This window comes from Pedobacter terrestris (genome assembly GCF_052343045.1).
Classification (GTDB): domain Bacteria; phylum Bacteroidota; class Bacteroidia; order Sphingobacteriales; family Sphingobacteriaceae; genus Pedobacter.
In genome coordinates, this window is the sequence record NZ_CP180264.1 from 690,197 (window position 1) to 747,867 (window position 57,671).

Annotated in this window: 50 protein-coding genes and 2 tRNA genes (2 of these 52 running past the window's edge); 21 read left to right on the plus strand and 31 right to left on the minus strand. The window is 38.3% G+C overall.

Annotated features, from left to right (window positions below; translation table 11 throughout):
- The 15 genes from ACJVDH_RS03025 to atpD all read right to left on the minus strand — a co-directional run.
- A protein-coding gene (locus ACJVDH_RS03025) for an ATP-binding cassette domain-containing protein (protein ID WP_443946097.1) crosses the window boundary here: on the minus strand, positions 1-1,336 show its 5' portion. The gene continues 173 nt to the left of window position 1, outside the view; only the first 1,336 of its 1,509 coding nucleotides appear in the window; its start codon is at positions 1,334-1,336; its stop codon lies off the left edge, out of view.
- 25 nt (positions 1,337-1,361) lie between these two features.
- Entirely contained in the window at positions 1,362-1,946 is a 585-nt protein-coding gene (leuD, locus tag ACJVDH_RS03030; protein ID WP_443946098.1) for a 3-isopropylmalate dehydratase small subunit, read from the minus strand.
- Positions 1,947-2,041: 95 nt separating this feature from the next.
- Positions 2,042-2,806, minus strand: a complete 765-nt coding sequence (locus ACJVDH_RS03035; protein WP_443946099.1) for a class I SAM-dependent methyltransferase — start codon at positions 2,804-2,806, stop codon at positions 2,042-2,044.
- Positions 2,807-2,824: 18 nt separating this feature from the next.
- Positions 2,825-3,136: an antibiotic biosynthesis monooxygenase family protein gene (locus tag ACJVDH_RS03040; RefSeq protein WP_443946100.1), complete on the minus strand. Its 312-nt coding sequence runs from the start codon at positions 3,134-3,136 to the stop codon at positions 2,825-2,827.
- A gap of 28 nt (positions 3,137-3,164) precedes the next feature.
- Positions 3,165-4,571, minus strand: a complete 1,407-nt coding sequence (gene leuC / locus ACJVDH_RS03045) for a 3-isopropylmalate dehydratase large subunit (protein ID WP_443946101.1) — start codon at positions 4,569-4,571, stop codon at positions 3,165-3,167.
- 62 nt (positions 4,572-4,633) lie between these two features.
- Positions 4,634-6,115, minus strand: coding sequence for a ketol-acid reductoisomerase (gene ilvC / locus ACJVDH_RS03050; protein ID WP_443946102.1), 1,482 nt, complete (start codon positions 6,113-6,115; stop codon positions 4,634-4,636).
- Between the two features lie 75 nt (positions 6,116-6,190).
- Positions 6,191-6,580, minus strand: a complete 390-nt coding sequence (locus ACJVDH_RS03055) for a glyoxalase superfamily protein (RefSeq protein WP_443946103.1) — start codon at positions 6,578-6,580, stop codon at positions 6,191-6,193.
- A gap of 14 nt (positions 6,581-6,594) precedes the next feature.
- Positions 6,595-7,233: an acetolactate synthase small subunit gene (gene ilvN, locus ACJVDH_RS03060; RefSeq protein ID WP_443946104.1), complete on the minus strand. Its 639-nt coding sequence runs from the start codon at positions 7,231-7,233 to the stop codon at positions 6,595-6,597.
- A 38-nt stretch (positions 7,234-7,271) separates the two neighbouring features.
- Complete coding sequence (gene ilvB / locus ACJVDH_RS03065; protein ID WP_443946105.1) at positions 7,272-9,020, minus strand: biosynthetic-type acetolactate synthase large subunit; 1,749 nt, start codon at positions 9,018-9,020, stop codon at positions 7,272-7,274.
- A 20-nt stretch (positions 9,021-9,040) separates the two neighbouring features.
- Complete coding sequence (locus ACJVDH_RS03070) at positions 9,041-9,628, minus strand: ORF6N domain-containing protein (protein ID WP_443946106.1); 588 nt, start codon at positions 9,626-9,628, stop codon at positions 9,041-9,043.
- An 81-nt stretch (positions 9,629-9,709) separates the two neighbouring features.
- On the minus strand, positions 9,710-11,389 hold the full coding sequence (ilvD, locus tag ACJVDH_RS03075; RefSeq protein ID WP_443946107.1) for a dihydroxy-acid dehydratase: 1,680 nt from the start codon (positions 11,387-11,389) through the stop codon (positions 9,710-9,712).
- 223 nt (positions 11,390-11,612) lie between these two features.
- The gene (locus ACJVDH_RS03080) at positions 11,613-12,191 is read right to left on the minus strand and encodes an O-methyltransferase (protein WP_443946108.1); all 579 of its coding nucleotides are present in this window, start codon (positions 12,189-12,191) and stop codon (positions 11,613-11,615) included.
- A gap of 12 nt (positions 12,192-12,203) precedes the next feature.
- Positions 12,204-13,094, minus strand: a complete 891-nt coding sequence (locus ACJVDH_RS03085; protein ID WP_443946109.1) for an aminotransferase class IV — start codon at positions 13,092-13,094, stop codon at positions 12,204-12,206.
- A gap of 661 nt (positions 13,095-13,755) precedes the next feature.
- On the minus strand, positions 13,756-14,001 hold the full coding sequence (gene atpC / locus ACJVDH_RS03090) for an ATP synthase F1 subunit epsilon (protein ID WP_443946110.1): 246 nt from the start codon (positions 13,999-14,001) through the stop codon (positions 13,756-13,758).
- Between the two features lie 73 nt (positions 14,002-14,074).
- Positions 14,075-15,577, minus strand: a complete 1,503-nt coding sequence (gene atpD, locus ACJVDH_RS03095) for a F0F1 ATP synthase subunit beta (protein ID WP_443946111.1) — start codon at positions 15,575-15,577, stop codon at positions 14,075-14,077.
- A gap of 160 nt (positions 15,578-15,737) precedes the next feature.
- Between atpD and ACJVDH_RS03100 the strand changes: the two genes are divergently transcribed.
- From ACJVDH_RS03100 to obgE, 6 genes are all read left to right on the plus strand, one after another.
- Positions 15,738-16,637 (plus strand): SDR family oxidoreductase, encoded by a 900-nt coding sequence (locus ACJVDH_RS03100; protein ID WP_443946112.1) that lies wholly within the window; start codon positions 15,738-15,740, stop codon positions 16,635-16,637.
- Between the two features lie 109 nt (positions 16,638-16,746).
- Positions 16,747-17,211 (plus strand): redoxin domain-containing protein, encoded by a 465-nt coding sequence (locus ACJVDH_RS03105; RefSeq protein WP_443946113.1) that lies wholly within the window; start codon positions 16,747-16,749, stop codon positions 17,209-17,211.
- 98 nt (positions 17,212-17,309) lie between these two features.
- A tRNA-Arg gene (locus ACJVDH_RS03110) sits at positions 17,310-17,383 on the plus strand.
- Positions 17,384-17,481: 98 nt separating this feature from the next.
- Positions 17,482-17,555 (plus strand) — tRNA-Arg (locus ACJVDH_RS03115).
- A 433-nt stretch (positions 17,556-17,988) separates the two neighbouring features.
- Positions 17,989-18,558 carry an adenylate kinase gene (locus ACJVDH_RS03120; RefSeq protein WP_443946114.1) on the plus strand — a complete coding sequence of 190 codons (570 nt, stop codon included), beginning with the start codon at positions 17,989-17,991 and terminating at the stop codon, positions 18,556-18,558.
- Positions 18,559-18,628: 70 nt separating this feature from the next.
- Positions 18,629-19,624 carry a GTPase ObgE gene (obgE, locus tag ACJVDH_RS03125; protein ID WP_443946115.1) on the plus strand — a complete coding sequence of 332 codons (996 nt, stop codon included), beginning with the start codon at positions 18,629-18,631 and terminating at the stop codon, positions 19,622-19,624.
- A 93-nt stretch (positions 19,625-19,717) separates the two neighbouring features.
- On the opposite strand, the gene ACJVDH_RS03130 is transcribed toward obgE, so the two are convergent.
- Both ACJVDH_RS03130 and ACJVDH_RS03135 read right to left on the minus strand, forming a co-directional pair.
- Positions 19,718-20,290 carry a YdcF family protein gene (locus ACJVDH_RS03130; RefSeq protein WP_443946116.1) on the minus strand — a complete coding sequence of 191 codons (573 nt, stop codon included), beginning with the start codon at positions 20,288-20,290 and terminating at the stop codon, positions 19,718-19,720.
- Between the two features lie 390 nt (positions 20,291-20,680).
- Positions 20,681-21,049: a YtxH domain-containing protein gene (locus ACJVDH_RS03135; protein ID WP_443946117.1), complete on the minus strand. Its 369-nt coding sequence runs from the start codon at positions 21,047-21,049 to the stop codon at positions 20,681-20,683.
- Positions 21,050-21,161: 112 nt separating this feature from the next.
- Here ACJVDH_RS03135 and ACJVDH_RS03140 point away from each other — a divergent pair, with 112 nt between their 5' ends.
- From ACJVDH_RS03140 to ACJVDH_RS03155, 4 genes are all read left to right on the plus strand, one after another.
- Positions 21,162-21,542: an OsmC family protein gene (locus tag ACJVDH_RS03140; protein WP_443946118.1), complete on the plus strand. Its 381-nt coding sequence runs from the start codon at positions 21,162-21,164 to the stop codon at positions 21,540-21,542.
- An 88-nt stretch (positions 21,543-21,630) separates the two neighbouring features.
- On the plus strand, positions 21,631-22,881 hold the full coding sequence (locus tag ACJVDH_RS03145) for a DUF2130 domain-containing protein (protein ID WP_443946119.1): 1,251 nt from the start codon (positions 21,631-21,633) through the stop codon (positions 22,879-22,881).
- 141 nt (positions 22,882-23,022) lie between these two features.
- Positions 23,023-25,170, plus strand: a complete 2,148-nt coding sequence (locus ACJVDH_RS03150; protein ID WP_443946120.1) for a glycoside hydrolase family 97 protein — start codon at positions 23,023-23,025, stop codon at positions 25,168-25,170.
- A gap of 219 nt (positions 25,171-25,389) precedes the next feature.
- A complete protein-coding gene (locus ACJVDH_RS03155; RefSeq protein WP_443946121.1) occupies positions 25,390-25,866 on the plus strand; it encodes an acyl-CoA thioesterase in 477 nt (158 codons plus the stop codon).
- Between the two features lie 82 nt (positions 25,867-25,948).
- Here ACJVDH_RS03155 and ACJVDH_RS03160 read toward each other — a convergent pair whose 3' ends face one another.
- Positions 25,949-27,529 carry a M1 family metallopeptidase gene (locus ACJVDH_RS03160; protein ID WP_443946122.1) on the minus strand — a complete coding sequence of 527 codons (1,581 nt, stop codon included), beginning with the start codon at positions 27,527-27,529 and terminating at the stop codon, positions 25,949-25,951.
- Between the two features lie 58 nt (positions 27,530-27,587).
- Positions 27,588-28,925 carry a sigma-54-dependent transcriptional regulator gene (locus ACJVDH_RS03165; RefSeq protein WP_443946123.1) on the minus strand — a complete coding sequence of 446 codons (1,338 nt, stop codon included), beginning with the start codon at positions 28,923-28,925 and terminating at the stop codon, positions 27,588-27,590.
- A 227-nt stretch (positions 28,926-29,152) separates the two neighbouring features.
- Here ACJVDH_RS03165 and ACJVDH_RS03170 point away from each other — a divergent pair, with 227 nt between their 5' ends.
- The 6 genes from ACJVDH_RS03170 (at position 29,153) to ACJVDH_RS03195 (ending at position 37,107) form a co-directional block, all read left to right on the plus strand.
- A complete protein-coding gene (locus ACJVDH_RS03170; RefSeq protein ID WP_443946124.1) occupies positions 29,153-31,630 on the plus strand; it encodes a PIG-L family deacetylase in 2,478 nt (825 codons plus the stop codon).
- Positions 31,631-31,715: 85 nt separating this feature from the next.
- Positions 31,716-33,407: a sodium:solute symporter gene (locus ACJVDH_RS03175; RefSeq protein ID WP_443946125.1), complete on the plus strand. Its 1,692-nt coding sequence runs from the start codon at positions 31,716-31,718 to the stop codon at positions 33,405-33,407.
- Positions 33,408-33,440: 33 nt separating this feature from the next.
- Positions 33,441-33,959: a DUF2911 domain-containing protein gene (locus ACJVDH_RS03180; protein ID WP_443946126.1), complete on the plus strand. Its 519-nt coding sequence runs from the start codon at positions 33,441-33,443 to the stop codon at positions 33,957-33,959.
- A gap of 136 nt (positions 33,960-34,095) precedes the next feature.
- Complete coding sequence (locus ACJVDH_RS03185) at positions 34,096-36,183, plus strand: glycoside hydrolase domain-containing protein (protein WP_443946127.1); 2,088 nt, start codon at positions 34,096-34,098, stop codon at positions 36,181-36,183.
- Positions 36,184-36,340: 157 nt separating this feature from the next.
- Positions 36,341-36,532 (plus strand): hypothetical protein, encoded by a 192-nt coding sequence (locus ACJVDH_RS03190; RefSeq protein WP_443946128.1) that lies wholly within the window; start codon positions 36,341-36,343, stop codon positions 36,530-36,532.
- A gap of 119 nt (positions 36,533-36,651) precedes the next feature.
- Positions 36,652-37,107 carry an NUDIX domain-containing protein gene (locus tag ACJVDH_RS03195; protein ID WP_443946129.1) on the plus strand — a complete coding sequence of 152 codons (456 nt, stop codon included), beginning with the start codon at positions 36,652-36,654 and terminating at the stop codon, positions 37,105-37,107.
- Here ACJVDH_RS03195 and ACJVDH_RS03200 read toward each other — a convergent pair.
- From ACJVDH_RS03200 to ACJVDH_RS03220, 5 genes are all read right to left on the minus strand, one after another.
- Positions 37,104-38,207, minus strand: a complete 1,104-nt coding sequence (locus ACJVDH_RS03200; RefSeq protein WP_443946130.1) for a DNA alkylation repair protein — start codon at positions 38,205-38,207, stop codon at positions 37,104-37,106. The genes ACJVDH_RS03195 and ACJVDH_RS03200 overlap by 4 nt on opposite strands.
- A 146-nt stretch (positions 38,208-38,353) precedes the next feature.
- Entirely contained in the window at positions 38,354-39,643 is a 1,290-nt protein-coding gene (locus ACJVDH_RS03205; protein WP_443946131.1) for a GntT/GntP/DsdX family permease, read from the minus strand.
- A gap of 8 nt (positions 39,644-39,651) precedes the next feature.
- On the minus strand, positions 39,652-39,834 hold the full coding sequence (locus ACJVDH_RS03210; RefSeq protein ID WP_443946132.1) for a hypothetical protein: 183 nt from the start codon (positions 39,832-39,834) through the stop codon (positions 39,652-39,654).
- A 128-nt stretch (positions 39,835-39,962) separates the two neighbouring features.
- Positions 39,963-42,500, minus strand: coding sequence for an ABC transporter permease (locus ACJVDH_RS03215; protein ID WP_443946133.1), 2,538 nt, complete (start codon positions 42,498-42,500; stop codon positions 39,963-39,965).
- A complete protein-coding gene (locus ACJVDH_RS03220; protein WP_443946134.1) occupies positions 42,493-43,182 on the minus strand; it encodes an ABC transporter ATP-binding protein in 690 nt (229 codons plus the stop codon). Before ACJVDH_RS03220 ends, ACJVDH_RS03215 begins: the two co-directional genes overlap by 8 nt.
- 100 nt (positions 43,183-43,282) lie before the next feature.
- On the opposite strand from ACJVDH_RS03220, the gene ACJVDH_RS03225 reads away from it, so the two are divergent.
- From ACJVDH_RS03225 to ACJVDH_RS03235, 3 genes are all read left to right on the plus strand, one after another.
- Positions 43,283-43,966, plus strand: a complete 684-nt coding sequence (locus tag ACJVDH_RS03225) for an arylesterase (protein ID WP_443946135.1) — start codon at positions 43,283-43,285, stop codon at positions 43,964-43,966.
- Positions 43,967-44,027: 61 nt separating this feature from the next.
- Positions 44,028-45,581 (plus strand): alpha,alpha-trehalase TreF, encoded by a 1,554-nt coding sequence (treF, locus tag ACJVDH_RS03230; RefSeq protein ID WP_443946136.1) that lies wholly within the window; start codon positions 44,028-44,030, stop codon positions 45,579-45,581.
- A 123-nt stretch (positions 45,582-45,704) separates the two neighbouring features.
- Positions 45,705-48,056 (plus strand): mechanosensitive ion channel family protein, encoded by a 2,352-nt coding sequence (locus ACJVDH_RS03235; protein ID WP_443946137.1) that lies wholly within the window; start codon positions 45,705-45,707, stop codon positions 48,054-48,056.
- A 70-nt stretch (positions 48,057-48,126) separates the two neighbouring features.
- Here ACJVDH_RS03235 and ACJVDH_RS03240 read toward each other — a convergent pair whose 3' ends face one another.
- The 4 genes from ACJVDH_RS03240 to ACJVDH_RS03255 form a co-directional block, all read right to left on the minus strand.
- Positions 48,127-48,567 carry a DoxX family protein gene (locus tag ACJVDH_RS03240; RefSeq protein ID WP_443946138.1) on the minus strand — a complete coding sequence of 147 codons (441 nt, stop codon included), beginning with the start codon at positions 48,565-48,567 and terminating at the stop codon, positions 48,127-48,129.
- 417 nt (positions 48,568-48,984) lie between these two features.
- Positions 48,985-50,280, minus strand: coding sequence for a phosphopyruvate hydratase (gene eno, locus ACJVDH_RS03245; protein ID WP_443946139.1), 1,296 nt, complete (start codon positions 50,278-50,280; stop codon positions 48,985-48,987).
- 350 nt (positions 50,281-50,630) lie between these two features.
- The gene (locus ACJVDH_RS03250; RefSeq protein WP_443946140.1) at positions 50,631-51,476 is read right to left on the minus strand and encodes an alpha/beta hydrolase; all 846 of its coding nucleotides are present in this window, start codon (positions 51,474-51,476) and stop codon (positions 50,631-50,633) included.
- Entirely contained in the window at positions 51,433-51,957 is a 525-nt protein-coding gene (locus tag ACJVDH_RS03255) for a GNAT family N-acetyltransferase (RefSeq protein ID WP_443946141.1), read from the minus strand. The genes ACJVDH_RS03250 and ACJVDH_RS03255 overlap by 44 nt, the downstream gene beginning before the upstream one ends.
- A gap of 56 nt (positions 51,958-52,013) precedes the next feature.
- Here ACJVDH_RS03255 and ACJVDH_RS03260 point away from each other — a divergent pair, with 56 nt between their 5' ends.
- On the plus strand, positions 52,014-52,646 hold the full coding sequence (locus ACJVDH_RS03260) for an ABC transporter ATP-binding protein (RefSeq protein ID WP_443946142.1): 633 nt from the start codon (positions 52,014-52,016) through the stop codon (positions 52,644-52,646).
- Complete coding sequence (locus tag ACJVDH_RS03265; RefSeq protein ID WP_443946143.1) at positions 52,646-53,758, plus strand: hypothetical protein; 1,113 nt, start codon at positions 52,646-52,648, stop codon at positions 53,756-53,758. The genes ACJVDH_RS03260 and ACJVDH_RS03265 overlap by 1 nt, the downstream gene beginning before the upstream one ends.
- A 168-nt stretch (positions 53,759-53,926) precedes the next feature.
- On the opposite strand, the gene dacB is transcribed toward ACJVDH_RS03265, so the two are convergent.
- The 3 genes from dacB to ACJVDH_RS03280 all read right to left on the minus strand — a co-directional run.
- Positions 53,927-55,336: a D-alanyl-D-alanine carboxypeptidase/D-alanyl-D-alanine endopeptidase gene (dacB, locus tag ACJVDH_RS03270; protein ID WP_443946144.1), complete on the minus strand. Its 1,410-nt coding sequence runs from the start codon at positions 55,334-55,336 to the stop codon at positions 53,927-53,929.
- 19 nt (positions 55,337-55,355) lie between these two features.
- On the minus strand, positions 55,356-56,480 hold the full coding sequence (locus tag ACJVDH_RS03275; protein WP_443946145.1) for an ATP-binding protein: 1,125 nt from the start codon (positions 56,478-56,480) through the stop codon (positions 55,356-55,358).
- 240 nt (positions 56,481-56,720) lie between these two features.
- On the minus strand, positions 56,721-57,671 hold the 3' portion of the coding sequence (locus ACJVDH_RS03280) for an aspartate-semialdehyde dehydrogenase (RefSeq protein WP_443946146.1). The gene runs 39 nt beyond the window's last position; 951 of the gene's 990 nt are visible here — the last part of the coding sequence; the start codon falls outside the window, past its right edge — the gene reads right to left on this strand; it ends in the stop codon at positions 56,721-56,723.

A 57,671-nucleotide genomic window follows, 5' to 3' on the forward strand; every position in this document is an offset into this window, starting at 1 on the left:
CCAAACCCTGGCAAGGTTCATCTAAAACCAATAATTCTGGGTTTTTGATGATGGTTCTGGCCAATAAAGCCAAACGCTGTTTACCTAAGGGCAGAGAATTTAACAACTCGTTTTTCTCTGTTGTTAGTTCAAAATACTCCAGCAGTTCATCTACCTGGATTTTTTTTGAATAGGGCAATTGCTGAAAAAGCCCTACAGAATCGTAAAATCCAGAGGCAACGCTTTCCCAAACGGTTGCATTGCGATCAAAATACCAGTGAAATTCTGGTGAGATTAAACCAATCCTTTTTTTAATGTCCCAGATGCTTTCTCCCGATCCGCGTTTATTGCCGAATAAATAAATCTCATTCGCGTATGCCTGCGGATGATCGCCGTTAATTAAGCTCAACAAAGTTGATTTACCAGAACCGTTATGGCCCTGCAAAAGCCATTTTTCACCGGCTATAATTTCCCAGTTTACGTTTTTCAATACTTGATTATCTCCGTAACTGATGTTTACATTTTCCATGCGTACAATTTCTTTCGATGTATATGCAGGAGATTGCATCAGAAAATCTGGTAATACGCCAAGAATTTTATGCGGCAAAACAGAGGTGCTTTCAAAAGAACTTTTTTCGTGGATTTGTCCATTTTCTATCATCGCAAAGCGGTTGATGTTGATGGGCAATTCATCATCATTACAAATCAAAACCAAGGTTACGCCGGCACTACAAAGATCATCCAGAAGATCATTAAGATTTCTTCTTGAAGTTGCATCCAAACCGGTGTAAGGTTGATCAATGATCAACAACTGAGGTTTTAACCAAATGGCTTCAACAAGCTGTAATTTTTTATGCTCTCCGCTAGACAGTTCAATTAACTGAGCATGGCGAAAGGCAGAGAAGTTTAAAGCTTCTAAAATATACTCCAGATCTTTAATATCCAGCTGATGCGCAGCGCCGTATTTTTCGAGTTCTGCTTGTACAGTAAGTGTATCTTTCTGTTGTTTATGGTTGTAACGTTGCTGATAATAAAAATTGGCATCGCCTTCCAGGTTTTTAAACTGATACCAGCTAGATACAAACAAACATTGTGCAGGTAAGTTACTTTCAGTACAAAAGCGGATATCAATTATACCTTGATATTTCTCTTCACCGGTAATGGCTTTCGCCAATGCAGTTTTGCCGCTTCCACTGGCACCACCCAACAGCCAACTATCGCCACGGCAAATTTTCCAATTCAAGTTTTGCAACACCTTTTTTTGACGGTAATGCAAACTTAAACCAGAAATAGACACCAACGTTACATCGTCTAATGTTTGGTTTGGCGTATTTTTATTTTGGCTGTTGTCTGTCATTTTCTGCTATTTTTTATCAATAGGATTAACGTGCCTGTTCAAATTTTTCAATCAGGTTTTTCTGATTCAAAATAAAATCAATATCATCGTAACCATTAATCAGACACGATTTTTTATATGGATTAATTTCAAATTCTGCTTTCGCATCTGTTGCAATAATGGTTACCGTTTGGTTTTCCAGATCAATTTTTAAAGGTGTATCGGGATCTAATTCTACCGCTTTAAAAATTTGAGCCAAAAATTCATCACTTACCTGAATGGGTAAAAGGCCATTGTTCAATGCATTTCCTTTAAAAATATCGGCAAAAAAACTGCTGATTACGGTATCAAAACCCGCATCTTGAATGGCCCAGGCAGCATGCTCACGGCTACTGCCGCAACCGAAATTTTTTCCGGCAACCAATACTTTTCCACTATACGTCGGGTTGTTAAGTACAAAATCTGTTTTTGGTGTATTGTCGCTATTATAACGCCAATCCCGAAACAGGTTTTCGCCAAAACCATCACGCGTGGTTGCTTTTAAAAAACGAGCAGGTATAATCTGGTCGGTATCTATATTTTCAATCGGCAATGGTACAACCGATGATGTTAAAGTCTCAAATTTTTTCATTTTAATATTTTTTGTGTGCGTTTGGTAGCAAGTATGAGGTATCAAGTTTTTGGAATTGAAACCTAACGTCGCATATCTCTACGTTCAATCTCAAATTAGCTTTTCTTCACCGCTTTAATTCTCAATCTTCTGTAATCTGCAGTCCAGTTTCCATCTTTAAAAAGGGTCGGTTTCAACAAATCTACAGCAAGATTTTTTACTTGTTCAGCTTCTTCTTCAGTGAGGTTTTTAAACGCATGTTGTGCAAACTGATTGATCCACTCATACATTCCGTTTTCGCCTTTTAATGTTGTTGGACGATCAAATAACCAAATTTGTTCCACTTCAAAACGTGCTGCTTCAAGTAAAACAGCGTAATGGCTTACCGATGGGAAAAACCAAAAATTGGAGATTACGCGATGTTGAACACCAATGCTTTTCGCTGCCTCAGATATTGCTTCTGTAATGGATTTAATATTGTCTTTTCCACCAAATTCTGCCACTAAACGGCCTCCGGTTTTTAAACTTCTATAAACACCTTCCAGCAAATCTTGTTGGTTTTCAATCCAGTGGAATGTTGCATTGCTAAACACAGCATCAAATTCTGAATCAAATTCTAAAGCGGTTGCATCTTTTTGTTCGAAACTAAGCAAAGGGAATTTTTGCTTTGCCGAGCTGATCATTTCGGCAGATGCATCTATGCCTTTTACCGATGCGCCCAGTTCTGCAATTTGGCTGGCCAGATCGCCTGTTCCGCAACCTACATCCAAAATGTTTTCTCCATTTTGCGGCGCTAACCATTGCAGTACATCTGCTCCATAATCTGATACGAAGCGGTGTTTATCGTCATATACATTATTGTCCCAAAATATCTCTGGCATAATCTTTCCTCCTTTTGTTTATTTCATCATATTTCCAAATTCCTGTACCCGTTCGTAATGTTCAACTGTTGGGAAAGGATTATAGAAATGATGCAATAGTTTTTTCCAATCCTGATATTCTGCCGAATTGCGAAAACCTTCAGTATGTGCCTCCAGTGTTTCCCAGTTTACCAGCAAAATATATTTGTCCTCTTCTTCAATGCATTTTTGAAGCTGATGCGAAATGTATCCATCCATTGATGAAATGATTTGTCGTGCCGTATTAAATGCCTGTTCAAACTCTGTTGACAAACCTTTTTTAACGTTTAATACAGCTACTTCTAAAATCATTTTCAATTATGTTTTTTTTTTATTACAATTAAGCTTCTTCAAGCAATTCTCTTACGTCGGTAATTTTTCCGGTTACGGCTGCTGCTGCTGCTGTAAGCGGACTTACCAATAAAGTTCTGGCATTTGGCCCTTGTCTGCCTTCAAAGTTTCTGTTTGATGTAGACACACAATATTTTCCTGCCGGAATTTTATCTTCATTCATTCCTAAACATGCACTGCAACCGGGCTCGCGGAGCTGGAAACCTGCACTTTCAAAGATCTGATCCAAACCTTCCAGTTTTGCTTGCTGTTCTACTTGTTTAGAGCCAGGTACAATCCAAACGGTAACATTATCCGCTTTGCGTTTACCTTTTACAAATTCTGCAACTTCGCGTAGATCTTCAATTCTGGAGTTGGTACAACTGCCAATGAATACATAATCAACAGGTTTGCCAATCAGTGAAGCATCATCCTCAAACCCCATATAATTCAGGGCCTTCTGGTAAGACAATTGCTCGGTTTCTGGTTGTGCTTTAGTTGATGGAATAAGTTCTTTAATGCCCATCCCCATTCCTGGGTTTGTACCATAAGTAATCATTGGTGCAATATCTGCGGCCTCAAAAGTAAGTACGCGATCAAATTTTGCATCAGCATCACTGTATAGTGTTTTCCAGTAGGCAAGAGATTTATCCCATTCTTCACCTTTCGGTGCAAATGTTCTACCTTTAACATAATCGAAAGTGATTTGATCTGGTGCAATTAATCCGCCTCTTGCGCCCATTTCAATACTCATATTGCAAATGGTCATTCGCGCTTCCATGCTTAAAGATTCTATTGCAGAACCTGCATATTCAATAAAATAACCTGTACCACCAGCAGCAGAAATTTTTGCGATGATGTATAGGATGATATCTTTTGCCGTAACGCCTTTACTCAGCGTTCCGTTTACTTCAATTTTCATGGTTTTTGGTTTTTGCTGCAATAAACATTGCGTTGCGAAAACCTGTTCTACCTGCGAGGTTCCAATACCAAAGGCAATGGCTCCAAATGCGCCGTGAGTAGAGGTATGGCTATCTCCGCATACCATAGTTTTGCCCGGAAGCGTAATGCCCAACTCCGGACCAATTACATGTACAATACCTTGATAAGGATGACCTAAACCATACAATTCTATACCAAATTCTGCACAGTTTTTCGTTAACATATCTACCTGATAACGAGAGAGTTCTTCTTTAATCGGCAGAAGCTGATTTAAAGTAGGAACGTTGTGGTCTGCTGTAGCAACAGTTTGTTGTGGTCTGAAAACCGGAATACCACGTTTGCGAAGTCCATCAAATGCCTGCGGCGATGTAACTTCATGAATTAAATGCGTGTCGATGTATAAAATATCAGGAAAGCCTTCTTCGCTCTTTACAACATGTGCATCCCAAATTTTTTCTACTAATGTTTTTGACATCTTTTTATGTTAAGTTAGTTTCAAATCCCGGAGAAAAAATCTCCGGGATTTAATTGTTAGTATTAAGCAGTTTTAATCGATTTCATTGCAGTCATCGCTTTACGCAATTTATGGCCAATAACTTCTACTGGATGTGTACGAATTGCCTCGTTTACATCAATTAAGGTTCTGTTGTCTACACCAGCATCTTTACCTTCGTTAAAGTTTTTGCCTACTAAATCAGTATCAACAGATTTCATAAAATCGCCAAGAAGTGGTTTACAAGCCTGATCGAAAAGGTAACAGCCGTACTCTGCAGTATCAGAAATTACACGGTTCATTTCGAACAATTTTTTACGGGCAATTGTATTTGCAATCAGAGGTGTTTCGTGCAAGGATTCATAATATGCAGATTCTGGTTTGATACCCGCTTGTACCATGGTTTCAAAAGCCAATTCCACACCTGCACGTACAAAAGCAACCATTAGTAAATAGTTGTCGAAGTACTCTTGTTCTTCAATTTTTACATCTCCGGCGGGTGTTTTCTCAAAAGCAGTTTCTCCGGTTTCTGCTCTCCAGGCCAAAAGGTTTTTATCGCCATTTGCCCAATCTTCCATCATGGTTTTGCTAAATTCTCCGCTCATGATATCATCCTGATGTTTTTGGAACAACGGACGCATAATTATTTTCAGGTCTTCAGAAATTTCAAAAGCTTTGATTTTCGCAGGGTTGCTCAATCTATCCATCATGCCGGTAACACCACCATGTTTTAAAGCTTCTGTAATTACCTCAACACCATATTGAACAAGTTTTGATGCGTAACCCGCATCAATTCCTTTTTCAATCATTTTATCGAAAGAAAGGATAGAACCTGTTTGCAATAAACCACAAAGAATGGTTTGCTCGCCCATCAAATCAGATTTTACTTCGGCAACGAAAGAAGATTTCAGTACACCAGCTCTGTGGCCGCCAGTACCTACGCAATATGCTTTAGCTTGCTCTAAACCTTTACCTTCAGGATCGTTAACCGGGTGAACAGCAATAAGTGTTGGTACACCAAAGCCACGCACATATTCTGCACGTACTTCACTACCAGGACATTTTGGTGCCACCATAATTACGGTGATATCTTTACGGATTTGCATCCCTTCTTCTACAATGTTAAAGCCGTGCGAGTACAACAATGTTGAACCTTGTTTCATTAAAGGCATAACTGCATTTACAACAGCTGTATGTTGTTTATCTGGAGTGAGGTTAATTACGACATCGGCAGTTGGGATTAGCTCATCATAAGTACCAACTTTAAAATTATTATCTGTAGCATTTTTCCAGGAATCTCTTTTGCCTTCAATAGCTTCTTTACGTAATGCATAAGAGATATCTAAGCCACTATCTCTTAAATTTAAACCTTGATTCAATCCCTGCGCGCCGCATCCTACAATTACCAGTTTCTTGCCTTTTAAAGCGCTAACGCCATCAACAAATTCTGTATTGTCCATGAAATCGCAAACGCCCAATTGGTCCAGTTGTTCTCTAAGAGGTAATGTGTTAAAATAATTTGCCATTGTTTCTGTGGTTAATTTTCTAGTTTTATTATCAGTTATATATTTTCTTTTTTTAGAAGCAGTTTTCTGTGCGAATCAAGCCTCTATATCTGTTTCACTAAGATTTTCATTAAAGGTAATCTTATTGAAGAATGGGTCATTTACGGTTACAGCCCATGTTCCGTAAAAGGTCTTTTCCAAACCTGGCCTATTGTATTTATACCTTTTGTCTGTAATTGATTTATGAAAATCCTTTAAACCGTTGCAATTGATGTGTACGTGTGCACCAGGAGAACAATCGCCATGGTGTTCGCTCAAATGTAGCTTTATACCATCAAGAGATATTTGCAAATAAATCGGCGTGTTTTCTTCAAATTGATGCTTCCAATCGATTTTGAATCCCAAAAAATCTACGTAAAATTCGATTGCTTTAGCGTAATCGAACATTCTCAAAGTTGGTATTAGCTGGTTACATTTCATATTCATCAACCAATAGTACTTTACATTGTAAAAATTTTTTCTCCTTTGTCCAGAAATTCGTTCTCGATTAATTCCTCTCCTGGTTCAAAAGCTTCAAATTCTTTAAGTTTTTCATGGAAACCAGCGCTATCTTTAATAATCGCAACTCTTGCAGAGCGAACAAATTCAATCAACTCATAAGGTTCAAGTGCTTTTACCAAAGCATCGGTTTCTTCACGGTGGCCGGTAACTGCGAATACGGTATAATCTTTACGAATCACAACTGCACTTGCACCGAACTGTCTTAACAAACGTTCAACGGTAACTCTCTCGGCAATTTCATCTGTAGATACTTTATATAAAGCCAGTTCCTGCCAGATAATTTCGTCGTTCGTATTGAAATATACTTTAAGTACTTCAACCTGTTTTTCAATCTGGCGTGCAAGTTTGCGCACCACATCATAACTTTCGGTAATTACAATGTTGAAACGGTGAATGCCATCAATCTCAGAAGGAGAGGTGTTCAGGCTTTCGATATTAATTTTTCTTTTAGAAAAAATAATTGCAATTCTATTCAATAGCCCGATGCGGTTTTCAGCGTATACAGTTATTGTATATTCTTGTTTACCGTCCAGATCGGCCTTATCTATTTTATATTCTAATGTATTTTCAGTGCTCATGATATTTCTTTTTAGTGTTGGTTGTGCCCGGATCTGACTTATTTAAGTCTAATTTCACTTACGCTGCTTCCTTGTGGTACCATGGGGAAAACATTGTTTTCGCGGCCCACCATTACTTCTAAAAGATAAGCTCCATCGTGGTTGATCATTGTTTCCAGCGCTGTTTTTAGATTTTGTCTTTCGTCTACTTTCTGTGCTTCTATATAGTAAGATTTGGCTAATGCAACGAAATCCGGACTGGTGATGTTCACAAAAGAGTATCGTTTATCATGAAAAAGTTGTTGCCATTGGCGAACCATCCCCAAGAAGCGGTTATTTAAAATCAAGATTTTTACGGCAGCGCCAAATTGCATAATTGTACCCAATTCTTGCGGTGTCATCTGGAAACCACCATCACCAATAATAGCAATAACAGTTTTATCTGGAGAGCCATACTTAGCGCCGATAGCTGCAGGCAAACCGAAACCCATTGTTCCTAAGCCGCCAGAGGTAATGTTGCTGCGGGTATTGTTAAATTTTGCATAACGGCAAGCCACCATTTGATGTTGGCCAACATCTGTAACAATAATGGCATCACCACCACAAATTTCATTTATGTTGCGCATCACTTCACCCATAGTCATTTCCTCTCCGTCAGGATAAAGCTCTGGTGTAATCACCTGATCGATTTCTTCCTGATTGTACGAACGAAATTTAGCCAACCATTCCTGGTGTTGGTTTTCATTCACCAATTTGGTTAATAGTGGAAGCGTTTCTTTACAATCGCCCCAAACGCCAACGTCAGCCTTTACGTTTTTATCAATTTCTGCCGGGTCGATATCTAAATGAACAATTTTAGCTTGTTTGGCATATTTGTCTAATCTTCCGGTAACGCGGTCGTCAAAACGCATTCCGATAGCAATAATTACATCTGCTTCGTTGGTTAATACGTTTGGACCATAATTTCCGTGCATACCCAACATACCAACGTTTAAGGGGTGATCTGTCGGAATTGCACCTTCGCCCATAATGGTCCATGCAGCAGGAATACCTGTTTTGTCTATGAAATTTTTAAATTCCTCTTCGGCTTTTCCCAATACTACACCTTGTCCAAAAAGCACAAAAGGTTTTTTTGCATCATTAATTAATGATGCAGCCTGCTCGATAAATTCTGCGCGTACTTTCGGCTTAGGTCTGTAACTGCGGATGTGGTTACATTTTTCATAAGCCGGAAATTCTTCGACCTGTAATTGTGCATTTTTAGTGATATCAATTAAAACAGGTCCTGGTCTACCACTTTTGGCAATATAGAATGCTTTAGCAAGTACTTCTGGTATTTCTTTGGCATCTGTTACCTGATAATTCCACTTAGTAACTGGCGTAGTGATGTTAATGACATCAGTTTCTTGAAAAGCATCGGTTCCTAATAAGTGTGCAAATACCTGTCCGGTAATGCAAACAAGAGGCGTACTATCAATTTGTGCATCGGCCAAGCCTGTCACCAAGTTGGTAGCACCTGGACCGCTGGTCGCAAAACATACACCAACTTTGCCGCTGGCTCTTGCAAAACCTTGCGCTGCATGGATTCCGCCTTGTTCGTGGCGAACCAAAATGTGTTCCAATTGATCAGCATAATCATATAGTGCATCATAAATAGGCATGATTGCACCGCCTGGATAGCCGAAGATGGTGGTTACGCCTTCCTCAATTAAACCATTCAACAGAACTTGCGAACCCGTTCCTTTGAATAATGTTTTGGAGGTTTCTGCCTGTGCCTCCGTTTGAATTGTATCTTGTGCAGTTTCCATAGTTATTTTTTTGCGGTTCTTTATTCTTTTATTTTAAAGCCAATTCTCTCTCTGTCTTTCCACTTTATTTGAGCAATTTTTTCGTCTAAAAGATTTTCCATTGCATCGTAAAGTTCATTTAACTGAACGTCGTGTTCTCCTATGCGTGCTTTAATCTCTGTCAATTGTTCATTAATGTTGCTTTGCTTCAGCAGAATCCTGCGTACATCAACAAAAGCCCTCATTATGGCAATATTCATTGTAATTGCCTTTTCACTTTTTAAAACTCCACTAAGCATTGCAATACCTTGTTCGGTAAATGCGTAGGGCATTTTTCTAGCACCACCCCAACTTGATATCACAGTTTGTGATATCAAGTTGGGGTGGTGCGTTGTCAGAATTTTTGACGAACCGGCATCGATATTATCGATTTGAAATTTTAATCTTTCAAACTCCTCTTTTGTAAGTTGAAACATAAAATCTTCAGGGAAACGTTTAATGTTGCGTTTAACTGCCTGGTTCAATACTCTTGTTTCTACTTCATAAAGCGATGCCAGATCAAAATCTAACATGACTCTTTCACCCCTAATAGTATAAATTCTACTTTCAATGCTTCTGATCGTGTGCATAGTGTATGTTTTAAATTAATTTATAGTCAGAAGGGATGACTGTAGGGGCTGGTCTGTATCCACAAACCTGAAGTGCATTGCTTATTCGTCGGTTACACAACCACCGGCTGCATCAGAAACTGTTTTTGCGTATTTATATAATACACCTTTGGTTACTTTTAGCGCAGGTTGTACATATTTATTTCTTCGCTCTACGATCACATCTTCACTTACTTGCAAGCTGATGATGTTGTTTACGGCATCTATGAGGATCTGATCGTCATCTTCTACAAGACCAATTAATCCGCCTTTATACGCTTCTGGCGTGATGTGCCCAACTACAAAACCGTGGGTTCCGCCAGAAAAACGGCCATCGGTAATGAGAGCAACAGATTTCCCTAAACCGGCACCAATAATTGCGGATGTTGGTTTAAGCATTTCTGGCATTCCGGGTGCGCCTACCGGACCAGAGTTTTTTATTACAATTACATCGCCTGGTTTTACACGTCCGCTGGATAGGCCGGCAATTAGATCATGTTCGCCGTCAAAAACTCTTGCGGGGCCTTCAAACTTTTCGCCTTCTTTACCGCTAATTTTTGCCACAGAACCTTTTTCTGCAAGGTTTCCGTATAAAATTTGTAAGTGTCCGGTTGGTTTAATCGGTTCGCTTAGTTTTTGAACGATTTTCTGATCATAATCCATAATAGATTTTACATCAGCTAAATTCTCTGCCATTGTTTTTCCCGTTACGGTTAAACAATCGCCATGAAGAAGACCTTCGTTTAACAAATATTTTAATACTGCAGGGATACCGCCATATTGATGCAAATCTTGCATCAGGTATTTTCCACTTGGTTTAAAATCGGCTAATACTGGTGTAACATCACTCATTTTCTGGAAATCGTCTTGTGTAATTTCTACGCCAATTGCTTTTCCCATTGCAATAAAGTGTAATACAGCATTTGTACTTCCTCCTAATATGATGATTGAACGAATCGCATTTTCAAATGCTTTCCTTGTCATGATATCAGATGGTTTAATGTCTTTTTCCAACAATATCTTGATGTATTTTCCGGCATCAAGACATTCTTGTTTTTTCTCCGGACTCACCGCGGGGTTAGAAGAGGAGTAAGGCAAACTCATACCTAAGGCTTCGATTGCCGATGCCATAGTATTTGCTGTGTACATACCGCCACAAGCTCCGGCTCCGGGGCAGGTGTGTTTGATAATGCCCTGATAATCCTCTTCAGATAAATTGCCACAAATTCGCTGACCTAAGGCTTCAAAAGCAGATACAATGTTTAATTCTTCGCCTTTGTAATGCCCGGGAGCAATTGTACCTCCGTATATCATAATTGACGGACGATTTAAACGAGCCATTGCCATAATTGCACCTGGCATGTTTTTGTCGCAACCCGGAATGGAAATTATGCCATCATAATATTGGCCACCGCAAATGGTTTCTATGCTGTCTGCAATTACATCGCGACTTACCAATGAGTAACGCATACCATCGGTTCCGTTGCTCATACCATCACTCACTCCAATTGTATTAAAAACCAAGCCCACTAAATCATTATTCCAAACCCCTTTTTTAACATCTTTTGCTAAGTCGTTTAAATGCATATTGCAGGTGTTGCCATCATAACCCATGCTTGCAATACCGACTTGTGCTTTTGCCATATCAGCATCGGTTAAGCCGATTCCGTAAAGCATAGCCTGTGCCGCAGGTTGTGTTGGATCTTGTGTAAATGTTTTACTGTACTTGTTTAATTCGCTCATTGTTTTATTAGGTTGTTTTGTTAATTAAATTTAAGGCATAAAAAAAACCGCCTTTTTTTGGAAGGCGGTTTCGGTATGGTATATTTTAACTTATACGCAACGATATCCACCTCCCGGTTTGGAAATGACAATAATAATGTTGCTAATCATGTTTGTGTATAAATTCATATCGAAGACTGAATCACAAACATACTAACTAATCATAAAAAGCAAAGAACTATTGTTATTTAATTTTAACGCCGATTACAATTCCGCTGGCCCAAACCTGTTTGGTTGTATTCAGATCTGCACGCGTACTTAAATCGTTTATCAGTTTTTCAGCCTTTTTATCGTGGCCGTCCGGCCAATTGGGCTGTGGCTCCATATCATCTATAATATAGAATGCGCCAGGGTTCAACATTTGCAATACTTCATCTAACAGCAGGTATTTTCCATGCCATGTATCGGCAAAAATATAGTCGAACTTTTCGTTTTTATTTTCTGTAATCCACTTTTCACCGTCTGTAGAAAGCAGAGTCAACCGAGTGTCTGTGCCGATTTCATTTTGGGCTACTTGAAGTAAAGTATCGTCATGATCGATAGAAACTAGTGTAGAATTTTCATCCATACCTTCAAGAATCCATGATGTTGAAAGGCCCGTTCCTGTGCCAAGTTCCAAAAAACGTCCTGAAGGTTTACTGCTTGCTAGTGTTTTGAGTAGCGAACCTGTACGCACATCTGAAGCCATATCAAAATCCAATGCTTTGGTAGCCGCATCTATTGCCCAGTAGGCTTTGGGAAATTGATTGATGGTTTCTGTCATGACCGGATTTTATTAAATGATAACTTCAAAGTTTACTTTCTCCAATACCAGGTTTTTGTAGGCACGCTGAATGGTGTATCCAATTGTTTCTCTCCACAATGGGCGGAAAACAACATCATCAACAGATGCAATACCCGCAATTTCTGTAGCCGTACCACATAAAAATGCACTATCGGCATTTTTAAGATCATCAACAGTAATGTTTTTTTCAATACACTCTATATCCAATACGTTGCAAAGTTCTTTAACCGTTGCTCTGGTGATGCCTGGTAGAATATTTCCTGTTAAGGGTGTAAATAACTTGCCATTTTGTTCAATAAAAATATTTGCGCCTGATGCCTCGGCTACAAAACCGTTCATATCCAACAAAATTGCATCATCAAAACCCGCTTTATTTGCAGCCGTTGTTGCCAATATAGAATTGATGTATCCACCGCTTAATTTTGCTTCCATCGGGATAGATTTCGGATTAGGGCGCTCATATTCTGAAAGTGTTAAATTCAATAAACGCGTACCAGAATATGCCTCCCATTCCCATGCACAAATCATAATTGATGAGCCAAGGGGTTGATTTAACTTCATGTTTGGCGCACAAAATACCAGGGGACGGATATAGGCGTCTTTTAATTTGTTGAGTTTTAACAGCTGATAGCAAGCCGCAATCAGTTCTTGTTTATCCCATGGAAAAGGAATGTTTGCCAGCATGCACGAACGTTCAAGGCGATTGATGTGATCAGCAACTTTAAAAATTCTGTTGCCATTATGGGTTTTGTAAGCCCTTATCCCTTCAAACGCTCCAATGCCGTAATGTAGCGATTGGCCGTACAAATCTGTACTGCTGTGCGCTGCATTCTCAAACCTTCCGTTAAGGTAAATGATCGTATTAGAATTGTAGTATTTCATAATACACGTTTTTTTTATCTAAAAAAAGCGCCCTGTTTTAGTCAGGACGCTTTAAGTATTTTTATGATCGAATCTATTTATACCGCGCCTGCTTTTTACCCAACAAAATGTTTAGCAAGAGCAGAATTGGTGATGCGACAGCAACTATAAAATCCGAAGCTTTTTGAGCTCGAAAATTTATATAGTTTATGTCGTGATTTGAAGTCATTATCTTTCCTTGTTGTTTATAAAACCAATTTAGTTTTTGGTTCAGAAATATGCAAGGAATTTAACAAAAAAAGAAAATACAAACATTATTCTAATTAGTAGTTCTTATTTGGAATAAAGTTCTGCATGCGGTGTCGATTAGTGATTTAATACGGAATGAAATATACCGAATATCAAATCGGTATACGGTCTGTATATTATGCTTGCATTGTATTTCGCGCAATTTTCGGCGTAAAACCAGTTTAAGGCAGAAAAAATTTGTAAAAATATTACGGAGAACAGGCGCATAGATGCCACAACAATAGACCGAAAAGATTTGGCATATAAAGGATGGATAGTATTTTAAAATTTGAGGAAGGTTTAAGGTTTTTTCGCAGACACCATTGGAATTATCCGGACATAAAAAAACCGTTGCAATTTGTTTGCAACGGTTTTTAATACTGGGTGCCGGTATTTAGGCAGTTCCTTCAGCAAGTACCACAATTTTGTTGTGGATCACCTCTACAACACCGCCTTTAATAAAGAAACGCTCTTCATCGGTTTTGTTGGCTTTTATAATAACTTCTCCATCTTCTAAAGTAGAGATAATTGGTGCATGGTCTTTCAAAATTTGAAAAGAACCTAAAGTACCAGGTACAGTAACCGCAATTACTTCGCCTTCGTAAACTTTTTTATCTGGAGTTAATATTTCTAAATTCATCTTTTTTCAGTTTGGCGTTGAGCGTGGGGCGTAGCGCATTTAAACGCTTAACACTTCATGCTTACCGCGTTTCTTAGTTCGCTTCTGCCAATAATTTTTTACCTTTTTCGATAGCATCTTCTATGCTACCAACCAGGTTAAATGCAGCTTCCGGATATTCATCAACTTCGCCATCCATAATCATGTTAAATGCTTTGATGGTATCTTTAATGTCAACCAAAACACCTTTTAAGCCTGTAAATTGCTCAGCTACGTGGAAAGGTTGAGATAAGAAACGTTGAACACGACGCGCTCTGTGTACAGTTAATTTATCTTCTTCAGATAATTCGTCCATACCTAAGATTGCGATAATATCCTGTAGTTCTTTATAACGTTGTAAAATTTCTTTAACACGTTGTGCCGTATTGTAATGCTCATCGCCTAAAACTGCAGGAGAAAGGATACGTGAAGTAGAATCCAATGGATCTACTGCAGGATAAATACCAAGCTCAGAAATTTTACGAGACAATACTGTTGTTGCATCTAAGTGGGCAAATGTTGTTGCCGGAGCCGGGTCAGTTAAATCATCCGCAGGTACATAAACCGCCTGTACAGAAGTAATTGAACCACGTTTAGTAGATGTAATACGCTCTTGCATTAATCCCATTTCTGTAGCCAATGTTGGTTGGTAACCTACCGCAGATGGCATACGGCCTAAAAGAGCCGATACCTCAGAACCTGCCTGTGTGAAACGGAAAATGTTATCCACGAAGAAAAGAATATCTTTTCCTGCGCCTTCGCCATCACCGTCACGGAAATATTCTGCAACAGTTAAACCTGATAATGCAACACGTGCACGTGCACCAGGAGGCTCGTTCATTTGACCGAACACCAAAGTTGCTTTACTTTCTTTTAATTTTTCAGTATCTACAGCGTTAAGATCCCAGCCTCCTTTTTCCATAGAGTGCAAGAAATCGTCACCGTAGTTAATAACGCCAGATTCGATAAACTCACGAAGCAAATCGTTACCCTCACGAGTACGCTCACCAACACCCGCAAATACAGATAAACCTGCGTAAGCTTTTGCGATGTTGTTTACCAACTCCATAATCAATACTGTTTTACCTACACCTGCACCACCAAACAAACCGATTTTACCGCCTTTTGCATAAGGTTCTAATAAATCGATAACTTTGATACCTGTAAAAAGTACTTCAGTTTCTGTTGATAGATCTTCAAACCTAGGCGGCACAGCGTGGATTGGATTACCGTTACTGTTGTCTACAGCATTGATACCATCAATGGCTTCACCAACTACGTTAAATAAACGGCCTTTGATTTGATCGCCTGTTGGCATTTTAATCGCAGAACCTGTATCAACTACTTGCATTCCACGCACCAAACCATCTGTAGAGTCCATCGCAATTGCACGTACACGGTCTTCACCTAAGTGCTGTTGAACCTCTAAAACGATCTTCTGTCCGTTTTCTTTCTTGATCTCTAATGCATCAAAAATTTTAGGTAGATGGGCATCATCAGCAAAGCTAACGTCAACCACTGGGCCAATAATTTGTGCTATTTTTCCTAAGTTAGGCATATCTGTTGTGGGTAAATTTATTACAGTCAATGAATTAAAGCTGGTTTAAGGGGCCTCAATTCGGTTGGCAAAGTTAAGTTATTATTGCTATATTTTAAATATATATTATAAATTTTTTCAACAGAGATTTATTAGATATTTTAGACGCATAATCTGAGGTATGAAAACGATTTTAACCACGGGCAGTAACGGCCTCTTAGGGCAGAAATTAACCGAGAAAATTGTTGCAGAAGGTCGGGCAAACCTTATTGCAACATCAAAAGGCGCAAACCGTTATCCAATTAAGGAAGGTTATGTATATGAATCTATGGATATTCTGGATGAAAACCGTGTTCGTTATCTTCTTGAATTGTATAAACCAGATGCAATTATACACACAGCTGCACTAACCAATGTTGATGCTTGCGAAGCCGACAAAGAAACCGCGCATCAACTCAATGTAGATGCCGTTGCATTATTGCTTAAAATCTGTAAAATCTATACTATTCACTTTATTCATCTCAGTACTGATTTTGTTTTTGATGGAGAAGACGGTCCATATGCTGAAGAAGATGCTGTAAATCCCATTAGTTATTATGGTGAAACTAAAGTACTGGCAGAAGATTTAGTCAAGTCTTTTGAAGGCAATTGGGCAATCATCAGAACGATTCTGGTTTATGGCGTAATTACAGATATGAGCCGAAGCAATATTGTGCTTTGGGCAAAAAATGCTTTGGAAAGCGGAAGTGCAATCCAGGTTGTAAACGATCAATGGCGCATGCCAACCTTAGCAGAAGATCTTGCAGAGGCATGTTTGTTGGCCGTAGAAAAACAAGCGCAAGGTTTTTATCACATCTCTGGTAAAGATTATATGAGTGTATCTGAATTGGTGCGTAAAGTTGCCAGTTTCTGGAAGCTTGATCAATCGCCGATTGCAGAGATCAGTTCGGCAAGTTTAAACCAAACGGCAAAACGCCCGCGGCGCACAGGTTTCAGTTTAGATAAAGCGATTATTGAATTGGGTTACCGCCCGCACAGTTTTGAAGAAGGATTGGCAATCCTGAATAAACAAATTAAATAAAATGTTCATTCAAACTAAATTAATTCAGAGAATGTTGTTGAATAGCAATTGCATTAAACACAAGCAAAAATTAATATCCCCAAAAACAAATTTTAAATAAATATAGAAAATGGCACTACAAATTGGCGAAACCGCCCCAGACTTTACACTATACAGTTCGGAATTAACTGAAATTTCTTTATCTGCTTTTAAAGGTAAAAAAGTAATCATTCATTTTTTTCCGATGGCTTTCACCGGAACTTGCACAGAACAACTGTGTACCATGAGAGATAATTTTTCTTATTATGAAGGTATTGATGCTCAGGTTTTGGGTATTTCTGTAGATTCACCTTTTTCTTTGGCTAAATTTAAGGCAGAACAGGCTTATCAGTTTCCATTGCTTTCTGATTTCAATAAAGAAGTTTCTGCTGCTTTTGGCGCTTTTTACGAAGAATTTGCTTTTGGGTTAAAAGGTGTTTCTAAACGTGCAGCATTTGTAATTGATGAAGAAGGTAAAATTGCTTACGCTGAGGTTTTGGAAGATGCAAAAGATCTTCCTGATTTTGAAGCAATTAATAAAACTTTAAAAAGTTAATGCAATTAAGTTTTAATTTTCTTTCTCTTTTTTGTTTGAAATAGTTGGAAAATTAAAACTCGATTTATACCTTTGCAGTCCGTTAACGATACGGAAATGCATTTGTAGCTCAATTGGATAGAGCATCTCACTACGGATGAGAAGGTTTGGGGTTCGAATCCCTACAAGTGCACAAGAAAAGCTTTAGAGAAATCTGAAGCTTTTTTGGTTAACGTTACAGCTTCATTGAAAGCTGTTTAAATTTTGCAATTCGTTAACGATACGAAAATTGCATTCGTAGCTCAATTGGATAGAGCATCTCACTACGGATGAGAAGGTTTGGGGTTCGAATCCCTACGAGTGCACTTTAAAAGCTTTAGAGAGATCTGAAGCTTTTTCAGTTTAAGGCTTTCCCAGATCTGCAACTTTTTAGAACGATTTTAGAATCGGAAATAAGCCTTGTTTATCGGTGATAAATCCGTTTAGGTTGGAAAGGAACATAAAATATTTTCTCTATATCGTTAAAGCGGTTTGTTAAAACAACGTTTCGCTAAAAGAAAATTCTGTATCTGTTAAGCATTTGTTTATGATCTTTCAAAAGCAGTTGTAAAGACTTAAAAGTCACCTAGTTTTTAAATAAAAATATCAATTTTCAATTCCATCTAAATTAATAATTATATATTTGCAGCCTCGAAAGGAGATATTATTTAATTCTGATTAGATAATTTGCTTTCTAATTTTACCAAAGCCACAGAAATATGGCTTTTTGAATTTTTGAAGACAACCTAAACAATTTGAATGCTTAATTTAGTTCTGTTTGGCCCTCCTGGTGCGGGTAAAGGCACCCAATCTGAAAAGCTGATTGCAAAATATCAGTTGGTACATGTTTCAACTGGCGATTTATTTCGTGCACACGTAAAAAATCAAACCGAATTAGGACAGAAAGTGAGTCAATTGTTGGCTGATGGCGAATTGGTGCCGGATGCGATTACAATTGCGATGTTGGAAGAAGAGGTAGATAAAAATCCGGATGCTAAAGGATTTGTATTTGATGGTTTTCCGCGTACAGTTCCTCAGGCTCAGGAACTTGACTTGTTTTTAGAACGTAAAGGCAGCAAAATTTCCGGCGTAATTGCTTTAAATGTAAATCAGGAAGAGCTTTCTAAACGGATTGCAGAGCGCCATAAAACTAGCGGCAGACCCGATGATGATGCCGAGAAATTGAAAAAACGTATTGCAGAATACTTTGATAAAACCATCCATGTTTTACCTTATTATGAGGAGCAAGGTAAGTTGAACAAAGTTGATGGAATAGGAGAAATAGAAACGATATTTAGCAACCTTTGCGCTGTTATCGATAAATTCTAAAATATAAAAATTATAGTAAATGGCGGAAGGATTTATTTTTTCCGCCTTTTTTTATTTAACGTGTAAGTATATGTCACAAGGATCGAATTTTGTAGATTATGTTAAAATTTGTTGCCGTTCCGGCAAGGGCGGTGCGGGTTCTGCACATTTGCATCGAGATGTTTTAACCTCTATGGGCGGTCCTGATGGCGGAGATGGCGGTCGTGGGGGCCATATCATCGTTAAAGGAAGTACACACATCTGGACTTTATTACACTTAAAGTACCGCAAACATATTATTGCCGAAGACGGCCTTGCCGGAGGTAGTTCTCATAAATCTGGTCGCCAGGGAAGGGATGAAATTCTGGAAGTTCCTTTGGGTACCATTGCTAAAGATGCAGAAACCGGAGAAGTTTTGTTCGAAATTACTAAAGATGGCGAAACAAAAATTCTTACTGCTGGTGGACGTGGCGGCTTGGGCAATGCACATTTTAAAACGCCAACGCAGCAAACCCCTCGCTTTGCACAACCCGGAGAATCGGGTACAGAAGTTTGGAACATTCTTGAACTAAAGGTATTGGCAGATGTAGGTTTGGTAGGCTTCCCAAATGCTGGTAAATCTACTTTGTTATCTGTAGTTTCTGCGGCGAAGCCAGAAATTGCCGATTATCCTTTTACTACAATTGTGCCCAATTTAGGTATCGTAAGCTATCGCAATAACCGGTCTTTCGTCATGGCCGATATTCCCGGAATTATTGAAGGTGCCTCAAAAGGTAAAGGTTTGGGTTATCGCTTCCTTCGTCATATCGAGCGGAACTCCGTACTATTATTTATGGTGCCTGCCGATACAAGCAGAACCATCAAAGAAGAATATGAAATCCTAAAAAGTGAATTGCTGTCTTACAATCCAGAGTTGATGCAAAAACCACATGTTTTGGCCATCACAAAATCAGACATGCTTGATGAAGAACTCATGGATGAAATGAAAAAAGATCTTCCTGAAATTCCTTCCATATTCATCTCATCTGTTGCTGAAAAAGGAATTACTGAATTGAAAGATATGCTTTGGAAAGCTATTGAAGGATAAATATTTGCCATTTGTTCATTACTCATTAGTGAATTGGTCATTAACGCCATTAGACCAATGACTAATGAACAAATGGCCAATGAACCAAAACTGCTAGTTCCTAAACCGGTCTACAACTAATCCAATCCATTCTTTGATTAATATATCCCAGGTGCCGAGCGCAGACGCGTTTGGGATTACGATGTCTCCGAAATCATATTCTATTCCAGAAGAGAATCCTGTAGGATAATAAGCTATAGGTTGTGTTGCAAAGCGATTGAAAATCATTTTTGTACGTGGTATATGCCACGCGCTTGTAATGACCAATATTTTTCCTTCTGGCCGTTTTTGATGAACCAAAGCTAAACTGAATTTGGCATTTTCTATCGTGTTTCTGCTTTGATTTTCTATCCATATTGAAGAATCCGGAATACCAAGTCCCTTTAAATAAACCTTTGCCAGTTCTGCTTCTTTAATTGCGTTATCTATCAGGTTCGCATTTCCGCTGCTCAACAAAAAATACTTTATTTTTCCTTTTTTGTAAAGCTTAATTGCCTGGAAAAGCCGATCGCCGGCGCCACCAAATTCTATCGATTGATTTCTTTTATTGAAGCCTGAAAAACCACCGAGTACAATACCTACATCATAGTTTTGGTTTTTGGGATAACCGGCTTCATAAGTATTCATGATTTTGCCAACAATAAATACGTTGCTAAAAAAATAAAGCATCAGCGTGGCCAAAATCCACAATTGTTTAGATATCCTTTTATTTTTATTGAACAATGCAATTGCTGCAATACAAAAAAACCAAATCAGGGGTTTTGTAAGAAAGAGAAGGATTTTGGAAAGGATGTATAACATGTTTCGCTTTTGCATCAAAAATCACGAAAAAATCAATTCTATCCAGATTTATTATCGTGATTTTAAAAAAAAGTCGAAACTTCGCTAAAAAAGCAGAGAATTTCTGTTTACAAGTGCAGAAACATTGTCAACATCGAGTATTTGTTGATGTGCAGCCGGTGCGTTGATCCTCAGGTTGGAATATAAATTTCCAACCTGAGGATTGTAATTCTTCATTTATCCCTGACCTTCCTGTACCTGAGGGTCTTCATGCGCATTTTCCAGAATCTCTTTGATGTTGGATTTGCGTTTCGCCTTTGTCTGATGTTTAAAATGAGGAACTTCTTGTGCAACGATATCTTCTTCAATCGCTTCTACACCAAAGACCTTTTCTTTTAAAAGGTTGTACTTGTCTTGAAATCCATACCGAAGATTTTTTGCACCTGAGGCGATTTTTCCACGTGTTCCAGCTCCGCTGTCTGGTGCGAACAATACGCTTATTACAGCGCCTGCTGCTAAACCCGCAACCAATGCAATGGCAATCTGGGCATTATTTTTATCTGATTTATGCGTTATGCATTTTTCTATTAACTTTCTGTAATTCATAGCAATCTGTTTTTAAAAAGGAACAAAACTCCTAAAAGAATGTTTGAGAAAATGAAAAACCGATCGCTGGTAGGCGTAATATTTGTTAAGTTTAAAGCCAAAATCAAAGAATATGGTTAAGGCAACAATCAAAAAAGAACATTACGCGTGTTCAGTTACAAACGGTTCGCATGAAATTATCGTAGATGAACCTATAGAGCTTGGCGGTACACACCAGGGCTTTGCTCCAAAAGGTTTGTTAATGGCTTCATTGGCATCGTGCGTGGCGATTACACTTAGAATGTATGCCGATCGTAAAGAATGGCCGGTTGATCAGATCGAAGTAGAAGTCAATACAGATACAGAAAATGGTGAGCTGGTTTTTTTTGAACAAATTGTTTGCACCGGAAGTTTAACTGTAGAGCAAAAAGAACGTTTGGAAGATATTGCACAGAAATGCCCGGTAAGTAAAATTTTAGCTCAGGGAAACGAAATCCGCTCAAAAGTTTTATAACACCTTAGTGCAAAACTCGTGTACGCAAAGCTGAAAAGCTTTAATATCTTTGTAAAAATCGGCAGTCGCCCATTCTGAATAATAAATTATGCCTACTGAAATTAAATGCCCGAACTGTGCACATGTTTTCCCAATGGAGGAAGCCATGGCCGAAGATTATAAGAAAGAGCTGCGTGAGAAGATGTTAAGCTTCACCAAACAGAAGGATGAAGAATTTCAACGTAAGCTGGCCACTTTAGAACTGGACAAACAACAGCAGCAAAAAAACTTTGATCTTAAGCTGGCGGATGAAAAGAATAAACTGAAAGAAAATCTGGAAGAAAATCTTCGGAAAAGTATTTCGGCAGATTTTGAAACCAAGCTGCAAATGCTGGAGGGAAATGCCATAGAAAATGCGGAAAAGCTAAGACTGGCGCGTGAAAAAGAACTGGAATTTTTAAAACGCGAACAAAGTTTAAAGCTTAAAGAAGAAGAAATGGAATTGGCTTTTCAACGCAAAATTCAGGAACAGAGAAACGAACTTGTGGAGCAAATCCGCAAGCAGGAAGCCGAAAAAAATAGCATAAAAGAAACCGAACATCAGCTTAGGTTGAAAGAACTCGAAAAACAATTAGACGACCAGAAAAAACTTGCCGAAGAAATGAAGCGCAAAGCGGAGCAAGGCAGTATGCAATTGCAAGGCGAAGTGCAAGAACTTATTCTGGAAGAGTTGTTGCGCAGCAATTTCCCTTTTGATTTGATTGAAGAAGTAGGAAAAGGTGTTAGAGGTGCAGATTGTGTGCAAGTTGTTCGCAACCAATTTGGACAAGAATGTGGTAAAATCATTTATGAGAGTAAAAGAACTAAAGATTTTGGTGGCGACTGGATTGAAAAGCTAAAAAAAGACATGCGCAGCATGGGCGTAGATGTTGCCGTTATTGTAAGTCAATGTTACCCGAAAGGTATGGACTGTTTCGGTCAGCGTGATGGTGTCTGGATTTGCTCTTTCGAAGAAGTAAATGCTGTTGCATACGTGCTTCGTGATGGGATTTTGCGCTTATCCAGTGCAATGAAATCTCAGGAAAACCGGGGCGATAAAATGCATATGTTATACGATTATTTAACCGGTGCAGAATTTTCAGAACAATGGAAAGCAATTAGAGAAGGTTTTATGAGCATGAAACTTTCCATTCAACGCGAGCGTGATGCAATGGAACGCTTATGGAAAGCGAGAGAAAAACAATTGGAAAAAGTATTACTAAATGCAACGCACATTAGAGGTTCTATAGAAGGCATTGCAGGTAGCGATAGTATTCAACTGAGTCTCACAGATGAAGATGACACTTTGTTATTGGATTAGGAAAATTAACTAAAAAGAAAGAATTCGTCATTGCGAGGAACCAAGCAATCATATTGAATAGGTATATACAAATGGGATTGCTTCAGCTGATGAAAAATCAGCTTCGCAATGACAGCACGATCAAAATAGAATAAAAAATAAATGAAATACAAAGTGAATAAAAATAAAAACAACAAAGCGATTAGCCTCTCCAAATTTTTAGCGATTATTTGCCTTTTTCTATTTTCCGGGAACGTTTCCGGACAGGAATTAAAATCGCCTGATGCGAATATAGTCGCTAATTTTTCTTTGGCTGAAGGTGGCGTGCCAACGTACACTTTAAAGTATAAAGGTAAAGATGTAATTAAAGCCAGTAAACTGGGTTTAGAACTAAAAGAAGGTAAATCTTTAATGAATAGTTTTTCCATCACAGATACGAAAACGTCTACTTTTAATGAAACCTGGAAACCTGTTTGGGGCGAGGTAAAAGAAATTGTTAACCATTACAATGAATTGGCGATTACGCTTACGCAAAAAGAAACCAACCGATTTATCATTGTTCGCATGCGCGTATTTAACGATGGTTTGGGTTTTAGATATGAGTTTCCGGAGCAGAAAAATCTGGATTATTTTGTGATCAAAGAAGAGAAAACACAATTTGCGCTGGCCGGAGATCATAAAGCATTCTGGTTGCCTGGTGATTATGATACACAGGAATACAGTACGGTAACCTCAAATTTATCAGAAGTACGGGCTAAAATGAAAGATGCTGTAACCCCAAATGCATCGCAAACAACATTTTCGCCAACCGGATTGCAAACGCCTTTGATGATGAAAAGCAAAGATGGCCTTTATATCAATATCCATGAAGCAGCGTTGATCAATTATTCGTTAATGTCGCTAAATCTGGATGATAAAAATATGGTTTTAGAATCGTGGTTAACGCCAGACGCAATCGGCGATAAAGGTTATTTGCAGGCACCTTGCGTTTCGCCTTGGCGTACCATTATTGTGAGCGATAAAGCTGGCGATATTTTAACATCTAAACTAACTTACAACTTAAACGAACCAACAAAATTCAAAGATGTTTCCTGGATTAAGCCAATAAAATATGTCGGCGTTTGGTGGGAAATGATTACCGGTAAAAGTACCTGGGCTTATAACGATTTAACCAGTGTGCAACTTGGCGTTACCGATTATTCAAAAACAAAACCCAATGGAAAACACGCTGCAAATACCGCACACGTGAAAGAATATATTGATTTTGCGGCTAAAAATGGATTAGATGCTGTTTTGGTAGAAGGATGGAATGAAGGATGGGAAGATTGGTTTGGTAAAACCAAAGATTTTGTTTTCGACTTTATTACACCATATCCCGATTTTGACGTTCAGGAATTGCATCGCTATGCGGCAAGTAAAAATGTGAAAATGATTATGCACCACGAAACGTCATCATCCGTGCGCAACTACGAAAGGCATTTGGATACAGCCTACAAATTTATGAAAGCCAATGGTTATGATGCTGTGAAGAGTGGTTATGTGGGCAATATGATTCCACGTGGCGAACACCATTATGGTCAGTGGTTAAACAATCATTATTTGTACGCTGTACAGAAAGCTGCCGATTATAAAATTATGGTAAATGCGCATGAGGCGGTTCGCCCAACGGGTTTGGCCAGAACGTATCCAAATTTGATTGGAAATGAATCTGCACGCGGTACAGAATATGAGGCATTTGGTGGTAATAATGCCGATCATACGACCATTTTGCCTTTTACACGCTTAATAGGCGGACCAATGGATTACACACCTGGAATTTTTGAAACCAAAGTAAGTGCATATAATCCAGAAAATAATTCTTTTGTACACAGTACACTTGCACGCCAGTTAGCTTTATATGTAACAATGTATAGTCCGCTGCAAATGGCAGCAGATTTACCAGAAACGTACAATAAGTACATGGATGCATTTCAATTTATTAAAGATGTTGCTGTAGATTGGGACGATACTAAAGTATTGGAAGCTGAACCGGGAGATTACATCACGTATGCACGCAAGGCAAAAGGAAAAGACAATTGGTTTATTGGAAGTACCTGTGATGAAAATGGTCGCACTTCTAAAATTGACTTCAGCTTTCTGGATGCGGGTAAAAAATATGTAGCCACAATTTATGCCGATGCAAAAGATGCGCATTACGAGAAAAACCCTAAGGCCTATGTTATCCGTAAAATAGAAGTAACTAAAAAAAGTAAGTTGACTCAATATTGCGCACCTGGTGGCGGTTATGCCATAAGTGTAATGGCTAAGTAATTGATTTTTATAAACTTATTTTTTTGCAAAGAACATCATGAAGCATTTCCTGATGTTCTTTGCAGTTATAGACCAATTCTAGGCAGATGGAAAATTTAACTTTTGCAGGCTGCGGCAAGTCTTTTACATTCTGGAAACATATAATTTAGACGAAACACTTTTCTTTGCTTTTAATCTCCCTTTGCAGTTAAAATTTTAAAAAACTTAAACAAACAAAACATGGCAAGGACCAAAAATCACATCGAACTTCAATTTTTAAGTGAACCTTCTGATGTAAACTACGGAGGTAAAGTTCACGGCGGAATGATGATGAAATGGATAGATCAGGCGGCTTTTGCCTGCGCATTGCAATGGAGTCAATCATACTGCGTAACAGTTTATGTTGGTGGCATCCGCTTTTTTCATCCTGTTCATATTGGCCATTTGGTAAAAATGGAAGCCAAAATTATTTACACCGGTAAAACCAGTATGCACATTGCTGTAGACGCCTATTCAAAACCTGTTGGTGCTGCCGATTTTGTAAAAAATACGCATTGTATTATCGTTTTTGTTGCTGTAGATGATGATGGACAACCAAAACCCATTCCGGCGTTTAAGCCTAAAACGGATGCTGAAGTTGCCATGCATGGATATGCCATTAAATTGATGGAATTGCGTAAAAGCATCGATAAAGAAATGGAACCATATATTGCATAATAGGTTTTTGCTGAGTTTAGGTCCAAAAAAATAAGCGCTCTGTCTGTAGACAAGAGCACTTATTTTTTGAATTAAATCGCCATTATTTAAAACTTCCCTGATGTTGAAGTAAGTCGAAATATTTATCGAGGTTTGTACCTAATGATTGCTCAAAAGAGGCTTTTAAATCTGCGGGCGTTGGATGTTTGTTTTTCCAGGTTTGAAAATAATACTGAAAAGCCTTGTCAATCTTTTCTCGTCCAACGGCATCTTCCAAAATATATAACCACAATGCTGTTTTGGCATAAGAAATCAATCCGTATTCATCAGAAGTTTTAAAATCGGCCGCAGGTGTTTCAATTGCAGATTGCATTGGTACACCAGAAAGGGCATTGTAAACTTTTGCCTGAAACTGATCTGCTGGCAAAGCTTTTATACTTTCAGGTATTTTATCCCCAAAAATAGAATTGCTTTTATATTTTTCTGCCTCATATCTAAACTGGAAATAACTGTTTAAACCTTCATCTTGCCAGGTGTGCATGCGCTCGTTACTGCCCAACATGCTCATAAACCAATTGTGGCCAACTTCGTGCGTAATCACGGCATCTAGTGTTTCTGCTTTTGCATCCGGACTGGTTATCAAAGTAACGGTAGGATATTCCATTCCGCCGCTCGAATTGTTTTTCGGTCCTTCAATAGCCTGCACAACGGGATATTCATATTCGCCAATCCATTTGCTATATCTTTTGGTGGCGTCTTTGATATAATCTATACTTTTTGCCCAAAGCGTATTGGGTTTATTGTGGTAATAACTAAAAGCATCAATTACTTTTCCCGACTCCAATTTAATGGTATCGTATTGAATAACGAGATCTTTATCTGCAAACCAGGCAAAATCGGGCACGTTCTGAATTGCATAGCTCAATGTTTTATTGCCTTTTTCTTTAGCTACATATAAGGCTGGTTTATTGTTGCGGTTAGCTGCATTTTTTGTACCGATGCTTTTATAAGATTCAAGTTCATCAGCATTCTGCAGTACGCCAGTTGCGGCTACAACATAAGTAGAAGGCAAAGTAATATTTACCTGATAGTTGGCATATTCGCTATAAAATTCGCCCATATCCAGATATGGAAATTCATGCCATCCATCTTTATCAAAAACGGCAGGTTTAGGATACCATTGTGTAACCATAAATTCAGTATCGGCATAACCAGAACGAGAAAAATAACTCGGCAATTTCACATTGAAATCTGTAGAAATATTAATGGAATCGCCAGGATTTAAAGGTTTTGGAAGCAAAACTTTTACAATGTCTATGTATTGAGGATTGCTGTGTGCCTCAACTTTTGCAGATTGGCCATTTATTTTAAAATTCAATCCCTCTATAGCACCGTAAGAAACTTTTTGCAGTTTTTTCTTTCTCGATTCATCATTTTTGATTTGTTGAAAAAGTGCAGTGCTTTCGTTTTTATATGCATTTGGCCAAATGTGGAACCAGATAAAATTTAAGGTAGAAGGCGAGTTGTTCTTGTACACAATCTGCTCATACCCTTTTAAAGTTTTATCAGAATCGTTTAATTGTACATCAATTTTGTATGACAGGTTTTGTTGCCAATAATTTTCTTGTGCATAAGCGGCAATGGTAATGCAGGTAATTAGAAATGTAAGTGCGTGTTTTCTCATAAAATATACATGAATCAGCTAAGTAATTTGGTTATTATAACGCTGTAAAGGTAAAGCTTTATACGTCTTTTATTTGATATTCTTCTATTTTGCGGTATAAAGTGGTTAATCCAATACCTAACAGTCTGGACGTTTCTGTTTTGTTTCCGTGCGTGTATAGCAGCATTTTCTGGATATGTTGTTTTTCAATTTGTTGCAAACTGAAATTGTTGGGCACCGTTGTAGATTCAAAAATTTCCGGTGGCAGTGCAGCGCGAGATAACCGGCCATCATCGGATAAAATAATCAATCTTTCTATCACATTTTTTAACTCGCGGATGTTGCCTTTCCAATCGTAAGCAACCAATATATCCAGTAAATCTTCATCCAGATTAACTTCTGGATAATTCATTTTTTGTGCAAATGTTTTCAAATAATATCTGGCAAGTTGCGGAATATCGGTTTTTCTTTCTCGCAGTGGCGGAAGATTGATCGTGAAAACGGACAAACGATAATACAGATCTGATCTAAATTTTCCTTGTTCTGCATCTGTTTTCAAGTCTTTATTGGTTGCAGCCAGAATACGAACATTTACCTGGCGAGAAATGGTGTCGCCAATTTTAATGAAATTCTGGTTTTCGAGTACACGTAGCAGTTTTGCCTGAAGGTCTAAATTCATTTCTCCAATTTCATCCAGAAATAAAGTTCCGCCGTTGGCTTCTTCAAGCAATCCTTTTTTGTCTTTATTTGCTCCGGTAAAAGCGCCCGCTTTGTAACCAAACAGTTCACTTTCCAGTAAATCCGGACTAAATCCGCTGCAATTCAATGCCACGAAAGGTTTGCCAGAACGTGTACTTTCTGCATGTATAGATTGCGCAAAAACTTCCTTTCCTGTTCCTGTTTCGCCCAGAAGAAGTACAGTTGCATCTGATTTGCTTACCTTTCTAGCAAGTTCAATTGCCAGTTTTAAAATTTTTGATTCACCAATTATTGTCTCAAAACGATGCTTCGTTGATTGATGATTTTCTGTGGCGGACTTAAGTTGGCGCAGAATAGATTTTTCCATTGCTTTGTACAGTAAAGGGATAATTTTATCATTATCATCGCCTTTTACCAAATAGTCAAATGCACCATTTTTTATGGCCAAAACGCCGTCAGATATGGTTCCGTAAGCGGTAAGGTTAATAATTTCTACGTAGGGTTTTAATAATTTTATTTCTTTTACCAGTTCTACTCCATTAACATCAGGCAGTTTAACGTCGCTAATAACGATACGAACATCGTTTGCACTAAGCAATTTCATTCCTTCTTTGCCGGTATTCGCCTGCAAGGTTTTAAAACCTTCAAGTTCAATAATTCTGGAAAGTAAACTGCAAATTTTCTTCTCATCGTCAATAATGAGCACCGATCCGTCCATAGCTGAAATTTTAAGGCAATATTAAGGATAATAATAACGATTCTTTGAACTAAAATTGATGCAAAAAAAGATTAGAATGGAAAAAATTGAGAGTTTACAACGACAGATTTAACTGATATTGAAATCGACCCTTTTATCAGTAATCTGTATGGATATTGTACCTTTTTCGTTTCCTAGACTGACAAATGAAAGCGATTTAGCATATTTGAGTGCACAAAACAAATGACATGTTAAAATCGCTAACAACTATAGGATTGGTGTTGGCTGTGGCCGGATTCTGTTCTGCACAACAGGTACGCCCAGCAAAATCTTCAGAAATTTACAGAGCGCTTAAAATGCTCAAACATATGCCAAAAGTGTTGTATTTGGCAGCACATCCCGACGATGAAAATACGGGTTTGCTTTCTTGGTTGGTAAACGAGCAAGATGTAGAAACGGCTTATTTATCGCTAACAAGAGGGGATGGGGGCCAAAATCTTTTAGGTACAGAACAGGGTGCGGCGCTGGGATTAATCCGCACACATGAATTGCTTGAAGCGCGTAAACTTGATGGTGCAAAGCAATTTTTTACCCGCGCAATAGATTTTGGTTTTTCAAAAAATACTAAAGACACGTTTAAACAATGGGATGCCGACAGTATTACCGCAGATGTAGTTTGGGTAATCCGTAAGTTTAGACCAGATGTCATTATTTGCCGTTTCCCGCCAACTGCTGCTGCCGGGCATGGGCAACATGCAGCATCTGCGGTAGTTGCAGAATTAGCTTTTAAAGCAGCAGCCGATCCGAAAAAGTTTCCAAATCAACTCAAATACGTTTCTGTATGGCAGCCAAAACGCTTGTTATGGAATACTTTCCGTTTTGGTAGCGTAAATACTACATCAGAAAATCAGCTAAAAGTTACCGTTGGGCAATACGATCCGCAAATTGGAATGGGATATGGCGAGCTTGCGGGTTTAAGTCGCAGTTTACACAAAAGTCAGGGTGCAGGCACACAGTCTGTTGCGGGGATTCGGTCAGAATATTTTGTTCACGTAGCGGGCGATCAGGCTAAAAACGGAATATTTGATGGTTTAGCAAAAAGCTGGAGCGATAAAGGAATGAAGGAGATTGATGCGGCATTGGATTTGGTTATTTCCAAATTCAACTTTGTTCAACCAAACAAAAGCTTACCCGAACTGATTGCCATCCGCAAGAAAATCCAAAAATTGAAAGATATGGACTTGCGTCAAGATAAACTTCAAGAGATAGACGATATTATTTTAGGTTGTTCTGGTTTTATGGGCGAGGTAGTTACCAGCAAACCAGAAGCCGTTGCAGGCGAGCATCTCAATTTCAGACTAAATGTAATTTCGCGCAGTACTCAACCTGTTGTAATCGAAAATATAGATTGGTTAGGGAAACCCGAAACAGCAAATAGATTACTTGCTGCAGATTCTTTAATTACAATAGAAAAAGCGCTTTCCATTCCGGCCGATGCCTTACTTACAGAACCATATTGGTTGGCTAAACCCGCGAAAAATGCAGCAATGTACAGTGTACCGAATGATACTTTAATCGGTTTACCAGAAGCTGAATCGCCTCTGTTTGTACGGTTAACGTTAAAAATCTCCGGAGAAAGTTTTAGTGTTAAGCTTCCACTTTCGTACAAAAAGTTAGATCCGGTACGTGGAGATGTTGTAGAGGGTTTAAGAATTGTGCCTGCAGTAGAAGTTAGGTTTACGCAACCAACTTATTTCGCCAAAAATGGATCAAACTTGCAAGCAACGCTAAATTATAAATCAAATAGCGGTGTTAATTTAACGGATGGGAAATCTTCAATTCGATACAACAATCAGACTGTAAACAGCAATAATCTGGCGCTTTCAAAGGAACAGAACATAAATTCTGATGCAGAGATTCAGAAAAATGATTTGACGAAAATCAATACTGACAGAATTAAGATGGATGCAGAGGTCAATTTTGGGGGACAGGTTTTCAACAAGAAACAGGTATTGATACAATATCCGCATGTGCCGAGTTTACAATATTTTGTACCGGCCACAACCTTTGTACTTAAAAGTGACGACATTAAAGTAACAGCAAAGAAAATTGGCTACCTGCAAGGCGCAGGAGATTTAATTCCGGAATTTTTACGCGAAGCAGGTTTGCAGGTTGATGTATTGGATGAAGGCGATATTCTTGATGCTGAAAAATTGGCTACTTATGATGCAATTGTTACTGGCGTTCGGGTAATTAATACCGAAAAAAGAATAAAAGTTTGGGAAGATGCATTGCGTCAATACATGGAAAAAGGTGGTACAATTGTTATGCAATACAATACCTTACAAGATATGGTATTGCAGGATTTTGGTCCGTATCCATTTAGCATTGCCAACAAACGCGTAACCGAAGAAAATGCAGCGGTTAAAATACTTCTTCCGGATTCGAGACTAATGAATTATCCAAATAAAATTACTGCCGAGGATTTTAAAGGTTGGGTGCAAGAGCGTGGCGCATACTTTGCGGATCGTTGGGATAAACAATACGAACCACTTTTCGAAATGCACGATACAGACGAAGAACCCTTGCAAGGTTCTACTTTATACGCTAAAGTTGGTAAAGGAAATTTTATTTATTCGCCACTGGCATTTTTCAGACAACTTCCGGCAGCAAATGTTGGCGCTGCACGCTTGTTTTTTAATTTTATTTCTGCTGGTGTAAAATGAAAAACTGGAAAACCTGGTATGTTTTACTGGCTTTAGCATTGCTATTCCAGATTATATTTTACTATTTGTTTACTAAATTCTGGGCATGAGCAATACAGATTGGATTGTACTCATCGCAACACTGCTTGCAGTAGTCGTGTACGGCGTTTTTATTGGCCGCGGGCAGAAAAGTAACGCTTCTTATTTAAAGGCCGATAACCAAATGCCCTGGTATATTGTTTTGCTCGGCATTATGGCAACACAAGCCAGTGCCATTACTTTTTTGTCTGCACCCGGCCAAGCCTACACCGATGGAATGCGGTTTGTACAATATTACTTTGGATTGCCGCTTGCCATGATTGTAATCTGTATTACGTTTATTCCTATTTTCCAGCGTTTAAATGTATATACGGCCTACCAATATTTAGAACAACGTTTTGACAAGAAAACAAGGGTTTTAACTGCATTGCTGTTTTTGTTCTCGCGTGGTTTATCTACAGGAATCAGTATTTACGCGCCGAGTATTATTCTGGCAAGTGTTTTGAACTGGAATATTTATCTTACCAATATCCTTACGGGAGGAATTTTACTGATCTACACCTACGTAGGCGGCGCTAAGGCAATTGCACATACACAGAAACTGCAGTTTATCATTATCTTAGGAACGATGGCTTTCGCCGGATATTTACTGGTGCAGAACATGCCCGGAAATATTGGTTTTAAGGATGCACTTTTCCTTGCCGGAAAGTCGGGTAAACTTAATGTTATTACTACCCATTTTGATTGGAAAGACAAATACAATATCTGGAGTGGCTTAATTGGCGGTTTTTTTCTGTCCTTATCGTATTTTGGTACAGATCAAAGTCAGGTTGGGCGTTACATTACGGCGAAAGACAATAGCAATGCAAAAATGGGTTTGTTGCTTAATGGATTGGTTAAAATCCCAATGCAGTTTGGAATCCTTTTAATTGGTGCACTGCTTTTTGCTTTTTTCTCCCTTAAACCGGCACCAATTTACTTTAATGAACGCGCCTACCAGTATTTAAAAGAAACACAGCCAGAACAGGCTTCTGCTTTTGAGAAAGAACACCAGCAACTCCAAAATACTTTTAATCAACAATCCAGATTAATTCTGCAACAGAAAAACGCACATGCGCCACATTTAGAAGAAACCGTTAAAGCATTTAATGCTACGCAACAAGCGGTGAAACAATTGCACAGCAATGTAGAAGATGCAATTAACAAAACCAATCTGAATGCAGAGAAAACCGATACCAACTACATTTTTCTGTATTTCGTAAAAAATACACTGCCAGTTGGTTTAATCGGGATGTTATTTGCGGTTATATTTCTGGCCAGTTGGGGTTCTATCTCTGCTGCATTAAATTCACAAGCTGCCTGCTCATTAAAAGACATTCATTTGCTCTTTATAAAAAAAGAGTTGGATGATACACTGGAGCTTAAATATAGTAGATTACATACCTTAGCTTGGGGTATATTTTCTATTGCTGTTGCCATGTTTGCAACGCAAATGGGTTCTTTGATAGAAGCGGTAAATGTTTTGGGTTCAATATTTTATGGCCCTATTTTGGGTATTTTTCTGGTCGCGTTTTATGTGAAAAGAGTTAGCGGGCCAGTCGTATTTATTTCAGCAATTTTATCAGAGGTTACGGTGATTGCCGTTTATGGATTTGATGTAGTTTCATTCCTTTGGTTAAATGTTGTAGGTGCCATTGCAGTAATTCTATTTTCGACATTAGGATTATGGTTTTATCCTACCAAACGCATACATTCGTAAAATCTAAACAACAAAAAACAAATATATAGTACTATGAAAAGAATGATTAAATCTATCGCATTGCTGGTTACGGCAATCACAGTTTCGGCTGGTGCAATGGCGCAAGATGCTCAGCCAAAACCAAGTCCGGCAGAAACCGTTACAGGTAAAATTAAAGATGCCAACATTACAATTGCTTACAGCAGTCCATCTGTTAAAGGCCGTAAAATTTGGGGTGGTTTAGAAGCTTATGACAAAGTTTGGCGTGCAGGCGCAAATGAGGCAACAACTTTCGAAACCGACAAAGACATTATGGTTGAGGGTAAAACTTTGGCTGCAGGTAAATACAGCTTTTTCCTGATCCCGAAAGAAAGCGGGACATGGACAGCCATCTTCAACAAAGAACCAAAACAATGGGGCGCTTACAAATATGAAGAAGCAAAAGATGCTTTACGTGTTGAAGTAAAAACTAAAGCTTTAAAAGCTACACAAGAGCGTTTGGTTTACAAAATTACCAAAGCTGGATTTACTTTAGAATGGGATAAAATTTCCGTTCCGGTAAACATTAAATAATTTTAAACTAAAGTTGTTAAAAGCCATTCCGAATCGGGATGGTTTTTTTTTGCCCTTTTGTAACGAACTGAAAACATAATATCAACTTAATCTTAAAACGCTATTTTTGGTCGAATAAATCAATCCAAACACATTCATGAAATTTTTTACTCCGGTCTTATCCATTTTATTAATTTTTCATTTAAACGTTTTAGCTCAAGAGAAAGCCAATTATTCTGTTGCTGGAAATATTCGTCCGGTAGATCAGGTTAATGTATTTCTGGGATCGTCAGGAGACCACGGACAAATGTCGCCGGCGGCTTCTTATCCTTTTAGCATGCTCAGTATTGGTCCGCAAACGTATCCTAAAACGCATACAGGTTATGAATTTCTCGCTAAAAAATTTGAAGGTTTTACACATAACCGCTTTGAAGGTGTAGGTTGCCAGGGTTCTGGTGGAAATATTTTTATCAAACCTTTTCTGGGCAATAATCCTTCAGAAACAGAATTGATTAAACAAACTGAACAAGCCAGTCCGGGATATTATACCGTTGGATTCGAGAATAAAATTAAAGCAGAAATTAGTGTATTGGGAAATGCCGGTAAAGAACGATATACCTTTCCGGCAGGAGAAAAAGGCCTTTTTATAGATTTATCTTATGCCTTTAATGGCGCTTTTGTTGCCGAAGAACATCAAATAGATGGACATGTGGTAAGCGGATGGATTACGTCTAAAACTACATGTAATGTAGGGAAATACAAATTGTTTTATGCTTTTGAAATTGAGCATGTAAGCAAAATCAATGTGGCGTCTACGCATCAATTAATTGCTGTTCTAAAAAACGAAACTTCATCTGCAGAAGTTAATATTGCTTTCTCATCAGTAAGTGCAGCCGCGGCGAAAGCGGCCCTTAACAAATCCACTTTTGATCAGATTCGCAAGCAAAGTAATAACGATTGGAATACAAATTTATCCAGGATTGCGGTGAGCGGTGATGCAGAAAGTGCAAAACTTTTTTATTCTTTATTGTATCGCACAATGCAATCGCCCTATGTAATTTCGGAGAAAGACGGTACGTACAGAAATACCAAAGGTGAAGAGCAAAAAGATAAACAAATCCGTTATAACGGTTGGGCCATTTGGGACAATTACCGCACGCAATTGCCTTTACTTTCCTTAATTGCACAAGATCGTTATCCAGGTATTGTATCCTCTATTGCAGATTTGTATAACTCCGGTAAAAAAGATTATGCGACACAAACAGAACCATCAAATACCGTACGGTCTGAACACGCTATTGTAGTTTTATTGGATGCGTATAGAAAAGGTTATCCGGTCGACTTTAAAAAAATTGCGGATTCGCTTGTTAAAGAAGTTGACGGACTTGATTACAAATCTCCAGATAAAGCGCTTGAATCCAGCTATGACAATTGGGCTTTATCAGAAATTTTTAAGATTCTGAAAAACAAAGAAAAATCTGCCCAGTATCTAAACAAAGCGCTTAAATATAAAACTTATTGGAATAAAGATTTTAAAGACTTAAGCAAAGGCGATGTTGACCGCATGCAGGCGCGCGGTTTGTACCAGGGAACAATTTGGCAATACCGTTGGTTTGTGCCTTATGATTTTAAAGGTTTGATGGAATTGGATGGTGGCGAATCTGCGTATCTGGCCAAGCTGGATGAATTTTTTAACCGCGATTTATACAACCATGCAAATGAACCCGATTTACAGGTTCCGTTAATGTATAATGTAACCAAAGCAGGTTATAAATCTCAATATTGGATGCATGCGCTGGCTGCAGATACGGTTATTCAAAATTATTTTAATGACAACAGCCGCGGAATTGGGTCTTACATTGGCAAAATTTACCAGAATAAACCACAGGCTTTTTTACGTACAATGGATGATGATGCCGGCGCAATGAGTGCATGGTATGTATTTACAGCAAGCGGTTTTTCTCCTGCTTGCGTAGGTTGGCCAATTTATTATTTGAACGTTCCATTGTTCCCGGCGGTTACGTATAATTTACCCAAAGGGAAAACCTTTAAGGTAGAAGTAGAAAATTTTGGCCGTAAAAATATCTACATTCAGTCTGTTTCATTAAATGGCAAATCTTACAATAAGAATTATATTACGCAAGAGTTGATTAATGCAGGAGGGATTTTAAAAATTGTTGCCGGTGCAACACCGATTGAGGTTTCTGCTACTGAAAACTGGATTTCGAGTTTAGAAAAAGAGTAAAATATGCAGTATGGCTTGCACAATTACCGGTAATTTTAATCGGTGCATAGGTTATTTGTTTAAAGATTGTCAATTCGTAAGAAATTGAAATAAAAATTGGTCTGTGCGCAAAACTTATTGTTGAGATTCATGTTATGACAATATAAAACACAATAACATGGCTCCATTAAATATAAGCGAAGAACACATGACCAATCTAAAAGGTGAAAGACAGATTGAGGAAGTTGACAATCAAGGGTTAGAGCTTCATCCGGAAGCTTACAAAGTTAAGGGACCCTCGCCTGAAAAGATGAAGAGTGTTTCGCCGTCATTACGCATTTATGCAAGTGGCTTGTATGGTTTGCTTTAAAATCAATACCCGTTTGCAGAGTTAATTTGCAGATTTAAAACAAGACAATTTAACTCAAATATATAATTGAAAACCACCAGGAACGGTGGTTTTCTGGTTTAAAAACAATTTTACGAGAAATGAAACGCAGTGCCGGTATATTGTTGTTTAAGAAAGTTAATGGTCAGATTGCCTTTTTTCTGGTTCATCCCGGAGGCCCGTTTTTTGCCAGGAAAAATGAAGGTTTCTGGACAGTTCCCAAAGGCGAAATTGACGATCAGGAATTGCCATTGCTGGCCGCCAGGCGAGAGTTTGCTGAAGAAACCGGCGTAGAGATTAATGGAGACTTTTTTGAATTGAAACCCATCGTTCAAAAAGGAGGCAAAAAAGTATTTTGCTGGGCTTTGCAAGCAGATCTTGATGCGGCAAACATCAAAAGCAACACTTTCCAGATAGAATGGCCACCACGGTCTGGTAAAAATCAAATTTTCCCGGAAATTGACCAAGCCGAATGGTTCAAATATGCCGACGCTAAAAAGTATATTAATGAGAGGCAGATTGATTTTCTGGATCAGGTAATGAACGTTTTCGCTTAAAAGATTAAATCAAAATTGTGTTTTTCTTTTTCAGCACCGTTTACGGTTATGGCCAAATGGTGTTCGCCGGAGTGAAAAACCCGCGTGGTAACGGGTATAAATTTTTGTTTTCTGGTGATGATAATTTCCGCACCTGCGGGATAAATTCTTTCTGATATTTTATATACTTTTCTGGTGTTCTGACCATTTTGTTTTTTGTAATAAATGGCATATTCCAAACGTATTTTTTGATCCATGTTTTTCAGATTGGCCAATGAGAATGAAAATTCAAGGCTATCTCCAATTCTTATTTCAGGGTTGTGGATTATAACATTAGAAACACCAACTTCGTGGTGGTTTAAACCATAATATTGGAGAATTTCCGGATGTCCTTGTTTCAAAAGCGTACGGCTGCCATGTTTAATGATGGCATCAGTTTCTGCACTAATGTTTTTCCATCGCTTTGCGGTATCAATAACCACATTGGGATGAGATTTGGCAATATCATTCAAATTGTTCGCTACGCTGCGGCGCACCCATTCTGAAGAATCGTTCTTTAGGTTCTCTAAAATCGGTAGAACAACTTCCGGATTTTCTTTAAGGTGAGGAATTCCCATTGCCCAAGGCAAGCGTGGCCTCGAACCTTCACTGGCTAAACGCCTCACTTTATGATTGGCGTGTGTAGACCATTTCAGCATTTCGGCGAGCATTTGTTCTCCGTATTTAAGCAAAAAAGGCCGCACGGCAAATTCGCAACTTACAAACTGTGTAATAAATTCTATCGCTTCAATGGCTGTTTCAAAATCATTTAAACCGTAGGTTTCTATATAATCTGCAAAAAACATAAAGGCTAATCCGTCTTCGCCAATTGCTCTCTGCCTTAGCACGTCAATTGTCTGATAAATAATTTGGATGGCTTTAGAAAAATCTTCGGGTAGAAATTGATGTAATACAACCGTTGTATGGCGCATTCTTTCTTTAAGTTCCATTTGTGGAAATTCATCAGAGAAAATGCCAGCTAAAAATCGTTGCCTATCAAAATCTGGAAGTACTTCCAAAAGTGCGTTGCTCAGTTTATCGTAGAAAACTACCGAATAAAGATTTTTAAGTGGTTCTGCCATAATGCTGCTAAAGGTAAGCGAAGCAGAAATAAAACCGAACCTATTTTATGCACATATGCGCTGTAGAAAACCTGGGTTGTATTTTTATCTAATGCCGAGAATCTCTTTTTTCCGATATGAAAACGGCTATGCGTTAACTTGGCTTGTTAAACAAATTGGTTTAGAAGTAAAACGCCCAATAAACCTAAAATAGAAACCATGCTTTCCATGGCGGTCCAGGTGCCGAAAGTTTGTTTTAGCGTTAAGCTGAAGTATTCTTTAAACATCCAGAAACCGGTATCGTTAACATGTGAGAACATTAAACTTCCGGCACCAACCGATAAAACCATTAATTCTGCAGGTGCAGCCGGGCCAATTAAAGGAAGTACCATGCCAGAAGCGGTTAACGCGGCAACTGTTGCAGAACCTAATGTAACTCTTAAAGAAGCGGTTATTAACCAGGCAAGCAGTAGCGGAGAAAGATTTAAGTTTCCGGTTACTTCTTTCACCGTTTCACCCATTCCACTGTCAATGAGCACCTGTTTAAATGCGCCACCGGCAGCAATAATCAATACAATCATGGCAATGCTTTTTACACCTTCTGTGCAAGAGTCCATTGCTTTTTCTATTGTGCCTTTTTGAATAAATAAGGTTAAGACTACCGAAATCAATAGCGCGGCAGTAGGATCGGCCAGAAAAGTAAAAATTGCTTTCCCTGCGTATTCAGCTTGTATTCCGTTGCCAATTGTTCCGCCTATAATCAGTAAAATTGGGAGTAAAGCCATAAAGAAACTTTTCGGTCCAGAAGGCAAATCATCAGTTTCTTCCAAAGCAAATTCCTGAATATTGGTGGTTTGGAGTTTTGTGGTAATCATCCTCGGAAAATAAATTCCGGCAATGACGGCAATTGGAACGGTTAAACCCAATCCGTAGATAAGCGTTTTTCCGAGATCGGCATGAAAAATTCCTGCCAATGCAACGGGTCCAGGATGTGGAGGCAAAAAACCATGTGTTACAGATAATGCCGTTGCCATTGGCAAACCAATGTACAGTTTTGATAATCCGGTGGCGGCAGAAATGGCAAATACCAAAGGAATAAGAACAACAAAACCAGCGTTATAAAATAGCGGGATGCCCACCATTAAACCCGTCAGCAACACCGCCCATTGTATGTTTTTCTTTCCGAAAGCTTTAATTAAGATAAAAACGATTTTTTTTGCAGAGCCACTGTCTTCAATTAATTTTCCCATCATTGCGCCCAATGCGAGCACCATTACCATGCTGCCTAAAGTGCTTCCAATGCCGTTAGAAATAGCATCCATTACTTTTTTTGCGGGCATGCCCAGCAGTAAACCTGCAATAATGGCTACGCTTAACAAGGCAATCATGGGGCTGATTTTTTTCAAAATCATGATAAACAAAAGCACGATAGATAAAAGCAGGATAAGTAAAGACATACAGCAGGTTATTTTTTTATCGTGATGGTTCTTCCGGTAACGAGGTTAAAAATATACAGTTTGTACAGTCCATCGTCATCTACTTCAATACTTTCTACCATTCCGGTTTTGCTGAATGTGTCTGTAACCATGTCGCCGATTTTTACTTCCTGAAGTACGTCGTTTGGTGTTTCGCTGTTTAATCTTATCATAAAGTTATCCGAAGAAAAATGCAAGATAGGTTTTCATCGCTATTTTACCTAAACCCCGATCAATGATTTTTAATCAATATTTGCAATTTCAGGTTATGCAGCCAGTGGGTTACATCTCCTGAAATTTTTTATCCTTCATTGCGTAGAATTTTTAGTGGCGGCTGATTTAGAATATTTCTGCTGCTAAGTATGCCGGTAATTACAACCAGCAAAATTACAGAGCCGAAAAGCAAAAAAGTTGCGCCAGCCGGCGGAATAAACGTTGCATCAAAACTGAATTTGGCCAATGCCCAGCTTCCTGCAAGTGCCAAAATCATTCCGGCAGCAGCAGAAAATGCGCCCAGGAAGAAATATTCAACTGCATTAATACTCAGGATTTGTTTCCGGCTGGCGCCCATTGTACGCAATAAAATACTTTCTTTAATGCGTTGGTTTTTGCTGCTCAAAACTGCAGAAACTAAAACTACCCAACCGGTTAACATACTAAAACCTGCCATAAATTGGATCACAAAACCAATTTTCCCCAGCAGCTCATCCAATAACTTTAATACAAGATCCAAATCTATTACAGAAACATTGGGGAATTTTTGAACCACTTCTCCCTGAAAGCGTGCCGATACTTCACTTGATGGTGTTCTGGTCATTAACACATGAAATTGGGGTGCTTCTTCTAACACGCCAGCAGGGAAAACAACTCTGAAATTGGTTTGTAAAGTTGTCCAGTTTACTTCTCTTAAACTGCCAACAACTGTTGGAATTAGCATTCCCTGTACATTAAATAAGATTTTATCGTTCAGGCCAACACCAATGCGATCGGCGAAATTTTGATCAAGAGAAATGTAAATGGTTTCTTCAGGATTAACTTTTCCTATCCATTTTCCTTTGGTAATTTTCTCGGCCGCGGTTAAAGAATCCTGATAAGTTGCACGAATTTCGTTCCGGAATGCGCGGTTTTTAGTGCTGTCTGCTCCAGCTTTTTTCCCATTAATTTCTTCAATACGCATGGTTACTACCGGAACGCGGTTCATTAACGGAAGTTTGAAAGATTTTGTTAAACTATCCAAGCCATGTTTTTGTGTATTCTGAATATCGAACATCACCATATTCGGCTGATTACTGCCCGATGATAAAGTAACCCGACTAAGCAATATAGATTGTACGAAAAATAATGTACAGATAAAAGCCGTAGACAAACCGATAGAAATGGTTAACATTAAGGTTTGATTGTTAGGGCGGTAAAGATTGGCAAAACCTTGTCGCAATACATATGCAGAAGACGCTGGCAACAACTTCTTCACAGCAAACATTAACACTTTTGATAAGATAATGAGCAGCAAAAATGCTATGCCAATGCCCGCTGTAAACATTAATGTATACAGCCAGTTTTTCATTTGCAGATAGGTAAAGGCAAACACAAAAACTGCAATGAGTAAATTAACCAACCATTGCAGCGGATCAGCTTTCTGAGTAGGTTGCTGATCAAAGGAAGCGCGTATTGCATTTAGCGGAGAGATTTTACGTACCCGAAGTAAAGCCGGCAATGCAAATAAAAGAGAAATTACAATACCCAGAATTATGCCTTGCAAAACTGCTGGCCACGAAATTTGCATAGTAATTTCTACCGGAAGAAAATCTTTTAATACCATTGGAATCAGAAACTGAATTAAGGTGCCCAGTATGGTTCCGAGTAATGCTGCAATTAAGCCGATAAAAAAAATCTGAACCAAATAAATAAAAAATGCATGTCGGGCTTTTAAACCTAAACACCTTAAAGTGGCAACAGTGGCTAATTTTTCCTGTATGTAAACATACACCGCGCTGCCCACGCCAATACAGCCCAATAGTAATGCAATAAAACCAGAAAGTGCCAGAAACCGGTTTACATCTTTAAATGCTCGGCCGGTTTGTTCTTTTCTGGATTCTACCGTTTCCGCATCAAAACCTTCTTTTTCTAACCTTGTTTCCAGTTTTTTAACCAAAGGCTCAGCCTTTTCAGGGTTATTAAATTTATAATAAAACTTGTTGTTAATCCGGCTGCCATTTTTAATTAGATTGGTTTTTTCCAGATAACTGAAAGGAATATAAACTATAGGCGCTACGCTTGATGCAATACCGGTTTGTCCGGGTGCTTTGATCAGTTCTCCACTAATTCTGAATTTCAAATCTCCAACCTTAATTGAGTCGCCAACGTTAGCACCAAATTGCAACATCAATGTTTTATCTACCAGGGCATTTTTATCTTGTTGAAAGGTTTTTGCAGCTTCAGCAGGTTGGGTTTCTATAATGCCGTAATACGGATAAGCGCCTTCAAGCGCTTTCATTTGTACCAAACGACTTCCGCCATTTTTTTCGAAATACAACATAGACGCGAAAGTTTTTTCCTGAGAACGTTCATCGCCAATACTGTCTATCAACTTTTGCATTGATTTACTGATTCCTTTTTTACTATCGAGAATCAAATCTGCACCGGTAAGTTCTTTCGCCTGGCGTTCTATATCATTTTGTAAATTATCTTTAAAAGAATAGACTGCAACAAGTGCTGCAATGCCGAGCACAATAGAAGAAATAAACAGAAACAAACGCGACCGGTTTTTACGGCTATCGCGCCAAGCCATTTTAAACAACCACGAAAGGCGGATAGAGGAAGAAGAAAGCGATTTATCCATGTTGTTTAATTTCATCAGAAAGTAGAGCGCCACCTTTTATTTTAATTGTTCTTCCGGTTTTAGCAGCCAAATCCAGATCGTGTGTTACAATTACGAGTGTTGTACCGGCATCGCGGTTCAAATCAAATAAAAGTTTAATAATTTTTTCACTGGTTTCAGCATCCAGGTTTCCGGTAGGTTCATCGGCAAATAAGATTTGCGGCGTATTAGAAAAAGCCCGCGCTAAAGAAACACGCTGCTGCTCACCGCCAGAAAGTTGAATAGGGTAGTGCTGCGCACGATCGGAAAGACCAACTTTTTCAAGCAGTTCCATAGCATGTGAACGGATGTTTTTAGCACCTCTTAACTCCATGGGTACCATTACATTTTCTAAAGCGGTAAGCGTGGGCAGCAATTGAAAATTTTGAAAAATGAACCCGATATTTTGATTTCTTACGGAAGCTCTTTCATCCTCACTTAGTTTTTCGAGTGCAATTCCGTTTAATTCTACACTGCCTTCACTTGCACCATCCAAGCCGGCACATAATCCCAATAAAGTGGTTTTGCCGCTTCCCGATGGGCCGGTAATTGCGACAGAATCTCCTGCAGAAATACTGAAATTAATGTTATTTAAAACCCGAAGCTCGCGCTGGGCACTTTGGTAAATTTTGCTTACATTTCTAAGGTTTAGGATACTTTCCAAAATGATTTTTGTTTGAGGATTTGCATGTAGACTATTCAAAACATAATTTGGCCGCGCCTGTTATGTAGTGGTTATAAATTTAGAGACAGAATTTTAATTTATGTTACGAAAACGATTATTGGGGCTGTTTGTTTTGGCTCTGCTCTTCTCAGCTTGTGGAAATGGACAAAGTGAGAATCAAGAGCAAAAAACTTTAGATTCAGCTGACCAAAAACAGCAGCCAAAAAAGGCTAAATCTAAAAACATTCTTTTTTTTGGTACAAGCTTAACCGCCGGTTATGGATTAGACCCAACAGAAGCTTATCCGGCGTTAATTCAAAATAAAATTGATTCTTTAAATCTGCCTTATAATGTAATTAATGGCGGTTTAAGCGGAGAAACATCTGCAGGTGGCAAAGGTCGCATTGATTGGTTGCTGAAACAGCCGATAGATATTTTTGTGCTGGAACTGGGATCTAATGATGGGTTACGCGGACTTCCGGTGGCACAAACCACAAAGAACCTTCAGGATATTATCGATCGCGTGAAACAAAAATATCCACAAGCCAAACTCGTTATTGCCGGTATGCAAATGCCACCAAGTATGGGCAAAAAATATACTACAGATTTTAAAAATATTTTTCCGGCTTTGGCTGAAAAAAACCATATGGCTTTAATCCCATTTCTATTGGATAAAGTTGGCGGAATCCCGAAATTAAATCAGGAAGATGGTATACATCCGACTGCTGAAGGCGATAAAATCCTCGCAGAAAACGTATGGATTGTGCTTAAAGATTTGTTGTAATATTTTGCGGCAGCTGCCGATGAGTTATCCAAATTGCCAAAATTCCATAAATCAGTGTGTTATGAAAAAGTACTTTATTGTTTTTCTCTGGGTAATTTCTTTCAGCGTTTTTGCGCAAGAGGTAGAAAGTCCGCGGCAACTTTATCCGGGTTTATTTGAATCCGTTCAACTTTCGGGTATTTTTCCGGATGGAAAAACATTTGTAGATGCCACACCAAAAAAATCTGCAAAGGATATTATGGCAGCCTATCAAGCAGAGAAAGCAAAAGCAAATTTTAGTCTGAAAACATTTGTAGAAGAGAATTTCGAGGCCCCGCAAAACCATACAGATTTATACAGATCTGATGTTTCTGCCGGAATTGAAAAACATTTGGATACTTTATGGACAGTGCTTAAACGCCAACCAGACACGGTTAAAGGAACTTCATTACTGCCTTTGCCAAAACCATATATCGTACCTGGCGGGCGTTTCAGAGAAATTTATTACTGGGATTCTTATTTTACGATGCTGGGTTTAAAGGAGGCGGGGAAAGCAGATATCATCAAAGATATGGTAGATAATTTTGCTTTTCTAATTCGCACTTACGGTTTTATCCCCAATGGGAACAGAAGCTACTACCTTACACGTTCGCAACCGCCGTTTTTTTCTATGATGGTTGCATTACTGGCAGAAGCCGATCCTAAAGTGAAAGTGAAAGATTATCAGGATGTGTTGCTTAAAGAATATGCATTCTGGATGAAAGGGCTTGAAAGCGTTAAAAACGGCGGTGCGAAAAACCACGTGGTTAAGTTGAGTGATGGTACCGTTTTAAACCGATATTGGGATGCAGGCGATTATCCAAGAGAGGAATCTTACGCAGAAGATGTGAAAGCTTCAAAAGAAAGCAAACAAGATAAATCAGTTTTTTACCGAAATGTGCGCTCCGCAGCAGAATCTGGCTGGGATTTTAGTACGCGTTGGTTTGCAGATGGACAAAATTTTAAAACCATTATCACAACAGACTTAGTTCCGGTTGATTTGAATGGTTTAATGTATCACCTCGAATGTACAATTGCACAAGCTTATACGCAGAAAGGTGAAACAAACAATGCGACACTTTACAACACCAAAGCTGAAAAAAGAAAAGCGGCGATCTTAAAATACTGTTGGAATTCGGAACAAAAATTTTTTACAGATTACAACTGGAAAACAAAAAAACTTAGCACACAACAAACACTTGCTGCGGTTGCTCCTTTATTTTTCGGTATCGCTACAAAAACACAAGCTGCTGCTGTAGCACAAAAACTAAAAAGTAGTTTTTTAAAAGGCGGCGGTTTAATTACCACGCTAGTTAAATCTGGCCAGCAATGGGACAATCCGAATGCTTGGGCACCTTTACAATGGATGAGTATTGCAGGGCTACAGAAATATGGTTATAACGCCTTATCAAATGACGTTGCTACACGATGGATGAAACTGAACACCAGAGTTTTTGAACAAACCGGAAAAATGATGGAAAAGTACGATGTTACCCAAAGTAATGAGTTGGGCGGAGGCGGCGAATATCCGTTACAAGATGGTTTCGGATGGACAAATGGAGTTATGTTTAAGCTGCTTAAGCGCGCTGGAAATTAAGCCGGTATTTTATGTGCCGCAAATTCAGTTTTAGGTTCCGGTTTAGTGTTTCTTATGCTTATTTTTGAAACCTAAAGTAAGTGCGTTCGTACTCTATAAATTGATCCATACCATATTAAACTAATGAAAAGAAAAGCACATTTGAAGATGTGGGCTTGCATGGCCGTAATTTGTTTAACAATATGCACTTTCTGCTACACAGCACTTGCACAAAAGAAAACTACAGGGCAGGACCTGACGATACTTACAGATTCTGCCGTGCTGACCAAAGGAGATTATTTAACACATTTGGAAAAGGTATTTGAAGCAGTAAACAAAGTGCCAGTAACCGTTTCATCGTTTAAAAAGTTGCCTTCAATTGCTGCGCATCTAACTCAAGATGAAGCCGCGTTGGCTTTATTAAAAAGCCGTTTAACGGCAGCAGATCGCATTCCAAATTTGCAGAACCTGCAAATGGATGAAACTCTTCTAAGCGAGCTGAGTACCAATAACGTAGATTGCCTGGCCGATCTGGATCAATATGAAAAAGAACTCAGGGCACTAAAAACTGAAATACTTGGCTTAGCAAAAGATAGTGTGATTGTTAAAATTTTCACCTCGCCATCTATCCGTTCTATGTTTACAAATGAGTTTAAAGACTTGCAGAAAAAGCATTTGGTCATGGATAGTTTATTGAAAGTAACCACACAAACAATAAACAATTTACAGGCGCGTACGTCTTCAAATTTAATCAACATTAAAGAGCTGATATACATTACGGATAGCCAGCTTGATGCCGTAAGTATACGCGCTTTTGGTAAAGAACGCCGCTATATATGGGAAACCGCTAACAGTAAAGCCAATAAAAGCGTAGGTTTTAGGAAATTTATCAATGGCGAACAACAAATTTCTGCTTACTATTTTGTGTATACCAGGAGTAGCCGGGCACTTTTGCTTTTTACCTGTGCTGTTTTTTTCTTTTGGGTAATTTACAATTACCGAAGTCTGAAAAACCGGGGCCGTTTAGATATTCTTGATGAGTTTAGGTTTTTAAGTCCGCGGCCATTCCTAATCACCTTTATTATGTTGTTTACGCTGGCGCCCATTTTTGACCTTCGTGCACCGGCATTATATATAGAAATTGTAGAGATATTTCTCTCCCTATTGCTTACATGGTTTTTCTGGAAAAAGCTTCCGAGCAAATTATTTTACTATTGGTGTGTTTTTGCCATTTTACTGCTCGCGCCGGTTTTTTTAAGATTAATGGGCATGTCGCCACGTTATCAGCGCTGGCTATTATTGGTTTTAAGCGTATTATCAACAACCTACGGACTTGTTTTGTGGAAAGTGCTCGATGAAAAAGCGAAACGCTATAAAGTAATTGTAACAACAGGAGTTATCTATACGTTTTTTTCCTTTCTTGCCATTTTCTGCAATCTGTTCGGCAGGTTTACGCTCACTCAGATTTTTTATTCTACAGGTGTAAGTGCATTGCTTAATGCCATTTCGTTAACCATTTTGGCCAAAATACTGGTAGAAGCGTTTCTTTTGCAGATGAAGAGTAGCAGAATACGAAAAGGATACCCAGAATACTTTGAATGGCACGCGGTAACAGCGGGTTTAAACCGATTAACGGGAGTTGGTGCAACTCTTATCTGGTTTGTAATTTTCACCACCAACCTAAATATCTTTAATGGAATCTATGAAGCGATTATGGAAGTCCTTACGGAAAAGAGGGTCATCGGGAGCTTTTCGTTCACGCTTGGTGGCATCGTACTTTTCTTAGGCATTATCTGGACCGCAAATTTCCTTCAGAAATATATCGCATACTTCTTTGGCGATACTGGCGATGATACTTTAGAAGATAATAAAGGAGAACGCTCTAAATTACTGGTAACGCGGCTGGTTTTGCTTATTTCGGGTTTTCTGATTGCCGTTGCAGCATCCGGACTTCCAATTGATAAAATTACCGTTATTCTGGGCGCACTTGGTGTAGGTATTGGTTTGGGTTTACAAAATATCGTCAGCAATTTTGTATCCGGAATTATCCTCATTTTCGATAAAACCATCCGCATTGGCGATGTTGTAGAACTAAGCAGTAAAAAAGGAAGAGTAAAAGAAATTGGCGTACGGTCCAGTACATTATTAAGCGATGAAGGTGCCGAGATTATCATCCCAAATGGTTCAATTTTATCCAACAATATCATCAATTGGACGTTAAGCAACAACCAAATGCGCATAGATATTTCTCTGTCTATTGCAAAACCTTTTAACCCCTCAGAAGTTGTGAGTTTAATCCGCGATATTATTGCAGAAAACAGTAACGTTTTCATAAACAAGGAACCGGTAATTATGGTTACGCCGGTAAGTAAATTAAACAGTAATGTAAATATCTATTTCTGGTGTAAAGACATTTCTAAAGCAGATTTAACCCGTAGTATGGTTAACGCTCAGATTTTCGAAACCTTTGATGAAAAAGGTATAGATATTTTATAATGATAAGATGGTTTTAAAGAAACCTGAATAAAGAAACGGTGTTCACTTGTACATGAACACCGTTTTTATTTTATGTTAAAACGTTGCTGTTGCGCCTTTCTACAGAAATGATTCCATTTCCTTCAACAAAAAAACACAGCAAACCTGCAAGAACAACGATAGATAACCAAAGCTCAGAATACGGTCTGAAGATATTTGGCGATAAATTGACAAAGAAAACGGCTCCAATTAATATGGGCAAGTTAACCAGGCAAAAGAAACGGGTGTTTGTACCCAAAATCAAAGCTGCACCGCCAATTAAGTGCATAATAATAATAAGATGGGCAATTAAACTAATAGATACGGCCGTACCAATCATAGCACCGCGCATCAGATCATCAAAAGCCTGAAGGTTGGTTGCAAATGCAATTCCTTTCCAGATTAAAATGATACCAAGTAATATTCTAAAATAATCGAGCCATTTAGGGTGATGACGATCGCCCCAGTTTTGGATGTTCTTGAGGAGTTTCATGATTTTTATATTTTGGTTAATACAATTTAAGAATTGCCAACCACAAAAACAAGGTTTTCAACACCTTTATTTGTTTGTCAAATCCGGTTGTGTCAACAACAGTATTGACTTTTTTTGCCCTTTAATACTGGTTTTACAAACTTTGAAATGATTTAGTTTAAAAATTAACCTGAATCACGTATTTACATTCCTCTGGTTAGCGATTTAGCCGGTTACGCTTCCGACAATATTTGCTTTAAAACTGATCCGAAAATCAATAATTAGGATGAGTATCAAAAGTGCATGACTAAGCCCGTAATGGAAGAAAGGAGTGAGGGTTTGCTTTTAATCGCCCAAAAACAAATATAAAATCCTTTTCAAAATAAAACGCCCATCCGAAACTCAGATGGGCGTTTACAAAACGTTTAAACGTTTTTATTATTTTTTCGCGTATTTGAAGTTTTTGCCGATGAAACGTGCATTTTCTCCCAATTCTTCTTCAATACGTAACAATTGGTTATATTTTGCAATCCTGTCAGAACGAGAAGCAGAACCAGTTTTGATTTGACCACAGTTTAAAGCAACTGCTAAATCCGCAATCGTTACATCTTCAGTTTCTCCAGAACGGTGACTCATAACAGAAGTATAACCGCTGTTTTGAGCTAAAGTTACTGCATTGATGGTTTCAGTTAAAGAACCAATTTGGTTTACTTTTACCAAGATAGAGTTTGCAGTATCTTCATCAATTCCACGTTGTAAACGTGTAACATTGGTTACAAATAAATCATCACCAACCAACTGAACGTGATCGCCAACTTTATCTGTTAAGCTTTTCCAACCTGTCCAATCGTTTTCATCCATACCATCTTCAATAGAAATGATTGGATATTTTGCAGAAAGGTCTGCCAGATATTGTGCTTGCTCTTCGCTAGAACGAATTACACCTGTAGCACCTTCAAATTTAGTATAATCGTATTTTCCGTCTTTATAGAACTCAGAAGAAGCACAATCTAAAGCTAAGCAAATGTCAGAACCTGGTTTGTAACCTGCAGTTTCAATAGCTTTTAATACCGTTTCAATTGCATCTTCAGTACCATCAAAAGTTGGTGCAAAACCACCTTCATCACCTACGGCAGTAGATAAACCTCTATCGTGAAGAATTTTTTTCAAGTTATGGAAAACTTCAGTTCCCCAACGTAAAGCTTCAGAGAAAGAAGGTGCACCAACTGGCATGATCATAAACTCTTGAAATGCGATAGGCGCATCAGAGTGAGAACCACCATTAATGATATTCATCATTGGGATTGGTAAAGTATTTGCGTTAACACCACCAATATAACGGTATAAAGGTTGGCCAAGTTCATCAGCAGCCGCTTTTGCTACAGCCAGAGAAACACCTAAAATAGCATTTGCGCCTAGGTTACCTTTGTTTTCGGTACCATCAAGTGCCAACATTATTTTATCAATCGCATTTTGTTCAAAAACATCAACACCTCTTAATGCATCAGCAATTTTAGTATTTACGTTTTCAACCGCTTTTAAAACACCTTTACCTAAGTATGTAGATTTATCTCCGTCACGTAATTCAACAGCTTCATATTGCCCGGTAGATGCACCACTTGGTACTGCAGCACGGCCCAAAGCCCCTGCTTCTGTAACTACTTCTACTTCTACTGTTGGATTTCCTCTCGAATCGAGGATTTGTCTGGCATGGACATTTACGATTATGCTCATTTTTAATTTGATTTTTTGTTGATTTTTAACTCTGCTTAGTGTATAAAGTACAATTACTAAGCGCAACATCAAAGTTAGTATAATTTTTAAATAAATAAAGAGATTGAGCGCTTAATGTTATGTTTATGATGTCTTTTAATTTTCAGGTAATGTTGAGTTAATACATCTGTTTTTTGAAAAGCAAAAGCCGTGCTGCTTAGGCAAATGTAGTCCCGTTTTTTGTTTCGCCTGGTGGAAAAAACCGGTCTTCACGGCAATCGGGTTTAGTACCGTTAGGTTTGTGGTGCAACATTAAAACCTTTAGTCTTAATTCTTCGAAGGTTAATTTGTAGCGCAACTAAATTGCTCGGCTATTTTGCAATAAAATTGAAAAAGGTTTTAAACGCTCTGCTCCAAAACCGTTCGTTGTGTTTGCCATCTTCTGTGGTTACAAAAACGATGTTAGGGTTTGTACCATCCGGATTTAAAATCTCAAATGCTTTTTTTGTGTTTTGGAGCATTTCTACGCCTTCTTTTTCGCCTGAAAGGAAAAATATACGATGATTATTTAATGCGGATTTCAGACGTTCAATATCGGAATAGATAGTTGGCGCAATCCAAAAAGCCGGACTAAAAACCCCCGCCGAACCAAATATTTCTGGGTATTTTGCAATTGCAAACATAGAAATTAAGCCACCCATAGATGCGCCCGCAACACATGTATTATTGGCATCGGGCAGTGTACGGTAGTTTTGGTCAATGAAAGGTTTTAACGTGTTCACCAAAAAATCGACGTATTGCTGGCCTGTCCCAATTCCGTAAGAACTGTCGTAAGGATTGTATTCGCACATCCGGGAGTCTTCATCATGATCAATTCCAACAAGAATAGTATCTTTTGCACCTTCACGTATTTCTGTATCCAAAATAGAGTCTACGGCCCATTCGTTATTGCGTGGTGGCTGGGCATGAAACAGGTTTTGCCCATCGTGCATATAAATTACAGGATATTTCTGGTCTGTTTTATTGTAACTCTTAGGCAGATAAATCCAGATTTTACGATAGGTATTTAATTGCGGTATAAAAAAAGCAGGATCAACAATATGTACATGATCGCCAAAGGCAAGTTCGTGTTGGTTTTCTCCTGCTGTTTCTGTAGTCATGTTCATATTAACACTAAAACTGCGTTTCTGTTTCTGGCTGTGATTTTCTGTAACCATAAACACGTTCATCAAAATACCGGTTGTTTTTAAAAATGGTTGCCTTAAATTCTGCTTCAAATACAAACCCCGATTTCAGCAAAACCCGTTGAGAAGCAATATTCAGATGCGTAGTTCTGGCAAAAACGCGGTCAATATCAAAAGTTTCAAATCCATAAACCAACATTTGCTTAACTGCTTGTACAACCAAACCTTTACCCCAAAAAGGTTCGCCAATCCAATAACCCATTTCGGCACTTTTACTGTAAATATCTTGTAAAGGATGTATCCCGATTGAACCAATTACGTCTCCATCTGATACAATCGCTTTAACTTCAATGGGCATTTTACTGTTACAAAATTCGATAAATGCCTCGCCATCTTTTTGCAGGTATGGAAAGGGAAATTTATTGGTGAGGTTATTGGCAATATTGATGTTGTTGGCATTGTTTACCAAAGCATATACATCATCTGTTTCAAAAGGGCGTAGCGTAATTTTCATATTATTAGGCAGCTGTAACTTTGCTGGGTAAAAATGATCAAAAGCAAAATATTATTATGTTGCAACTGAGCCATTTTAAGAAATCCTATAATGGAAATCTAGTTTTAAAGATAGAAAATCTTCTTCTACCGAAGGGAATTTATTGGCTTCAAGGCCGCAATGGCACCGGGAAAAGTACATTTCTAAAATCTATTGGCGGAATTATTTCTTTTAAAGGCAACATATCCGTTTTAGATAAAGACTTAAAAAAGCAGCATGCAGACTATCTGAAACAGGTTAATTTTGCCGCCGCCGAACCGATGTTTCCTGAATTTTTAACCGGTATGGAAATGGTCAAAATGTTTGCTGAAGCCAAACATGCACCAGCTAAACAGGAAGATTTGCGGATTAAAGAAATGGGAATGCATACGTATATTAACCAGCCTGTTGGTACGTATTCCAGCGGAATGTTAAAGAAATTATCTTTGGTGCTGGCTTTTATTGGCCATCCGAAATTGACTTTGCTTGATGAACCGTTGAACGCGCTCGATGTAGAATCGTTATCTGTCCTTTACAAATGGATCAATAAAGCTTATCAGGAAAATGGAACAAGCTTTATTCTATCCTCTCACCAGGAAATTCAAGTGCAGAATTTGCCAGAATCTAAGTTGCTCCTGATTGAAAACAACGAACTAAAAATGGTAAGGTAATGGCAAGAGCATCTGCACGTGTTCTCAAAAAGATTTTCGTCGATGGATTTTACCGCACGCACTCTGGTATGTTGCTGTTTGGCTTTGTAATGTTGGTGAGTTATTGCCTCTTCATTAATACGCTGGGTGCAGTTCCGCTAGATCAGATCGATTTTTGGCAGTTTTTCTTCACCGTAAGCTTGGTCAGCAATCCCTTGATTTTGGTTTTTTACTTGCTGGTTTCTCTGCTGTACGCTTATAAAACCTGGCAGTTTATCCGTCAACAGATTAACTTGCAGCCACAGCATTTCTTACGTTACAGTTTCAATTCTCTAAGCAAAAACCGACAATTTTTGCATTGGTTTTTCGTTCAGTTTTACGTTTTTATACCGGTTTTAGCCTACACCTTGTATGCAATAATTATCGGTCTGGTTTTCGGTTATTACCTGATTTCGATAATCATTGTAGGATTTCAACTGATTTTAATTGCATTTGTTGCGCATCAATATCAACGTACAAATACCTCATTAATTGAAACGGATGCGGTAAGTTGGATTTCGAAGCTGAGCAAAAGCTGGCGGAAACCTGTTTTCTTTTTATTTAGTTACGAGGTTTTCCACCGCTTAAAGCTGGCCTATTCTTTAACCAAAGGTTTCTCTTGGTTGTTGATGGCGAGTATTCTCTTTGTATTTGCCGATCTTAAAGAAGACAGTCGTTTTCTGATGCTTGTAACAGCTTGTATTGCCCTTGCACATATTATCCTCATTTATCAGGAAAGGGTTTTTAATTTGAAGTACCTTAGTTTTCTTCATAATTTTCCTTTAACCAAGACGAAATTGTTTTTAGGTTTCAGTCTGAATTATTTTATCCTTTTGCTGCCAGAAATTGTTTGGATATTGGTTAGGTTCCCGATGAGAATATCGATTTGTTTAGTAGTTTTTGTATTGTCTGCAATACTCTTATTTAGAGCGATAATTTTAATTAGCGGCCAACAAATCAAAAGCTTTTTGATTTGGAGTTTTTCAATTTTTATATGTTTTTACCTGTTGATCATGTTTGGTTTTGGACTTTATTTAATTCCATTGAACCTGATTATCTCATGGCTGATATTTAGAAAGAAGTTCTGTGATTGAAAGTCGGAAAGCTTTTTGTTTGAATCAGCTTTCTATAATCCGTTCTCTTTTTTGTGTATTTTTTGTTTTCTAAGACAAACCGGAATAGATTGTTTTGTCATTCCTTCTCGAAATGACGAAGGTAATAACAGATGTCTAAATAAATAAGCCTTCGGTTCGGTAGTATTCCTATTTCAACTCATCCAAAACTTTAAACAGTTTTTGGTTAATTCCACTTCCACTGTAGTTATTGATGTTGATGACAATAATATATTTATTTCCGGCGGCATCGGTATGGTATCCGGCGAAAGCCGAAACATCGTTAATGGTTCCACTTTTCAGTGTCATTCCATTTCGTAAAGGAAGTGCCTTTTTATAATCCGGAAACCAGCTTTCTTGCTGGATTTGAAAAAGTACGTTTGCCATCGCCGACGTAGTAACGCGATCAGCAGGCGAAAGTCCGCTGCCATCAATGATGTTTAAAGCAGATTTTTCGATGCCTTTATTTGTCCAGAAATTGATTTCTGTTTCTGCACCTTTTGACGTGGTTGCTTCTTTCCCACTTTTAAGCGCGATTGTTTTTAATAAAGTTTCTCCGTAAAGATTAATGCTTTTTTTCATAAACCAATTGACAATTTCACTTAGCGATGGCGAAGTGATGGTATTTAGGTTTTTGGAAAGAGCGGGCACAAGCTCAGAATTTAACTCCATTAAACGCGCCGTTGTAGCAGGTTTGTTTGTTGTTATGCCCAGTTTGTTTAGTGTATCTTGTAAGCGGAAAGCACAATCAAAAGCCGGATCTGGTAATGCTGCAGAAATTCCAGACTTTCCGATTCCTAAACCCCAACTTCCACGCAAATATGCTACGTTGCTATATGGGGGCAAGAAGGCATAAGTTCTATCGCCAGTACCAGAGGCGCCAGTTTTAAGTTCATTTACAATTTTGAGGTAAGGCATCGTTGGAACGGTTCCGGTTACACGAGCTTTTTGCGATGTAGCGTTTCCTGGTTGGAGAAGAATATCGAATTGATTTTCGCGCCAGGCTAATCCAGAAGTTCCGGCACCATAATAATTGCCAATATCTTGCCAGGTCCATCCTTCAGGTGTTGTTTGGGTACCGAAAACGCGATCATCACCAATAACTTTGCCGTCAATTTTTTTAATTCCGGCCGCTTTAATGGCGTCAGTCCATTGATTTAAAACCGCCTTTTCCATGTTTTGATAACGCGGGGAACCCAACGTTGGATCGCCGCTGCCAACAATAATTAAATCTCCTTGTAAGGTTCCATCGGGCAAAATATTTCCTGAATATCCCAAAGTGGTTTGATATCTGAAATCAGCACCTAAAATACTAAATGCCGTAGCTGCAGTTATGGTTTTTAATGTTGAGGCAGTTGCCAGACCGACCTGCTCATTTTTGGCAAAAAGTATTTTGCCGGTTTTGGCGTCCATTACGCAAAGCGAAGTGGTGGCGTGTTTTGCCTGCTCATCATTTAAAAGGTTGTTAAATGCACGTTCTACATTCTGGATTTTAGTTTGTGAAACACCAAAAAAGGGGAGAAGTATAAATAATGAAGCGTAAAAGGCTATTCTTTTCATGTATTGTTTATATGCTGGTTCACATTAAAAATGAACTGTAATTCTTTTTATTAACAACTGTTGTTTCATTAACGTTGTAATTATCTGTAAATGTTTTCGGGAATCTAACTTTTTTGTTTTCGTTCCATTTTATTTCTATGGCATTTAATTTTCCGTCTTTAACTTCTATCAGATCAATTTCCTGTTGTTGAAAACTTCTCCAGAAGTAGTATTTTGCTCCATTCCGTTTATTGTTATTTGCCTTGATGTATTCGGCAATAATATAATTTTCAAAAAGCTGCCCTGCATCCTGACGTAAGGCTAGTGTGGTAAAATTTTGGATAATCGCATTGCGGATTCCAGTATCGTAGAAGTAGATTTTTTTACTCTTTTTAATTTCGTTTCTCACATTTCCACTGTAGGCGCTTAGTCTAAAAATAACGAAACACTGCTCAAGCAGATCAATATAGCGTTCTACAGTTTGTTTATCTGCTTCGATAATTTGTCCCAATTCCTGGTAAGAAATTTCGTTCCCAATTTGCAAGGCCAGAGCCTGAACCAATTTTTCCAATTGTACGGGTTTGCGAATATTGGTTAGCGCCAGAATATCTTTAAAGAGATAGCTGTCGCTCAGATTCAGCAACACATCTTTTTCTTCGCCTGGAAAATTAATTGCATCTGGATAGCTTCCATAAATTAATCTTTTCTCTAACGATTGTTCTTCTGTTAATAAATTTGAACTTCCTGCTAATTCAGAGAAAGAAAGCGGGAAAAGGTTGTATTCAAATTTCCTTCCCGTAAGCGGCTCTTTAATACCTGCGGCCAAATCTAAACTTGATGAGCCCGTAACCAATAATTGAACACCTTCTATATTGTCTACAATCAGCTTTAAAGTTAGTCCGATATTTTTTACACGCTGTGCTTCATCAATTAAAATGAACTTGTTCTGGCCGGTTATAGATTTTAGACGTTCTACGCTGATATCTTCCAAAGTTGATCTGACTTGTGCTTCATCGCAATTGAGAATCACATATTCCTGACCACTTTCTTTAACAATTTCCTTGAAAAGTGTCGATTTTCCCACTTGCCTTGCTCCAGTGACGATCACAGATTTTCCTTTGAAAAATTTAGATTCAATATGTGCTTTTAATGTTCTGATTATCATATCGATGTGTGATAATCAAAGATAGCAATAGAATTCTTAAATCTAAAATTTACATATAATTTGGAGATTGTATTCTCATTTTTATATATAATTTAGAGATTATAATCTCGTTTTTATATGTAATCTGACGGTTTTATCATGTATATATGCGTCGTTTTACGTTATGAAGTTGAAATTTATCGACAAAAAAAGCCCCGTAAAATCTTAAATTTAACGGGGCTAAAGTTATTTATAATGCTTTTATACCAATTCTTTCTGCAAAAGATATTCAGCAATTTGAACTGCATTTGTTGCTGCGCCTTTACGCAGGTTATCTGCTACAATCCAAAGATTAAGTGCTTTTGGTGCGGATTCATCTCTACGGATTCTGCCAACAAAAACTTCATCTTTTTCATGTGCATCTTTTGGCATTGGATATTTCAGATTGGCAACGTCATCAACAACAATAACGCCAGGTGCTTTTTCCAAAATGCTACGCACTTCTGCAAGATCAAAATCATTTTCAAATTCTATGTTTACAGATTCTGAGTGACCGCCCATAACCGGAATACGTACTGTAGTTGCGGTTACTTTAATGCTGTCATCGCTCATGATTTTGTTGGTTTCTTTCACCATTTTCATTTCTTCTTTGGTGTAACCATTATCCATGAACACATCAATATGTGGCAAAACGTTTAAATCAATTTCATATGGATATGCTTTCGGTCCATCTACGCCATTGCGCTCGTTCATCAATTGATCTACAGCTTTAACACCAGTTCCGGTTACGGATTGATAGGTAGAAACAACAACACGTTTAATTTTGTATTTATCGTGCAATGGTTTTAAAACCACTACCATTTGAATGGTTGAACAATTTGGATTGGCAATAATTTTATTGTCGATAGAAAGTTCATGAGCATTTACTTCAGGCACGACCAGTTTGATTGCCGGATCCATACGCCATGCAGATGAATTGTCAATTACTGTTGTTCCGGCTTCTTTAAAACGCGGAGCATGCTCCAAAGAAGTACTTCCTCCGGCAGAAAACAAAGCAATATCTGGTTTCATACCAATTGCAGTATCCATGCTAACGATTGGGAACTTCTTACCCTTAAAAGTAATTTCCTTACCAACACTCTTTTCAGATGCTACGGGAATTAACTCTGTTAAAGGGAAATTTCTTTCTTCCAATACTTTTAACATAACGGT

What these genes read in the sequence shown, in the direction of transcription:
- leuD (WP_443946098.1), bottom strand. Translation starts at nt 1,946, where the DNA reads ATGAAAAAATTTGAGACTTTAACATCATCGGTTGTACCATTGCCGATT.
- ACJVDH_RS03035 (WP_443946099.1), bottom strand. Translation starts at nt 2,806, where the DNA reads ATGCCAGAGATATTTTGGGACAATAATGTATATGACGATAAACACCGC.
- ACJVDH_RS03040 (WP_443946100.1), bottom strand. Translation starts at nt 3,136, where the DNA reads ATGATTTTAGAAGTAGCTGTATTAAACGTTAAAAAAGGTTTGTCAACA.
- leuC (WP_443946101.1), bottom strand. Translation starts at nt 4,571, where the DNA reads ATGTCAAAAACATTAGTAGAAAAAATTTGGGATGCACATGTTGTAAAG.
- ilvC (WP_443946102.1), bottom strand. Translation starts at nt 6,115, where the DNA reads ATGGCAAATTATTTTAACACATTACCTCTTAGAGAACAACTGGACCAA.
- ACJVDH_RS03055 (WP_443946103.1), bottom strand. Translation starts at nt 6,580, where the DNA reads ATGAATATGAAATGTAACCAGCTAATACCAACTTTGAGAATGTTCGAT.
- ilvN (WP_443946104.1), bottom strand. Translation starts at nt 7,233, where the DNA reads ATGAGCACTGAAAATACATTAGAATATAAAATAGATAAGGCCGATCTG.
- ilvB (WP_443946105.1), bottom strand. Translation starts at nt 9,020, where the DNA reads ATGGAAACTGCACAAGATACAATTCAAACGGAGGCACAGGCAGAAACC.
- ACJVDH_RS03070 (WP_443946106.1), bottom strand. Translation starts at nt 9,628, where the DNA reads ATGCACACGATCAGAAGCATTGAAAGTAGAATTTATACTATTAGGGGT.
- ilvD (WP_443946107.1), bottom strand. Translation starts at nt 11,389, where the DNA reads ATGAGCGAATTAAACAAGTACAGTAAAACATTTACACAAGATCCAACA.
- ACJVDH_RS03080 (WP_443946108.1), bottom strand. Translation starts at nt 12,191, where the DNA reads ATGACAGAAACCATCAATCAATTTCCCAAAGCCTACTGGGCAATAGAT.
- ACJVDH_RS03085 (WP_443946109.1), bottom strand. Translation starts at nt 13,094, where the DNA reads ATGAAATACTACAATTCTAATACGATCATTTACCTTAACGGAAGGTTT.
- atpC (WP_443946110.1), bottom strand. Translation starts at nt 14,001, where the DNA reads ATGAATTTAGAAATATTAACTCCAGATAAAAAAGTTTACGAAGGCGAA.
- atpD (WP_443946111.1), bottom strand. Translation starts at nt 15,577, where the DNA reads ATGCCTAACTTAGGAAAAATAGCACAAATTATTGGCCCAGTGGTTGAC.
- ACJVDH_RS03100 (WP_443946112.1), top strand. Translation starts at nt 15,738, where the DNA reads ATGAAAACGATTTTAACCACGGGCAGTAACGGCCTCTTAGGGCAGAAA.
- ACJVDH_RS03105 (WP_443946113.1), top strand. Translation starts at nt 16,747, where the DNA reads ATGGCACTACAAATTGGCGAAACCGCCCCAGACTTTACACTATACAGT.
- ACJVDH_RS03120 (WP_443946114.1), top strand. Translation starts at nt 17,989, where the DNA reads ATGCTTAATTTAGTTCTGTTTGGCCCTCCTGGTGCGGGTAAAGGCACC.
- obgE (WP_443946115.1), top strand. Translation starts at nt 18,629, where the DNA reads ATGTCACAAGGATCGAATTTTGTAGATTATGTTAAAATTTGTTGCCGT.
- ACJVDH_RS03130 (WP_443946116.1), bottom strand. Translation starts at nt 20,290, where the DNA reads ATGAATACTTATGAAGCCGGTTATCCCAAAAACCAAAACTATGATGTA.
- ACJVDH_RS03135 (WP_443946117.1), bottom strand. Translation starts at nt 21,049, where the DNA reads ATGAATTACAGAAAGTTAATAGAAAAATGCATAACGCATAAATCAGAT.
- ACJVDH_RS03140 (WP_443946118.1), top strand. Translation starts at nt 21,162, where the DNA reads ATGGTTAAGGCAACAATCAAAAAAGAACATTACGCGTGTTCAGTTACA.
- ACJVDH_RS03145 (WP_443946119.1), top strand. Translation starts at nt 21,631, where the DNA reads ATGCCTACTGAAATTAAATGCCCGAACTGTGCACATGTTTTCCCAATG.
- ACJVDH_RS03150 (WP_443946120.1), top strand. Translation starts at nt 23,023, where the DNA reads ATGAAATACAAAGTGAATAAAAATAAAAACAACAAAGCGATTAGCCTC.
- ACJVDH_RS03155 (WP_443946121.1), top strand. Translation starts at nt 25,390, where the DNA reads ATGGCAAGGACCAAAAATCACATCGAACTTCAATTTTTAAGTGAACCT.
- ACJVDH_RS03160 (WP_443946122.1), bottom strand. Translation starts at nt 27,529, where the DNA reads ATGAGAAAACACGCACTTACATTTCTAATTACCTGCATTACCATTGCC.
- ACJVDH_RS03165 (WP_443946123.1), bottom strand. Translation starts at nt 28,925, where the DNA reads ATGGACGGATCGGTGCTCATTATTGACGATGAGAAGAAAATTTGCAGT.
- ACJVDH_RS03170 (WP_443946124.1), top strand. Translation starts at nt 29,153, where the DNA reads ATGTTAAAATCGCTAACAACTATAGGATTGGTGTTGGCTGTGGCCGGA.
- ACJVDH_RS03175 (WP_443946125.1), top strand. Translation starts at nt 31,716, where the DNA reads ATGAGCAATACAGATTGGATTGTACTCATCGCAACACTGCTTGCAGTA.
- ACJVDH_RS03180 (WP_443946126.1), top strand. Translation starts at nt 33,441, where the DNA reads ATGAAAAGAATGATTAAATCTATCGCATTGCTGGTTACGGCAATCACA.
- ACJVDH_RS03185 (WP_443946127.1), top strand. Translation starts at nt 34,096, where the DNA reads ATGAAATTTTTTACTCCGGTCTTATCCATTTTATTAATTTTTCATTTA.
- ACJVDH_RS03190 (WP_443946128.1), top strand. Translation starts at nt 36,341, where the DNA reads ATGGCTCCATTAAATATAAGCGAAGAACACATGACCAATCTAAAAGGT.
- ACJVDH_RS03195 (WP_443946129.1), top strand. Translation starts at nt 36,652, where the DNA reads ATGAAACGCAGTGCCGGTATATTGTTGTTTAAGAAAGTTAATGGTCAG.
- ACJVDH_RS03200 (WP_443946130.1), bottom strand. Translation starts at nt 38,207, where the DNA reads ATGGCAGAACCACTTAAAAATCTTTATTCGGTAGTTTTCTACGATAAA.
- ACJVDH_RS03205 (WP_443946131.1), bottom strand. Translation starts at nt 39,643, where the DNA reads ATGTCTTTACTTATCCTGCTTTTATCTATCGTGCTTTTGTTTATCATG.
- ACJVDH_RS03210 (WP_443946132.1), bottom strand. Translation starts at nt 39,834, where the DNA reads ATGATAAGATTAAACAGCGAAACACCAAACGACGTACTTCAGGAAGTA.
- ACJVDH_RS03215 (WP_443946133.1), bottom strand. Translation starts at nt 42,500, where the DNA reads ATGGATAAATCGCTTTCTTCTTCCTCTATCCGCCTTTCGTGGTTGTTT.
- ACJVDH_RS03225 (WP_443946135.1), top strand. Translation starts at nt 43,283, where the DNA reads ATGTTACGAAAACGATTATTGGGGCTGTTTGTTTTGGCTCTGCTCTTC.
- treF (WP_443946136.1), top strand. Translation starts at nt 44,028, where the DNA reads ATGAAAAAGTACTTTATTGTTTTTCTCTGGGTAATTTCTTTCAGCGTT.
- ACJVDH_RS03235 (WP_443946137.1), top strand. Translation starts at nt 45,705, where the DNA reads ATGAAAAGAAAAGCACATTTGAAGATGTGGGCTTGCATGGCCGTAATT.
- ACJVDH_RS03240 (WP_443946138.1), bottom strand. Translation starts at nt 48,567, where the DNA reads ATGAAACTCCTCAAGAACATCCAAAACTGGGGCGATCGTCATCACCCT.
- eno (WP_443946139.1), bottom strand. Translation starts at nt 50,280, where the DNA reads ATGAGCATAATCGTAAATGTCCATGCCAGACAAATCCTCGATTCGAGA.
- ACJVDH_RS03250 (WP_443946140.1), bottom strand. Translation starts at nt 51,476, where the DNA reads ATGGTTACAGAAAATCACAGCCAGAAACAGAAACGCAGTTTTAGTGTT.
- ACJVDH_RS03255 (WP_443946141.1), bottom strand. Translation starts at nt 51,957, where the DNA reads ATGAAAATTACGCTACGCCCTTTTGAAACAGATGATGTATATGCTTTG.
- ACJVDH_RS03260 (WP_443946142.1), top strand. Translation starts at nt 52,014, where the DNA reads ATGTTGCAACTGAGCCATTTTAAGAAATCCTATAATGGAAATCTAGTT.
- ACJVDH_RS03265 (WP_443946143.1), top strand. Translation starts at nt 52,646, where the DNA reads ATGGCAAGAGCATCTGCACGTGTTCTCAAAAAGATTTTCGTCGATGGA.
- dacB (WP_443946144.1), bottom strand. Translation starts at nt 55,336, where the DNA reads ATGAAAAGAATAGCCTTTTACGCTTCATTATTTATACTTCTCCCCTTT.
- ACJVDH_RS03275 (WP_443946145.1), bottom strand. Translation starts at nt 56,480, where the DNA reads ATGATAATCAGAACATTAAAAGCACATATTGAATCTAAATTTTTCAAA.